The following is a 57049-nucleotide window of genomic DNA, read 5'->3' as shown; positions in this document are numbered from 1 at the left end:
TCGAGAAAGCCGGTGCATATTGCCTGGCTGCGCAGTAATGACTGCTGCGGCGAGGGGCCAAGAATTTCCAGCCCCAACTGAGTAAATTCCCGATAGCGCCCAGCCTGGGGCCGTTCATACCGGTAACAGCGCGCCACATAGAAAAACAGCGCTTCGCATCGTCCGCTCAACAGCAATTCGCTGCGCTCCTGAAACAGCGCAGTTGCCTCGGGGATCAGGCAGCAGGCGCGCCCGGCCTTGTCGTTGAAGGCCCACATCTGGCCGATAATTTCGCTGCCGCCGGCTTTTTCGATAAACGTGTCCTGACCCCATAAAGCCGGGACGATTGCTTCCTCAGCGCCCGCTGCGATGAAGATAGCTCCGGAAACGGTTTTCCGTTTCACGCAGAATTGCAGCTTCTGTTCCGGTCACGATGCGGGTTCCGCGTAGCATGGTCATAGGTGTGATCTCCACTGATTTTCGGGTAACTGATTCTTTGGTAAGTAACCGGGCAATAAAACCAGGCAATAAAAAAGGCGCCGTGGGCGCCTTGGTCTGTTTCACTGATGGTCAGAGCATGAACCTAAGCCTGACCAATCGATGAGCACAAGCAACCGCAGCACCTTGAGATGGGGCCGTGATAGTGATGTCGGTTGCTATGAGGAATTTGATTCATGGCTGATCCTTGCATGCTTTCAGCGATTGCTCAAGCGGCGATCGATCGCCCGGGCTTATCTCAGGCGCGCCATGCTCAAGGCATCGACATATGCGCCATCGCGTACCGCGTAGTTGCGCAGACGGCCTTCGACTTCAAAACCAAACTTGCGATAGAGACCTTGTGCGGCCTCATTGTCGGCATACACGGTCAGTTCTACCCGGTGCAGGTTCATCCAGTTATCTGCCACGTCCAGCGCCGCTGCCAGCAACTTCGAGCCAATGCCTTTGCCGTGCCAGGCCGAGGCGACGCCCATGCCGAACGCGCCGACATGGCTTTGCCTGCTGCGTGAGTATTGTTCCAGGCCGATGCTGCCGATCACCTCGCCGCCGTTCAGCGCGACCAGTTTTACCTGTCGTTCAGTGCTGTTGGCCAGGCGTTGGCGCCAGACCTCGATGGACTGATAAGGCATTTGCAAAACCTGACGGCAGACCGCTGGCTCGTTGTAGAGCGCGGTCACACCTTCAAGGTGAGTTTCAGCCATGCGCTGAATGACGATTTGCGGGGCAGGAGCGTGCACGTTGATTCATTCCTTGAAGTGAAACGGGTCGAGCATGTCAGATAAAGCCTCTCGACATTGACTTGTAGCCGAGACAAGCGGGTCAGACGATGTACTCAGGCTTGCCCATTGCTTGCCACTCGGCAAATCGGGCATCCATGAGCGGGGACAGTTTGTCAAAATTGGCCCATGTATCGGGAACGCTGTAAACCTCATCCTGGGTCACGCTGAATGCGAGCAGGTAGTCGTCAATGTAGCGGCTGTCATTGTTCAGGCCCTCGTAGTAGGCCAGCGCGAAAGCATTGCCGATGTCGTTGAATTCTTGATCGGTGAGCTTCTCGTCGAGCATCGATATTACGAAAGCGCTGCCGGTAAGCTCGCGTTTTGTGAGCGCGGCGACTTCACTCTCGGCGTCTTCAAGCAGTTCCTCGCTGGCAAGTTTGTTCAGCAGCATCCAGGCCAGGAACATACCGATGTGCGTCGCACCGGCTGCGCTTGGAAGATCGCTGGGGAAGTTGCCGTTGTAGTGCCATGAGGCGTCGTCGTATTTCATTGCTGCTCCGCTGGAAATGGGAATTCCTGTCGATTTTTCAGAACTACTCTGGCAGCGGATTACCATGACTGCAAGCAACGGGCCCTTGGCAGTTCGGTTCCGTGAACGTGCGCCGCTATGGTTCAAGGCCGAAGTACTGGACGTGGCGGCCCTGTTTATGGGGCATTGCTCGCGCTCTATTTACACCATCATCCGGGCGATTATCTGCAGCATCGATTGCGCGGCTCCATCATAAATAAGCAGTTGCCTCTGCCTGCTCATAAGTGTACCGTTGTGTTCACTTATGAAGAGGGTCGCATCATGTTAGCCACTTCGGTCGTCCAGCTGTCGCAGGAATCCATCAAGCCAGCTATTGGCGCGCGTATTTTCAACAGCAAGCAGGAGTTGCTGTCGGGTCAATTCGCCGGGGCAATCCGAGAACTGCTGGAGCAGCGAGGCGTGCTGGTGTTCCCGAAGATTCACTTATCCGATGCTGAACAGATCGCTTTCACTCGCACGCTCGGGACTTTTTCCCCGGAAGCCAGCGATGGCCAGAACATCACCAAAATCAGTCTCGATGTAAAAGAGAACCCGGCGGGAGCCGAGTTTCTCAAGGGTTCGCTTTACTGGCACATCGACGGTACGAGCAGTGACGCGCCGATTCTAGCCTCGCTGCTGTCTTGCAAGGTGCCCGCCAGTTGGGGAGGCAACACCGGCTTTTGTAATACCTACGCGGCTTACGAGGCGCTTGGCGATGCTGACAAACATCGTTACGAAAGCTTGCGAGTTATTCACGCGCCATGGGCATCGTTACTCTATTACAATCCGGAACCTGGTCTTGCCATGCTCAAGGCAATGCAGGCTATCGGCGAAAAGGAGCTGCCGCTGGTGTGGAAGCACCGTTCCGGCCGCAAGTCGCTGATTCTGGGGTGTACGGCGCAGCATGTCGTGGGGAACAGTCTGGCGCAGAGCGCGCAGATTCTGGTGGGTTTGCGCGAGTGGGCCACGGCAGAGGCGTTCAGTTACAGCCATACGTGGCAGGTGGGTGATCTGGTGATATGGGACAACACCGGCACCATGCACCGCGCAGAGGCGTACGACCCTGAATGCGGGCGCATGATGCACCGCACCAAGCTGCAAGGCGAGGAGCCTTTCGAGTGAGCCGAGGGTGGCAACACGCGAGCGACGGCCCGGCCTGTATAGCGGTCGCTCATCTTGAACCGAATCGTTTTACCTGAGTGGAGAAGCGATATGTGCGGACCTAAAGAGCCCATCGCGGGTGTATTTCTACTGTTGGTGCTGGCTGCCGGAGGCTGGGTGGCTCAGGAGCCGTTCCCTCATTTCGGGATTGATGTGTCTGCAGAGACGTTGCTGAACGCAGCGGGCTCGGCCAGGACTGTTTCTTCCCGTTACAGGGTGCAGTTCGACGAAAACCGATTTACCAGCGCCATGCTCGAACCCGTGCCGATGTACGCGCTGGTGGATGAACCCGCCAGGCCGTAACCTGACCTGGCCAACGCCGCAACTGCTGGCCGTTGCGGCTAGTCTGCTTCGCTCATGTTGGCGAAGAAAATACACCCGATCAGCCGCGCGAACAGGGTCAGCGTTTCTGCAAGTTCCGGATCGTCAAACAGCGTCACGCGTGAGTCCAGCGCGCACATCGCGCCATACAGCCTGCCGTCCGGAAGAAAGATCGGTACGCCAGCATAACTCTCGATAGCAAACCGCTTCACAACAGGGAAGTTCGCGTACCGGCCGCTTTTACTGATCTGCGGAATGAACAACGCCTGGGGGTTGATACAAAACTCACCGCACAGCGTTGTCTCCAGCGCGAAGACTTCACCTTCGTCTATCCCAAAGTCAGTGGGGTCATATACCGAACAGGCTATCCAGTCTTCGTCGGTAAACTTCGCAATACTCGCAAAGCGCATGCCTGTCAGACGGGTAACCAACCGCAAAACGTTGGTGGTTGCTTCGATCTCGGCAATTGCAGAACGCTCCTCGTTGGTCAAGGTGCCTTTTGAGGCTGTCAACTGCATGCCATTCTCCGGAATACTTTGTGTGTGCGGCTGCCCATGCTAACTGACCCGGATGAAAAAGCTAGATGCGTTACAAGCAGTTGCGGATTATTTGTGAGCAAGAATATTGACGCCAAGTTTAAAGTTTGAGATCGGGCTGCCGACATACGTATGTTGTATAGGCAGGGATCAGCCTCGTATATCCACTCGTTGGCCTACCAAGAGCAAATTACGTTGAAAAACACTCTGAGCAATATTTCTGTCAGGTCCAAGCTAGCGCTTGGGTTTGCTCTGGTCATCGTGCTGACGGTGCTGATTGCGCTGACCGGCTGGACCGGTATCACTTCGCTGAGCGAACGAAGCGAAAGGATTGCCGACATTGGCAAGATGAGCACCCTGACTCGCGATGTCCGCATCGCACGTCTGGCGTACTGGATTAACTACGATGCCGAACGTGCCAGCGATTGGTTGAAGGCTCTTGAACGCCTCGAAGCCCACGTCAAGTATGCGCAAGAGGTATTCGACTCTCCGCTGAACATACCGCTGGTGAACGCTGCCGCCGAAGCGCTGGTTGAATACCGGGTTCACTATGACAACCTGATGCGCGCAACAGCCGCCCGCGAAGCAACCCGTGGAACGTTTGGCCAGTACGCCGATGCCGGGGCTGAGGACTTGCAGAAGCTGAACGCCTTCGCCAGGTCGGACGAGGGCAGCGCGTCACAGCGCGACGCTATTGTTCAGGCAATGACACTGTTTCAGAAAATGCGTTTCGATCTGCGTGGTTATACCTATTCTTTGAAGGCTGAGAACAGGGCGCCCGCAGAAGCTTCAATGAGCGCAGTCATTAACTTTGTCAAAGGCCTGCAAGGCTTCGACAGTCAGTCTGCAACGATCAAGCACCTCGTGGATTCCATGGTCAGTTACCAGAACACCATGAATCAATTCACCGCCGCACAGGCATCCATCGATCAGGCTCAGGCGGGTATCACCAAAGTTATCGGGGTTCTTTTCAAATCGGCCGACCAATTGTCTGCCAACCAGGTCAGTCTGCGCATAGAAGACGTTGATCAGGCCCGGACGCTGCTCTCGGTATGGTTGGTTGCGGCGCTGATTATGAGTTTCCTGGCTGCGTGGGTGATAACCCGCCTGATCGTAGGCCCGTTGCTCGAAACACTGAAACTGGCCGAACGTGTGGCTGATGGTGATCTGACCCACAACCAGGCGGTTACCCGCAAGGATGAGCTGGGACGCTTGCAAGGCAGCATGCTGCGCATGACCACCAACCTGCGCGAGCTGATCGGTGGGCTGCGTGACGGCGTGACGCAAATTGCCAGCGCTGCCGAGCAGTTGTCGGCAGTGACCGAGCAGACCAGCGCCGGTGTCAACAGCCAGAAAAGCGAGACCGATCAGGTGGCGACCGCCATGCATGAGATGTCGGCCACCGTTCAGGAAGTCGCGAGAAACGCCGAGCAGGCATCCCATGCGGCGGTCAACGCTTCGAAAGAGGCGCGTGAAGGCGACGGCGTCGTTTCCAAGGCGGTGACGCAGATCGAGAAGCTTGCGACTGAAGTGCAGAACTCCAAATCCGCCATGGACGAGCTCAAAAGCGAAAGCAACAAGATTGGTGGTGTGCTGGACGTCATCAAGGCGGTGGCCGAGCAGACCAACCTGTTGGCGCTCAACGCTGCTATCGAAGCAGCGCGCGCCGGGGAAGCCGGGCGAGGTTTCGCGGTGGTTGCTGACGAAGTGCGAAGCCTGGCGCAGCGCACCCAGACATCGACAGAAGAAATCGCTGCGTTGATCAGCGGGCTGCACAGCCGCACCTCGCACGTGGCGACAATCCTCGACAACAGCCAGGCGCTAACCGCCAACAGCGTCGAGCTGACCCGTAACGCGGGCGTCTCTATCGGTAATATCACCCAGGCGATCTCGACCATCGAGACGATGAATCACCAGATTGCTGCGGCGGCTGAAGAGCAGAGCGCAGTTGCCGAAGAGATCAACCGCAGCGTGCTGAATGTTCGGGATATTTCCGAACAGACGGCGTCGGCCAGCGAGCAAACCGCCGCATCGAGCGTTGAGCTCGCCCGCCTGGGTGTTCATTTGCAGAGTATGGTCAGCCGCTTCAAGGTCTGAGTATTCGGCGCGAAAAATCCGGTGCAGGCGCAACGTCTCGCACCGGATGCAAGCTTACGCTGCACACTGCCAGCACCTATCGCCCCCACTGCGCCGTCGCAAACTCCACAAAACTTCTCAGCTTGGGCAGCCGGTAACGGTCTTGCACATACAGCAGGTTCATCGGCCGTCTGGGCAGGCGATAGTCCGGCAACAGCGCTACCAGTCGGCCCTCCTGCAAGTCACGCTGGACCAGCGCATCCGGCAGCATCACCACTCCCATCCCGGCGCGCGCCGCCTGATAAAGACCGGCTGATGTGTTGGCCACCATCGAGCCGTCCACGTCCACCAGAACCTCGCCTTCGGGCCCGGTCATGCGCCATTGCGTGCCGGCTGTGCGCCACTCATCGCCGGCCGGGTAGGCGAACGCCAGGCAATTGTGCGCGCGAAGGTCTTCGGGCCGGGTAGGCGCGCTGTGCCGAGCGAGATAGTCGGGCGCAGCGCAGATGGTCAGGGTGTAGTCCTGCAAGGGGCGGGCAATCAAGGGCGAGGATTGCGCAAGGTTGCCCAAGCGAATGGCGACGTCGAAACCGTTGTCGATCATGTCGAGGCGCTGGTTGGTCAGCACCAGGTCGAGTTTGACGTCGGGAAAGCGCTGCGAGAACCCGACCAGGGCAGGGGCCAGCAGCTCCGAGCCGAAGGTCAGAGGTGCGGTGATGCGCAACGTGCCGGTCGGCTCGCCCTGCGCCTGCTCGGCCAGTTGCTCGGACTGCGCCACCAGCCCCAGCACCTCAAGGCATCGCTGGTAATACGCAGTGCCGAACTCGGTCAACCGCTGGCGGCGAGTAGTGCGCTGCAACAGGCTGACGCCCAGGCGCTGTTCCAGCGCGCGCAAGTGATTGCCGACCATCGTTGTGGAAATCGAGCATGCCTGCGCCGCTGCCGTCAGGCTGCCGGTTTCGACAACCTTTACATACACGCGCATCGCCAGAAACAAATCCATTATCAATCTCAGCTTTAAAATGATTGAAGTATTTCGCCGTTTATCCAGAGCAGGTGGTTAACGATACTGCATAAACCGACACATACCCAAGGAGCTTCACGCCATGACCACCGCCTGCCTGATGAGCACTTATCAACCTCTGGCCCTGAGTTTCACCCGTGGCCTGGGCACGCGCCTGTGGGACCAGAGCGGTCGTGAATACCTGGACGCGGTGGCAGGCGTGGCGGTGACCAATGTCGGGCATTCCCACCCTATGCTGGTGGATGCCATTCGCGATCAGGCGGGTTTGCTGTTGCACACCTCCAATCTGTACAGCATTGACTGGCAACAGCGGCTGGCGCAAAAGCTCACCAGGCTGGCAGGGATGGACCGGGTGTTTTTCAACAATTCCGGTGCCGAGGCCAACGAAACCGCACTTAAACTGGCGCGCCTGCATGGCTGGCACAAGTACATCGAGCAGCCCTTGGTGGTGGTCATGGAAAACGCCTTTCACGGGCGCACGCTGGGCACGCTGGCCGCCAGCGACGGGCCGGCGGTGCGCCTGAGTTACAGCGACTTGCCGGGTGATTACATCAAGGTGCCGTTCGGTGATCTGCTCGCGTTCGACAAGGTTTGTGTAACCCACGGCCACCGGATTGCTGCCGTGCTGGTCGAACCGATTCAGGGCGAGGGCGGCGCTCAGGTCGCGCCGGCTGGTTATCTCAAGGCATTGAGAGAACGTTGCACGCGGCGTGACTGGCTGCTGATGCTCGACGAGATTCAGACCGGCATGGGCCGTACCGGCAAGTGGTTTGCCTTTCAACATGAAGGCATTGTGCCGGACGTCATGACCCTCGCCAAAGGGCTGGGCAACGGCGTACCGATCGGCGCCTGTCTGGCGCGAGGCAAAGCCGCAGAGTTGTTCACGCCCGGCAGTCATGGCAGCACGTTTGGCGGCAACCCGCTGGCGTGCCGGGTCGGTTGCACGGTCATCGACATCATCGAACAGCAGGCGCTGGTAGAAAACGCCCGGGTTCGAGGGCAGCACCTGCTCGGGCGCTTGCAGGAAGTGCTGGGCGGCCATCCGCAGGTCATGCAGGTACGTGGCAGGGGGCTGATGATCGGTATCGAATTGCGCGAGGCTATTCCCGAACTGACCCGCATCGCAGCCGAGCAACATGGCTTGTTGATCAACGTTACGCGGGGCAAGGTCATTCGTCTTCTGCCGCCCCTGGTGCTGGAGGCTGCCGAGGTGGAGCAGATTGTTCAAGGCCTGGCGGCAAGCCTCGACAGTGCGAGCTACCGTGCGCTCGAGCGCTCTGCCTGAACAAGGGATTACGGAAAAGGACTACATCGGGCTGTACCGGGATGACCCATATGCGGTAGAACAGACCAGCATCGCGTCTGTCTGCGCGCGATGGCTACCCAATGGATTTGAAAGGAGCCCACCATGTTAATCCGGTCCCTGACCCTTGCCAGCCTGCTCGTCGCTGCCGGTACAGCGTTTGCCGCTGACAGCGACAACCCTCTGGCGCAGGAGCGCGGCAAGTCGCGCCCTCTGATCATCATCGCGCCGAGCACGATTGACCCTACGCTGGTCAGCCTCAAGAAGGCGCTGGACGAGCCTGCCAACCGCGAAGCCTTTGCGCAACGCAACATGGTCTTGTTCACAGTGGTCAATACGATTGGTGAACGCAACGGCAAGACCCTCGACGCACAGTCGACCATGGCCTTGATCCGTGAGCTGAAACTGGGTGCAGGTGCGCAGACCAAGGTGATTCTGGTGGGCAAGGATGGCGAGAAAAAAATCGAGAAGTCTGGCGCGATAGACCCCAAGGAGATCTTCGCCACCATCGACCAGATGCCGATGCGCGAAAAAGAGGCCGCCGCGCCACCGCCCGAGCCGGAAGCCAAGCCTGCACCGGCTGAAAAACAGGGCAAGCCAGCGAAAGGCGGTGCGCCCGGCAAGACGCTGGACGACTGAAAGATCACGTTGCGCGCGGGTCACCGCGCGTCGCGTGCGTGTAACGTGTTCTGATTACTCGCCGCGAATGTATTGTTCAAGCTGCTGAATGAGGCTGGCCTGCTCGGCGATGGCTTCCTTCACAAGGTCGCCGATGGACAGCAGCCCCAACAACTGACCGTCTTCGACAACCGGCAAATGGCGTAAATGGCTGTCGGTCATAATGCCCATGCAGGTTTCCACGGTCTGTTGCGAGTCGACGGTAATGACTTTGCTGCTCATGATCTCACTGACCGGCGTGCCCACCGACGAACGCCCCTTGAGCACCACCTTGCGTGCATAGTCGCGCTCGCTGACTACACCAACCACCGTGCCGTTTTCCACCACTGGCAGCGCCCCGATATTTTTGTCCGCCATCAGCCTGAGTGCATCGAGCACCATATGATTCGGGCCAATGGTATGCACGTGCTGGTTGTGCAGGTCTTTCAATTTCAGCAGTTGGGCAACGGTTTTCATGGAGCTCTCCGTGATCAGGACCTGGATAACTGTAGTGCATGTGCGGGACCGCTACAGAATCATGCAGCCGGTGTAAGCGATCAAGCGTTAAATAAGGATGAAGGGCATAGACGCAATCAATGGTCAGTGCCCTGTCAATGTGCTCTCAATTCGATCGCCAGCCGCGCCTTTACGCCAATAGCCACGTAGAATCAGCGTGTCCATCTACAGTTGAGGTTGCAGCGTTGGAGTTACAGCAGGGCTTTATCCTGAGTCGGCACTGGCAAGACACGCCCGCCGGGACAGAAGTCGACTTCTGGTTGGCCACTGATCACGGTCCTCGCCACATTCGTTTGCCTTGCCAGCCCTCTGTCGCTTTTATTCCTGCTGAGCAGGGTGAGCGCGCGCAGTCGTTGTTGCGTACCGAGCGTGGAGTCGATTTGCGCCCGCTGGAGCTCTGCGATTTCCGCCATCGACCGGTGCTGGGGGTGTACTGCCAGCAGCATCGACAGCTGATGAACGTCGAAAAACTGCTGCGCAGAGGCAACGTGGACGTCTACGAAGCCGACATTCGCCCGCCTGAACGCTACCTGATGGAGCGCTTCATCACCGCGCCCGTGCAGTTCGGCGGCACGCCCAATGCCGATGGTGTGCTCTGTGACGCCCAGATAAGGCCGGCAGCGGATTACCGGCCCAGGCTGAAACTGGTGTCGCTGGACATCGAAACCACGGCGCGGGGCGAGTTGTATTCCATTGCGCTGGAGGGTTGTGACCAGCGCCAGGTGTACATGCTAGGCCCGGCCAATGGTGGCGACGAGGCGCTGGATTTTCAGCTCGACTATTGCGACACCCGCGCGCAGTTGCTCGAGCGTCTGAACGACTGGCTGGCGCTGCACGACCCCGACGCGATCATTGGCTGGAACGTGGTGCAGTTCGACCTGCGGGTCTTGCACGAACATGCTCAGCGCCTGCAGGTGCCGCTGCGGCTCGGGCGTGGCGGGGAAGCGATGGGCTGGCGTGAGCATGGCAGCCGCAACAACCACTTTTTCGCCGAAGTCAGCGGGCGGCTGATCATTGACGGTATCGAGGCGCTGCGCTCGGCGACCTGGAGCTTTCCCTCGTTCAGCCTTGAGAATGTCGCGCAAACCTTGCTGGGCGAAGGCAAGGCCATCGACACGCCGTATCAGCGCATGGACGAAATCAACCGCATGTTCGCCGAGGATAAGCCGGCACTGGCACGTTACAACATCAAGGACTGCGAGTTGGTGACGCGCATCTTCGCCAAGACCCAGTTGCTGACCTTTCTGCTTGAACGCGCCACCGTGACCGGTTTGCCTGCCGACCGCAGCGGTGGCTCGGTGGCCGCCTTCTGCCATTTGTATATTCCGCTGATGCACCGTCAGGGCTTTGTCGCGCCCAATCAGGGCGAACGCTTGCCGGAAGCCAGCCCCGGTGGCTTTGTGATGGATTCGCAGCCGGGGCTGTATGAATCGGTGCTGGTGCTGGACTACAAAAGCCTTTATCCGGCAATCATCCGCACTTTTCTCATCGATCCGGTGGGCCTGATCGAAGGCATGCGCCAGCCTGGAGACAGCGAATCGGTGCCCGGTTTTCGCGGCGCACGCTTTTCTCGCACGCGGCACAGCCTGCCGGCCATCGTCGAGCGTGTCTGGCAGGGCCGGGAGGCAGCCAAACGTGAGCACAACGCGCCGCTGTCCCAGGCCCTTAAAATCATCATGAACGCCTTTTATGGCGTGTTGGGGTCCAGCGGTTGCCGGTTTTTCGATCCACGGCTGGCTTCGTCCATCACCCTGCGCGGACATGAAATCATGCTCAAGACCCGCGACCTGATTCAGGCGCAGGGCTACACCGTGATTTACGGCGACACTGACTCGACTTTCGTCTGGCTGGGACGCCCGCACGGGCAGGAAGAAGCGGCAGGGATCGGCAAAGCGCTGGTGCAGCAGGTCAATCAGTGGTGGCGCGAGCACTTGCAGAACGAATATGGCCTGCAGAGCGCCCTTGAACTGCAGTACGAAACACATTTTCGACGTTTTCTGATGCCGACCGTGCGCGGCGCGGAAGAGGGCAGCAAGAAGCGTTACGCCGGGCTGGTCACACGCGCCGACGGTGCTGAGGAAATGATCTACAAAGGTCTGGAAACGGTGCGCACCGACTGGTCGCCACTGGCCCAGCGGTTTCAGCAGGAACTGTACCTGCGCATTTTCAAGCGCCAACCGTATCAGGATTATGTGCGTGACTACGTGCAGCGCACCCTGTCAGGCGAGCTGGATGATCTGCTGATCTACCGTAAGCGCCTGCGACGCAAGCTTGATGACTACCAGCGCAACGTGCCGCCGCATGTGCGTGCTGCGCGTCTCGCCGACGAGTACAACGACCAGCAGGGCCGACCCCGGCAGTATCAGAGCGGCGGCTGGATCAGCTACGTAATGACCACCGTGGGGCCGGAACCGCTGGAAATTCGCCATGCGCCGATTGACTACGATCACTACGTGACGCGCCAACTGCAACCGCTGGCCGATGCCATCCTGCCCTTTGTGGACGATGATTTCAGCACGTTGATCGGTGGGCAGCTCGGGCTTTTTTAGCGGGTAATCAGTTGCTCGGTCAGCCAGGGCAACACCTGTTCGCATGGCGCTTCGATCTTCATTCGCAGCAATTCATCTGCGCGGGTCTTGCCATGATTGATGGCGATGACCGGTTTACCCTGTTCGGCCATTGCCTTGCACAGCCGGAACGCTGACCAGGCCATCAGCGAAGTGCCGACGACCAGCAAGCCTTCGGCCTGCTCGACACTCAGCGTCGCCCTGGCTGCGGTGTGCGAAGCGACATTTTCGCCAAAGAACACCACGTCCGGCTTGAGCCTGTCGCCCTGGCAATGCGGGCATTCGGGCACCTTGAAACCGGCTTCGTAGGCGGGGTCCAGCAGGGTGTCACCATCGGGTGCCTGGGTCGCATGCACATCGGCCAGGTACAGATTGTGCGCCAGCATCTGCTCCTGAATGGCCTTGCGGTCGCTGCGCTGCTGACAATCCAGGCACAGCACGCGGTGCAGGCTGCCGTGCAGCTCGATAACGTCCTGGCTGCCGGCCTGGGTGTGCAGCGCATCGACATTCTGCGTGATCAACCCTTTGATGAGGTTTTCAGCCTGTAGTGCCGCCAGCGCCCGGTGTGCGGCGTTGGCCTGCGAGGCGCTGATACGCGGCCAGCCAAGCATGGCGCGTGCCCAATAACGCTGGCGGGCAGCGGGGTTGCCGACGAACTCCTGATACATCATGGGCTGTGCGCCACGTCGCACGCCGTCTTTGTCGCGATAGTCCGGGATGCCGGACGCGGTGCTGATGCCCGCGCCGGTGACCACCAGAAACGATTTTTCGGCCATTGTCCGGCGCAGGCTATCAAGCAGATCAAGGGTTGGGCTGTCGAGCATGTTGGACCTCGGGCGGCGAGCGTGGAGATTGACGTCAAGCGTCGCAGATAGCTTCTCGGCAAGTCAGAACTGTGAGCCGTCGCGGCGAAGGTTGGTTCAATATCCCGTTGTCTGGCCCGCACCCGGCGTGGCAATCTGCGTTTTTTACTTCTGGAAAGGAAGCCTTGATGCGTTCGTTTGATTTCAAGCAACTGGATGTTTTCAGCGATCAGCCGTTGCTCGGCAACCCGCTGGCCGTGGTGCTGGGTGCCGATGGCTTGACCGACGAGCAGATGGCAGCCTTCGCACGCTGGACCAATCTTAGTGAAACCACGTTTCTGCTCAAACCCACAGACCCGCGTGCCGACTATCGGGTACGTATCTTTACCACCCTTGAAGAGCTACCGTTCGCCGGTCATCCCACCTTGGGCAGCTGCCATGCGTGGCTGGAAAGCGGCGGCGTGGCGCGAGGTGAGGAAATCATTCAGGAGTGCGGGATCGGTCTGGTACGCATTCGCCGCGAGGGCAGCGGGCTGGCATTTACCGCGCCACCGTTGTTGCGTTCGGGCGCGGTAGACCCTGAGCTCATCGAGCAGATCCGCCTGGGCATGAAGCTGGGCGCGGGTGAGATTCTGGATGCGCGCTGGGTAGATAACGGCCCGGGCTGGGTCGCGCTCAGGCTGGCCGATCGCGCCAGTGTTCTGAGGTTACAGCCCGACTACGCGCAACTGAGCGGCCTGAAACTCGGCGTCGTTGCGCCATGGGACCCGGTGGTGGACGGTGACGAGGCGCAGTTTGAAGTGCGCGCTTTTGTTCCGGGTGACGGCATGGCCGAAGACCCGGTGACAGGCAGCCTAAATGCTGGCATCGCCCGCTGGTTTCTGGAAGAAGGGCTGGCGCCGGCTCGTTACGTCGTCAGCCAGGGCACCGCGCTCGGGCGCAAGGGCCGTGTGTCCATCCAGCGCTTGGGTGACGATATCTGGGTGGGCGGCTCGACCGTGACCTGTATTGAAGGGCGGGTTTCGCTCTAGACGCTGAGCGTGATGCATCAACCAAGGCATTGCCGATAATCTCGACTATCGTGCGACGCTCTGCGACGCATGCCGTTCTGGACGCTCTGCGTCCGATTCTGGATGCATTGGCCAGGGCACGAGCGTCGCAACGTCAAAGGCTCAATCCCTGAGCGCAATCTTCTTGCCGCGTCGCGCAGCGATATCGCTGGCCTGGCCGTCGCGCTGCTTGCCCGTACGCGCCTGGGTGATGAGTGCCGGGATCAGTGGGCCTTCGGGCAGGTTTTTCCAGAAGCGTGAAGGGAAATGACCTTCCATGACCTTGGGGTTGAGGCGCGCAGGGTTGAAGATGTGGCTGTAATAGGTCAACCACAATTCGCCGTGCGGGTCTTCGACCTGTCGGGCCATTGTTTGCCACGCTTCAGGGCAACGTCGTTCGTGGATCAATTGCTTGCCGTCGTAATACACGCCGTCTTGTGGTGTGGCAATCATCCAGCGGTGCTGGCCCATGCGGCCGATGAAGTGCTCGCTGGCACTGTGCAGAATATCGTGGGCCGGTTCATGCCAGGCCACGTATTGCGGGCGCATGATCGCCGCATCGTTGTCGGCTGGCGGCAATGCGACAAAACGCAAAAAAGCATGCAGGTGATGCGCCTCGCGGCGTACAGCCTTGAGCCGTCGATGCAGCTCGCTGCCCAGTTTGTCGCCGGCCATCATGGCCGTGCGGTCACCGTGAGTGACGCGCCACAGCACTTCGTACAGCAAACTCCAGCGCTGTTCGCCTCGATAGCGCGATGTGCTTTGCAGCAACTGCAGCAACTCCAGCGGCACGCGGGCCTGAAACGGGCCGGATTGTTCGGGGTATTGTTCTTCGCTGCCAAACAGGTCGGTGACGTCCGGGGATTTCCAGCTGACCTGGCTGGGGTCAATTTCATGACTTAACAACCAGCGCGCTTGCAGCCGCCAGGTGTCGAAAAGGTCGTCACAGTCCAGGCAGATCATCCCCACAGCCCCATTTGCTGAGGCTGCGGCCGGTCACGCAACTGGTGATGGAGGAACTCGCTGGTGGTTTCCGCATGCGGCGGGTGGTAGTCACTGGTGATGATGAACGGCTTGGCCTTGGCGAGTATGCAGCGCATGCGGGCCAGGTCTTCGTAGCGGATGCGCCGCTGCATGCGCAGTTCGACCAATCGCTGCGTGGTGCGGATACCAATACCCGGCACCCGTGCAATCAGTGCCGCGTCTGCCTTGTTCAGGTCCAGCGGAAACACTTGTCGGTTACCCAGCGCCCAGGCCAGTTTGGGGTCGATGTCCAGCGCCAGATCGCCGGGGCCGCTTAGCAGTTCGCCTGCGGTAAAGCCGTAGCCGCGCAGCAGAAAGTCAGCCTGATACAGCCGGTGCTCGCGCATCAAGGGCGGCGCGGCCAGCGGCACGCTGTTGGGGCTGTTGGGGATCGGGCTGAACGCCGAGTAATAGACGCGGCGCAGCTTGAAGTCGCTATACAGCGTCTGCGCACTGTGCAGGATGGTGCTGTCATCGGTGGCGTCGGCGCCAACGATCATCTGGGTACTTTGCCCGGCCGGGGCAAAACGCGGCGAGCGCGGTTCGTTGCGCACGGTCTGTTCGCCGGTGTAAATCGTCTGCATGGCCTGCTTGATGGATGCGACATCTTTTTCCGGCGCAAGGGTTTGCAGGCTGACGTCCGTTGGCAGCTCGATATTGACGCTCAGGCGGTCCGCGTAACGCCCGGCTTTTTCGATCAGCGCCGGGTCAGCGTCGGGGATGGTCTTGAGGTGGATGTAGCCGCGAAACTCGTGCACTTCGCGCAGCAACCGCGCCACTTCAACCAACTGTTCCATGGTGTAATCCGCCGAGCGGATGATCCCGGAACTCAAAAACAGCCCGCTCACGCAGTTGCGACGGTAGAAGTCCAGGGTCAGGGTGACCACTTCTTCGGGCGTGAAGCGCGCGCGGGGCACATCGCTGGAGCGGCGATTGACGCAGTATTGGCAGTCGTACAGGCAAAAGTTGGTCAGCAGGATTTTCAGCAGTGAAACGCAGCGCCCGTCAGGCGTATAGCTGTGGCAGATGCCCATGCCGTTGGTGGAGCCCAGGCCGGATTTGTTCTGCGAACTGCGCTTGGGTGCTCCACTGCTGGCGCACGACGCATCGTACTTGGCGGCGTCGGCCAGAATGCTGAGCTTGTCGATGAGCTCCATGAAGTGCCCCTTAACTGTTTGGATGTACAGTATAGGGTCGACTGGCTATTCACAAGTACCGCACGGCGGAGTTACAGGCTCTGGCTTGCGCGTATCAGCTCATAGGCCTTGCGCGCCAGCGGGTTCAAGGTATTGGGCCTGATCCACAGGTGGTAGGTGACGTCCGGCAGGCGCGGCAGGCCTTCGCTTTCCCCCAGCACGCGCATGTCCGGGCCGAGCATTTCCATGCTGCGTGGCGTCACGCCAAGCCCCGCGCGGGTGGCGGCCTTGATGCCGATCAGGTTGGAAGCCAGATAGGCCTGGCGCCATGGAATGTTGGCCGCCTCCAGCGCGTGCAGCGCATAGCGCCTATAGATGCTGGGCTCATCGACCAGAATCAGCGGCAGGGGCTCGCCCGGCACATGAATGTACTGCGCCGAGCAGATCCACCAGACCGGTGAGGTTCGCAGGGCGAAGCCCTCCAGCGTCGGGTCTTCGCGGGTAGAAATCACCATGTCGACTTTGCCGCGGTGCAGGTCGTCCATCAGGAACGGGCTGCGCCCCACATCGATCTCCAGGCGTAGCCTTGGCGCCGAACGGGCGATGTGGCTGAGCAGCGGCGGCAAAATGGTGTCGGCGATGTCATGGGGCGAGCCGATGCGCAGCACGCCGCTCAGGCTGCTGTCGCGCAATGAATTGAGCGCATCGTCATTGAGCGACAGCATCTGCCTGGCGTGCCTCAGCAGTTGCCGACCCGACTCGGTCAATTGCTTGTGCCGTCCTTTCTTCTGAAACAGGCTGACACCGGTCTGCTGCTCCAGGCGCTGCATGTGCTGCGTGACCGAAGACTGGGTTCGCGCCAGGTGAGCGCCGGCCTGAGCAAAGCTGTGCTGGTCGACCACGGCAACGAAGGTGCGCAGCAGTTCCAGATCGAGCGTCGAGGTTGTTGTGGGTGAGTCGGGCATGGTCTCGGGTCGAACTCATATCAGGATGGCTGAGGAATACATTACGAAAATTAATGTGTTTTGTGTAGGTCCTTAGATATTTACCATTTATCGCCAATATTTGCTGGGTGTCATGAGCTGAATGGGCATAAGTGAACTTAAAGTTATAACTATATTTGATATTTGAATTTCCGTTAACGGGCGGCGATCCGTAGTGTCGCTGCATCAGGTCGGGGCTCGCCGATCATCAACCGGGGTATTTCATGTCGAACAAGCGCTCATCCGTTTCAGGTTTTCTTCCAGCGATGCTGGGCGTTCTGGCCAGCATGGCTGTTAGTGGTTTTGTGCTGGCGGATGCAACGCTGGACAAGGTTCAAGAGCGTCATCGTCTGGTGGTCGGGGTGTTGCTGTCAGGTGGCCCGTTCGGCTCCATCGACCCCCAGACCCGCAAACCCCAAGGCGTCAATGTGGAGCTGGCCGAGGACATAGGCAAGCGGCTGGGTGTCGAGGTCGAACTGGTGTCGGTATTGACGGCCAACCGCGTGCAGTTTTTGCAGCAGGGCAAGGTGGACCTGTTGATCGCCAACATGGAATGGACGCCTGAGCGCGGCCAGCTTCTCGGCTCGGTGCCCACCCCGTTTTACCGCGTGGGTGGGACTGCTGCCGTGCTCAAGGACAGCACGATCACGCGCTGGGAAGACCTCAAGGGCCAGCCAGTCTGCACCTCGCAAGGCAGCAGTTACATCAAGGCACTGACTGAGTTTGGTGCCGACATCAAAGCCTTCAAAAGTTCGTCCGAATCGTTGCTTGCGTTGCGCGGCAACAATTGTGTCGCGGCCGTGCACGACGCCACGCTGATCAATCCGTTGCTGGCAGGTAATGATGAGTGGAAGGGCTATCGCGCCATCGCACCAGAGCTCAATCCTGCGCCATCGGTGATCTGGACCCGTTCCGGTGAAACCGACACGCAGAATCGCCTCGACAGCATCGTTCAGGACTGGCACCGCAGCGGCTGGCTGATCGAGCTGGAAAAACGCTACAACATCACCCCTGCATCACCCGCACTGGTTGAACTGCATGAGCAGTTCAAGGGCAAAGGCGCCTGATTCTCTTGCTTCGGCGTTCACTACCCTCCTGCGAGAGAACCTCATGAACCACTGGCTTGAATCTGCGGTGCAGTGGGCTGCCGGTATCGGTCTGAACTACGCCTTTTTGCTCGACGCCTATCAGCGCGGCACGATGCTGGAAGGTGCCGTGACCACACTGTGGCTGTGCCTGCTCACCATCATCGGTAGCCTGCTGGCCGGCGTTGCTCTGGCGGCAATGCTGACCTCGGGTAAAGCCTGGCTGGCCATGCCTGCGCGGATATTCATTGAAGTCACGCGCAACACGCCCACGTTGGTGCAGCTTTACTGCGCGTTTCTGGTATTGAACATGTTGCTGACCCAGGCGGTTGGCGCGGCGAATCCGCTGACCCCGTTTGCCTGGGTGGTGATCGTGATTTCCCTGCACAAGGGTGCATTTCATGCCGAAGCACTGCGGGCCGGTATCGAAGCGGTACCCGCCGTGACGCTTGAGGCGGCCAGTTCACTGGCGTTCAACAGCCGTCAATTGTTGTGGAATGTGCAGTTGCCGCTGGCCGTGCGTTTCGCCTTGCCGTCGCTGGTCAACAACCTGATCGATCTGGTGAAGATGACGGCGGTGGCGTCGGCGATTGCGGTAAATGACATCACCTACGCCTCGATCATGATCTGGACTCAGAGTGACAACGTGCTGGAACTGATGATTCTGTTGCTAAGTTTTTTCGCGGTGCTCAGTTTTGCAGTTAATTGCGCAGGGCGTGCCCTGGAAGCTCGCTTGAGGATGCCCGGCTATGGCGATTGACTCGTCACTCGCCACGCCGCCCGCCTGGCCGCGTCGCCGCCTGGTTACAGTGAGCCTGGCAGTGCTGTTGGTGAGCGCGCTGTTTTATTGGGCGTCTGGACGCCCGATATTCAACGCTTTGGTGCAGTGGTCGCCCGCACTGGCGGGCGGTTTTGCGCAGAACATTCTGATCAGCCTGGTCGCCATCGGCCTGGGCTCGGTGTTCGGTCTGCTGGTCGGGGCGCTGGGGCTTTCGCCGTTCCGCTTGCTGCGTTTGCCAGCGCGTCTGTGGGTGCAGGTCTTTCGTAATGCGCCGTGGCTGGTGTTGATCTACTTCACCACTTATGTGTTCCCATTCGAGATCAAGATTGCCGGAACCTACATCGCCTTTCCTGACTGGGTGAAAGTCACCCTCGGCCTGGCATTGCCTGCCAGCGCCAATGTGGCCGAGATCTTTCGCGGCGCAGTGGCCTCTATCCCCAGCACCCAGTGGGAGGCTGCACGTTCGCTGGCCTTCACGCGGGGGCAGATTTTTCGCTCGATCATCCTGCCGCAGTGCTTCAAACGCATGTTGCCGCCGTGGATGAACCTGTACGCGGTGATCACCATGGGCACGGCGCTGGCGTCGCTGGTGGGCGTGCATGATGTGATCGATACCGCGCAGATTGCCAGTAACACGGTCAACCAGACCGGTTTCACGGTGGTTATCTATTGCAGCCTGCTGGTGCTGTTCTTCGCTTATTGCTACCCCATTTCCCGTCTGACTCACTACCTGGAGCGACGCTATGCCTTCCATTGATTCTGGCGCCCAGTCACTGGTCAGTCTGCGTGATCTGCACCTGTCGTTCGGCAATAACCGTGTGCTCAAGGGGATCGATCTGGATGTCGAGCGTGGTCAGGCGGTGTCGATCATCGGCCCGTCGGGCTCGGGCAAGTCGACCATCCTGCGCTGCATTACCGGCTTGTTGCAGACGCAGCGCGGCAGCATTCGCGTCGGTCAGACCCGGGTTGATGAGTTGACGCGTGAAGCCGAGCGCATCGAGTTGCGCAAGCGGGTCGGGTTTGTGTTTCAGCAATACAACCTGTTTCCGCATTTGTCAGTGCTGGAAAACCTGGTGATAGCACCCCGCAAGGTGCTGGGCATCGAGCGCGGCGAGGCAGAAAAACAGGCGCGGGCGTTGCTGGCCAAGGTGCGCATGGAGCACAAGGCCGATGCGTATCCGGGGCAGTTGTCCGGCGGGCAGCAACAGCGGGTGGCCATCGCTCGCGCCCTGACCATGCGTCCGGAACTGATCCTGTTCGATGAAGTGACCTCGGCGCTGGACCCGGAAACGGTCGGCGAGGTGCTGACCGTCATTCGCGAGCTGACCGAGGAGGGCATGACCTGCGTGTTGGTGACTCATGAGATGCGTTTTGCCGAGGAGATCAGTGACCAGGTGTATTTCACCGAGAACGGCCTGATTGTCGAACACGGCAGCGCCGAGCAGATATTCCAGCGCCCGACCAGCGAGCGCACGGCCGCGTTTTTGCGCCATGCACTGGGGGATGCGGGACGTCGAAACCACACGGCGGGCGACCCGTTTCTGCTGAGCAATATCAGCCGCTACAGCCTGTCCGTCTAAATCAGAACCAAAAAAGGGAGCACCTGTATGAGCCTTGATGACCGAACCCACGTAATAGAAGCGTTTCTGCAGCAAGTGCGCGTCATCCACGAGCGCGGCGTGGACCGTGCGGCACTGGCTGAAATTGTCACGTTGCTGGAGACGCTGGCCGAGCGGCATGACCTGTTCAATTTCGCCGGTTTTCCCGCTCCGGTGGCGGGCGAGGGTGATACCGCGTTTCGCTACCGGCTCAACGACGATGGCGAAACCCCGACGCTGTACATGAATTCCCTGTTGCCCGGCAAAAGCACCTTGCCGCATAACCATGAAACCTGGGCGGTGATCGTCGCGGTGCAGGGTCAGGAAATCAATTACGTATGGGCTCGCACCGATGACGGCAGTGACCCGGCCTTCGCCCGGCTTGAGCTGGAGAAAGAGGTGGTGGTTCAGCCCGGCACGCCGATTTCGTTTCTAGGTGAAGACCTGCACGGCATCAAGGTCGAGGGCGATCAGCCCACCTTGCATTTCCACCTCTACGGCCGTCCGCTGGAATCACTCAACGGCCGCTATGGCGTCAATCAGGAAGGGCGCGTGCTCAATTACAACGCTTCGCAGATGGCACCTTCGATTCAGGCGTATTAAGCCGGTGCGAGGTGCGTGCGATAGCGTTTTCTTTCAACTCAAATGAGCCACCCAATGAGCCAGAACATCACCCCGGCGCACCTGCAACAATGGCTGTTCGACGGGCAGGAAATTGCCCTGTTCGATGTGCGTGAGCATGGCCAGTATGGCGAAGCGCATCTGTTTCACGGGGTGACGCTGCCCTACAGCCGTCTGGAACTGGACATCCGCCGTCTGGCACCGAACACTGCCGTGCGCCTGGTGATTTACGACCATAGCGGCAGCGATGTCGCACCGCGAGCAGCCCTGCGACTCGCTGCGTTGGGCTACGGCAACGTGCACATTCTGCAGGGCGGCGCGCATGGCTGGCGAGAATCGGGCCGACAGCTGTTTGCAGGCGTGCATGTGCCGTCCAAGGCATTTGGCGAGCTGGTCGAGCAGGTCAGCCACACGCCGCATGTCACGGCCACGCAACTGGCACAGTGGCAGGCGCGCGGCGAGCCGCTGGTGGTGCTGGACGGCAGGCCGTTCGATGAGTACCGCAAGATGACCATCCCAGGTTCCGTGTGCTGCCCCAATGGCGAGCTGGGTTATCGCATTCGGGAACTGGTTGGCGATGACAGCACGCCGATTGTCGTCAACTGCGCCGGGCGCACACGCAGCATCATCGGCGCTCAGACGCTGATCGATATGGGCCTGAAAAACCCTGTATATGCACTCGAGAACGGTACACAGGGTTGGTACCTGGCCGATCTGCAACTGGAACACGGCAGTGTCCGGCGCTACCCGGATGAGGTGTCCGCAGCGGCGCTGACCCGACAGCGCAATGCTGCCGAGGCGCTGGCCAGGCGCGCGCAGGTGCAGACCGTGACGGGCGGACAAGTGCAGCGCTGGGCTGAGGAGTCCGGTCGCAGCCTGTTTCTGTGTGATGTACGCAGCGCCGAAGAATTTGCCGCAGGCAGCCTGCCCTGCGCGCAACACACGCCTGGCGGACAGTTGATTCAGGCCACCGATCTGTACGTTGGGGTGCGCAACGCACGGCTGGTGTTGCTGGACGCCGATGGCATTCGCGCGCCCATTGTCGCCAGTTGGCTAAGGCAACTGGGGCATGATGCATATGTGCTGGCTGACGGCGTCGAGAGCGGCCTGTCGCTGCCGGTGGCTGAAGCTAACGTGGCCACGGCAGACGTGCCGGGCATCAGCATTCAGGTACTGGAAGACGCGTTGAAAGACGCGGCGGTTGCGCTGATCGATCTGCGTTCCAGCACGCGCTACCGCAAGGCACATATCGACGGCTCGCGCTGGTCGATTCGCCCGTTGCTCGCAGGTGTTCTGGCGCAGGAAATCAGGCCGGTGGTGCTGGTCGCCGACGATCCGCTGATTGCGCAACTGGCCGTGCAGGAATTGCCTTTGGCGCAGCGTCAGCAGACTCGCGTGCTTGAAGGCGGCGTTGAGGCCTGGCAGGCGGCCGGGCGGCCAGTGCGCGAAGGCAGCGCAAGTCTGGCAGACGAGCACTGTATCGATTTTCTGTTCTTCACCCATGATCGGCACTCGGGCAACAAGGACGCTGCACGTCAGTACCTGGCCTGGGAGATCGGTTTGCTGGGGCAAATGACCGCGCAGGAGATTGCCAGCTTCAAGCCGCTGCAACCCGAACCGGCGTCTGGCGGGCCGCGCAATCCGTCGCTGCGCGATCCTTTGCTACGTACAAGGCTGGTGCATGCAGCACGTACGGCCAAGGGCGATGGAATGCGTGGTGTCAATGTGCCCGTCACGCGTCTGAGTACGGTGCTGTTCGACAGTTTGAGCGAGATGCGCGATGTGCGTAAGCGTCGCGACAGCGAGCGGCTGTTGAGTTATGGCGCGCGAGGCAATCCGACGGGCTTTGCCCTTGAAGACCTGGTCACCGAGCTGGAAGGTGGTTATCGCACCCGGCTGTTCAGCAGCGGCCTGGCTGCGGTGGCGCAGACGTTTCTGGCCTACCTGCGCCCCGGCGATCATGTGTTGCTGACCGACGCCGTCTATTCACCGGTACGCCGTGTGGCGCAGGAGTTTTTGCAGCCGTTCGGGATCGAGGTCAGCTATTACGCCGCCGACGGTCGAGGGCTGGAAGCGCAGTTGCAGGACAACACACGCATGGTCTACGCCGAAGTGCCCGGCTCACTGCTGTATGAGCTGTGCGACCTGCCTGCACTTGCGGCGTTGTGTCGGCCGCGCGGAATTCTGCTGGCGGTGGACAACACCTGGGGCAGTGGCTATCTGTACCGACCGCTGGCGCTGGGTGCGGACATTTCCATCATGGCCCTGACCAAATACCTGTGTGGCCACAGTGATGTGGTGATGGGCAGCGTCTGCACCCGCGAAGACGTCTGGGCGCCAATTGGACGGATGGGCGACACTTTGGGCAACGCGACCAGCCCTGATGATGCCTGGCTGATACTGCGCGGCGCACGCACGCTGGCCTCGCGCGTGGAGGTGCATGAGCGCCAGGCGCTGGAGGTCGCGCTGTGGCTTGACGCCCACCCGCAGGTTGGCCGGGTGTTTCATCCGGGCTTGCCCACACATCCGCAGCATTGGCTGTGGAAGCGCGATTTCAGTGGCAGTAACGGTCTGCTGTCGTTCGAGTTGCGTGACGATGATCCCGCATTGGCAGAGCACTTCATCGGCGCCTTGCAGCTGTTCGGCCTCGGGGCGTCGTGGGGCGGTTATGAGAGCCTGATCACAGTGGCCGAGCTCACGGCGCGGAGCAGCGAAGAAGACAGGCAGCTCAACACCGTGCTGCGCCTGCACATCGGCCTGGAGGATGGCTCGGCGCTGATCGAAGATTTACAGCGCGGGTTTTTGGCCTGCATGGAGGCTCGAACGCGAGGATGAATGTTATTTAATAACATTTGCAAGACTGCTATGTAATACTGTAACGAATAGTTGCAGGTTACTCTCGCGTGAAAATTCCTTCTACCTCTTCAGTAGCAAGTGCCTCGATAGCAGGCTCCGTTCTGGCTCAACCAGCCTGGAAGCGGGTCCTGTTTTCTCTGGTCATATTGGCATTGCTGTGGCTGGCCATCGGCTGGTCGGTGGCCATTCCGTGAGCGCCGCCATTGGCCTGGAAAACCTGACCGTCGCCTACGAGCGTCGCCCGGCGGTGCATCACATCAGCGGGCGCTTCGAGGCGGGCAGCCTGACGGCGATTGTCGGGCCGAATGGCGCGGGCAAATCGACCCTCATCAAAGCCATCGCCGGCACCATGAAACCGGCCCAGGGGCATATCGACCGGGGCCGTCTGGCGACCCGCACGATTGGCTACCTGCCGCAGGCCGCGGAGATCGACCGCAGCTTTCCGCTGAGTGTTGCCGACACGGTTTCGATGGGTGCCTGGCACAGCATCGGGCCATTTCGCAGCCTGACGCGCAATCATGCTCGCCTGACCCAAGAGGCTTTGCACACGGTTGGGCTGGAAGGGTTTGAAGCGCGCAGCGTCGGCTCGCTGTCATCCGGGCAGTTTCAGCGCGTGCTGTTTGCGCGCCTGTTGTTGCAGGACGCCTCGGTGATCCTGCTGGACGAACCGTTTACCGCCATCGATGCACGCACCACCCGCGACCTGCTGGAGCTGGTGCGGGTCTGGCACGGGCAGGGCAGGACGGTGATCGCCGTGCTGCACGATATCGAACAGGTGCGTCAGCACTTTCCGCAAACCCTGTTGATGGCCCGCGAAGCCATTGCCTGGGGTGAGACCTCGCACGTGCTTAGCGACGCCAACCTGCGCAAGGCGCGCAACATGGCTGAATACTGGAGCCCAGACGCCTCGCTGTGTGATGCCGAGGATGAACGCTCATGATGCTGTATAGCCTGATTGTCGAGCCGTTTGTCGAGTTCGGTTTCATGCGCCGCGCGCTGGTGGCGTGCCTGGCATTGGGCATTGGCTCAGGCCCGGTGGGCGTGTTGCTGATGCTGCGGCGCATGAGTCTGGTCGGCGATGCGATGAGTCATGCGGTTCTGCCGGGGGCTGCAGTGGGTTTCATGATCGCCGGCCTGTCGCTGCCCGCGATGGGCTTTGGCGGACTGATCGCCGGGCTGGCGGTGGCGTTGCTGTCCGGGCTGGTCAGCCGGCTGACCTCGCTGCGTGAAGACGCCAGTTTTGCCAGCTTTTACCTGACTTCATTGGCTGCCGGGGTGCTGATCGTCTCGCTGCATGGCTCCAGTGTTGACCTGTTGCACGTGCTGTTCGGCACCATTCTGGCCATCGACGACACCGCCATCTACATGGTGGGCAGCATTGCGTCGTTCACGCTGGTGCTGTTGGCGGTGATCTATCGCCCGCTGGTGCTGGAGTGCTTCGATCCGGGGTTTCTACGAGCAGTCGGCGGGCGCGGCTCGCTGTACCATGTGCTGTTCCTGTTGCTGGTGGTGCTGAACCTGGTCGCAGGTTTTCAGGCGTTGGGCACCCTGATGGCGGTGGGCATGATGATGCTGCCTGCCACCGCCGCACGTTTCTGGAGCAATTCGCTCAGCGGCCTGATGGTCATCTCAACGCTGATTGCCACTCTCTCCGGGCTGATCGGCCTGATCGTTTCCTACCACCTTGGCGTCGCTTCGGGGCCGGCCATCGTCCTGACCGCCAGCGCGTTCTACGGTTTGTCCCTGTTATTCGGGCGCACGGGCATCGTGCGTCGACTGTTTCCCAAACCTCACCTGGCTCACTGAAAAGGTATGTCATGAAACGATTGATGGTGTTGAGTTCCATAGCTGCACTGGCGTTGTCGGCATTTGCCAGCCTTGCCCAGGCCAAACCGCTGGAAGCGGTGGCCTCGTTCACGGTAATCGCCGACATGGTCAGCACCGTCGGCGGCGACCGGGTCCATGTCAAATCGCTGATCGGCCCCAATGGCGACCCGCACGTCTACGAGCCGACGCCCGGCGACGCTCAGGCGCTGAAGAATGCCGACCTGGCGTTTGTCAGTGGTCTGCATCTGGAAGGCTGGATGGACCGGCTGATCAAGGCGTCGGGCTACAAGGGCCAGCCGGTGGTACTTTCCGAGGGTATCAAGACCCGCAGCATGGACGAAGACGGCAAGCGCATTGTTGACCCGCATGCGTGGAACAGTGCGGCGAACGGGGTGGTTTACGTGCGCAATATCATCGCTGCGCTGAAAAAAGCTGATCCGCAAGGGGCCAGTGAGTATCAGGCCAATGGCGAGCGCTACATTCTTGAATTGCAGCAACTGGATCTCTACGCCCGCGATCAGATCCATTCGATTCCTGCCGCCAACCGCAAGATTCTCACCTCCCATGATGCGTTCGGTTATTTCGGCGATGCCTACGGTGTGACGTTCCTGTCACCGTTGGGGCTGTCCACCGAGTCTGAAGCCTCCGCAGCCGATGTCTCGAAACTGATCCGTCAGATCAAGGCCGAGCATGTCAGCGCCTACTTCTTCGAGAACTCCAGTGACCCGCGTCTGGTCAAGCAGATTGCCCAAGCCAGCGGTGCTCAGCCGGGCGGCGAGTTGTATGTGGAGTCGTTGTCGCCAGCTGACGGCCCGGCAGCGACTTACGCGAAGATGTTTCGCTACAACGTCGATACCCTGACAGCGGCCATGAAGCGCAATCAATAAACGGACAGTCGCGCAGCTAAGGTTTCCCGGAGCTGCGCGCGTCAACGCCTCAGTTGTTCAGGAATTTGAACACAGTGGTCTGGGTGTAGGCTTTGCCTGGGTCCAGTCGCGTGCTGGGGAATTTCGGCTGGTTGGGCGCGTCAGGGTAGTGCTGGGTTTCCAGCGTGAAAGCGCCCCAGTGCGGATAGACCTTGCCGCCCTTGCCGTGAATGCTGCCATCCAGGAAGTTGCCGGTGTACAGCTGCACGCCGGGCTCGGTGGTGAACAGTTGCAGCGTGCGGCCCGATTGCGGGTCGCTGACCTCGGCGGCGAGTTTCTTCACATCGCCTTTGCTGTCCAGCACCCAGTTGAAATCAAAGCCGCCCTGTTTGGGTTCGGTATATTTCAGCTGCTGGTGGTCATCCTTGATGTGTTTGCCAAACGCGGTGGGCTTGAGGAAGTCCATCGGCGTGCCGGCGACGGCGGGCAGTTCGCCCGTCGGGATCAGCTTGTCGTTGACCGGGGTGTAGTGCGAAGCGTGAAGGGTGGCGACCTGCTTGAGCACATCGCCGCTGCCTGCGCCCGCGAGGTTGAAATAGCTGTGGTTGGTCAGGTTCAGCACCGTGGGTTTGTCGGTGGTGGCGCGGTAGTCGATTTTCAGTTCATTCTTGTCGTTCAGGCTGTAGGTGACTTCAGTCTGCAACGTGCCCGGGAAACCCATCTCGCCATCCGGCGACACGTAGGTCAGTTTCACGCCGACCGAATCACCGGTCCTGGTTTCTTCCGCCTTCCAGAGTCGCTTGTCGAAACCCTTGTCGCCGCCGTGCAGGGCATTGGTCTTGTCGTTGAGCGGAACCTGGTAGGTCTTGCCATCCAGACTGAATTTGCCGCCCGCCAGACGGTTGCCGAAACGGCCGATGGTCGCGCCGAAATAAACCGTGCCGTTGCTCTGATAGCCCTGCACATCGTCGAAGCCCAGCACGATGTCTTCCACCTTGCCAGCCTTGTCGGGCACCAGCAGTGATTGCAGGGTTGCGCCATAAGTGATGATGCTGGCCTGCACGCCATGGCTGTTGCGCAGGGTATATTTCTCGATGGCGCTGCCATCGGGCAGTTGCCCAAACGCGCTGTGTTCGCTGGAGAGTGCTGCGGCCTGTGCGGTCAAGGTACTGATCATCAAGGACAGTCCAAAGGTGCTGAGAAGAGCATGCTTTTTCATCTGATCTACCCGCTTTTATTGTTATTGGTAAGACTATTTGACCGGATTTCTTCCGATGCATGCATTTATAGTCGATAAAATGCCGCTTGAAAAATGAATTGTAATACTATTTAGTAGCGCAAGCGGCACTGAAGGCTGACGAGATCACCTTAGCCGATCTGACACTTTTTTGCCGGACAGGCCGGTTTTACAGCTGACCGGCCGACTGAAGGCTCGGGCTGGCAAGGCCTGTGTTATGAGCATTGAAGCAATACACACCTAAAAAAGTGCCTTTACAACAATAACAAAGGACATTTTTCATGAACTGGCTGCCCGTTTCCGAGCACCGTTTCAAACTGGCTGAAGGCGCCTTCTGGGATGCCGAAGCAGAGGCCCTGTACTGGGTCGACATCGCCGGATTTCTGGCCTGTCGGCTGGTCGCCGGGGAGTACCGTCAATGGCGCATGCCTGAGCCGGTGTCCGCGTTTATCCCCACTGAACAGGGCGACGCGCTGGTGACACTGGCCAGCGGCGTCTATCGCCTGGACCCGACCTCTGAAAGAACCTCATTGTCGTTGTTCTGTGTCGCAGACCCGACCCCCGGTAATCGCGCCAATGAAGCCCGTTGCGATGCGAGCGGCCGCCTCTGGCTGGGCAGCATGCAGAACAATATTGACGCCGGAGGCGGCGATGTTCCTCTGGTTCGTCGTTCGGGCGGGTTGTTCCGGGTCGATGCCGACGCGAGCGTGACGCGTTTGCTGGACGGGCAGGGCATCGTCAACACCTTGCTATGGAACACCGACGGCAGCGTGCTGTACAGCGCCGATACCCTCGACGAGGTTATCTACCAATACCCCGTGCTGGCAGATGGCACGCTGGGGCCCCGCCGGGTCTGGGCGGCCGAGCAAAGCCGTGGTTCGCCCGACGGTTCGGCGATGGATGCCCAAGGCTATGTCTGGAACGCGCGCTGGGGCGGCAGTTGCCTGATCCGCTTTGCGCCCGATGGCAGCGTCGACCGGATTGTCGATTTACCGGTCAGCCATCCCACCAGTTGCGTGTTCGCAGGTCCCGACCTGCAGACGCTGTATGTCACCAGCGCAGCGCCTGGCGATGCGCATGGGCAGTTCGACGGCGCGGTACTGACGGCGCACGTCGGTGTCAGCGGCAAAGCATGTCGGCGTTTCGCAGGTTGACGGAGCGTTCGCCGCCGACCGCATTTATAAGAGTGACATTCGGTTACATAGCAGTCATTCATTATATGGTATGACTATTTGATCGGTTCTGGGCGCATCCGCGTTCTCGACTGCCACCTCGCTGAACGTTGTAGCTATTCAATAAAAATAAGGAGTTAGCTATGTTGAGTCGTCACGGGATTCGTTCCCTGTGCTGTGCCGCCGTCACCACTGCCATTCTCGGCATGAGTGGTGTTGCCTCTGCTGCTGAAGAAGTCAAAATCGGCTTCCTGGTCAAGCAGGCTGAAGAGCCTTGGTTCCAGGCCGAGTGGGCGGGGGCCGAAAAAGCCGGCAAGGAGCATGGTTTTACTGTTATCAAGATCGCTGTACCCGATGGTGAGAAGACCCTGACCGCTATTGATAACCTCGCGGCCAACGGTGCCAAGGGGTTCGTAATCTGCCCGCCTGATGTTTCTCTCGGCCCTGCGATTGTGGCCAAGGCCAAAGCGCTGGGTCTAAAGGTCATGGCCGTGGATGATCGGTTTGTAGACGCTAAAGGCAATTTTATGGAGGACGTGCCGTACCTGGGCATGGCGGCTTTTGAGGTTGGCCAGAAGCAGGGTGTCGAGATGGCCAAGGAAGCGAAAAAACGCGAGTGGGACAAGGATGGCTGGAAAGGCACCTACGCGATCATCAACACTTATAACGAGCTGGATACCGGCAAGAAACGCACTGATGGTTCGGTGAAGTCGCTTGAAGAAGCCGGTTTGCCGAAAGATCACATTGTCTTTACCGCGCAGAAAACTCTGGATGTACCAGGGAGCATGGACGCCACCAACTCGGCGCTGCCAAAACTGCCAGGCGATGCCAAAAGGCTGATCATCGGCGGTATGAACGACAACACCGTATTGGGTGGTGTGCGTGCGACTTCTACCAATGGCTTTGGAGCCGATGACGTGATCGGGATCGGTATCAACGGCACCGATGCGATCGACGAACTGAAGAAGAAAAAAAGCGGCTTCTTTGGCTCAATGTTGCCGAACCCTGGCAAGGAGGGCGGCGACACCGCGCTTTATGTATACGAATGGGTCACAAAGGGCACCGTGCCACCCATGTACACCGCTCTGGACGACGTGATACTGATCGAACGCACCAACTTCAAGGAAATCCTGACCGATCGTGGTCTGTGGAAGTGAGCTGAACGAGGGGCCTGATTTTCAGGCCCCTCACACGTGCGAGGAGGTTGGTTTCATGCAACAGGCTATCGAGCAAACAGCCACAGGCGGCGCCTTGCGCTTCAACGGCATCGGCAAGGTATTTCCCGGCGTCAAGGCGCTTTCGGACATCAGCTTCGAAGCGCGTCCCGGCAGCGTTCACGCATTGATGGGGGAGAACGGCGCAGGCAAATCCACGCTGCTGAAGATTCTGGGCGGCTCTTATCAGCCCAACAGCGGCACCCTGCAGATCGGTGAGCACAGCTATCAATTCAAATCCACCGCCGAGAGTATCGCGGCGGGTGTGGCGGTGATTCATCAGGAGCTGCATCTGGTGCCGGAAATGACCGTCGCCGAGAACCTGCTGCTCGGGCACATGCCTAATCGTTTCGGCTTGATCAATCGTGGCGCCATGTACCGTCGAGCCGGTGAGCTGCTCAAAGGTCTGGCCGACGAGATCGACCCGCGCACGCGCTTGGGCGACCTGTCGCTGGGCCAGCGGCAACTGGTGGAAATCGCCAAGGCCATGTCGCGCAACGCTCATGTCATCGCGTTCGACGAACCCACCAGCAGCCTGTCGGCGCGCGAGATCGACCGTTTGATGGCGATCATCGTGCGGCTGCGGGATGAGGGGCGGGTGATTCTGTATGTGTCGCATCGTATGGAAGAAATCTTCCGGGTCTGCGATGCCGTGACCGTCTTCAAGGACGGGCGCTTTGTCAAAACCTTCGAGCAGATGGCTGATCTGGACCACGACCGGCTGGTGACTTGCATGGTCGGTCGCGATATTCAGGACATCTACAACTATCGTCCACGTCAGCATCAGGGGCCGAGCCTGCGGGTCACCGGTCTGTTGGGGCCGGGCTTGCAGGAGCCAGTGAGTTTCGCCGTGCAGAAAGGCGAGGTGCTGGGCTTTTTCGGTCTGGTGGGCGCAGGTCGTACCGAGCTGTTTCGCATTCTTTCCGGGCTGACGCGCAGTACCGCCGGCAGCCTGCAACTGGACGGTCAGCCGCTGACTTTGAAGTCGCCACGTGATGCCATTGCGGCCGGGGTGCTGCTCTGCCCGGAAGACCGCAAGAAAGAAGGCATCGTGCCGCTGTCCAGCGTCGCGGAGAACATCAACATCGGTGCGCGGCCCCGGCATGTGAATCTCGGCTGCCTGATCCAGGGCAGTTGGGAGCGGAACAACGCACGTACTCAGATCAAGGCGATGAACGTCAAGACGCCATCGCCTGACCAGCAAATCATGTTTCTGTCCGGCGGTAATCAGCAAAAAGCCATTCTCGGTCGCTGGCTGTCGATGCCGATGAAAGTCCTGCTGCTGGACGAGCCGACCCGCGGGATCGATGTCGGAGCCAAATCCGAGATCTACGAGATCATTCACACATTGGCCGCCGATGGCATTGCCGTGATCGTGGTGTCCAGCGACCTGATGGAAGTCATGGGCATTTCCGACCGCATTCTGGTGATGAGCGAAGGCGCGATCACCGGTGAACTCAACCGCGACGAGGCTGACGAGTCGCGACTTCTGCAATTGGCTCTGCCACGCACGCGCGGCTAAAAACGGTCCCCTGACCATGAACAATAAAAAAGAGGTGCGTATGTCTACCGAATCCAGCCTTCAGGCTCCCCGTCAGGGCATGAACCTGCGTCGTTTTGTCGATGACTGGGTGATGCTCCTGGCTGCCGTGGGAATTTTCCTGCTGTGTGCCGTGTTTATCGACAACTTCATGTCACCGCTGAACATGCGCGGTCTTGGCCTGGCGATTTCTACCGTGGGCATTGCCGCCTGCACCATGTTGTTCTGCCTGGCGTCCGGGCACTTCGACCTGTCGGTGGGCTCGGTGCTGGCCTGCTCCGGGGTCATCGCCGGTATCGTCATTCGCGACACCGACAGCGTGTTTCTCGGTGTGTCGGCAGCTCTGGCGCTGGGGCTGGTGGTTGGCCTTATCAACGGCATCGTCATCGCCAAGCTGCGCATCAATGCGCTGATTGCGACATTGGCTACCATGCAGATCGTGCGCGGGCTGGCCTATATCTTCTCCAACGGCAAGGCCGTCGGTGTTTCCAACGAAGACTTCTTCATCTTCGGCAATGGCCAGATCTACGGCGTGCCGGTGCCTATTCTGATCACCATCGCCTGCTTCATGTTCTTCGGCTGGTTGCTCAACTACACCACCTACGGGCGCAACACGATGGCCATCGGCGGTAACCAGGAAGCCGCGCTGCTGGCGGGCGTGCATGTCGATCGCACCAAGATCATCATCTTCGCAGTACACGGCCTGATCGGTGCGTTGGCGGGTGTGGTACTGGCTTCCCGCATGACCTCGGGCCAACCGATGATCGGCCAGGGCTTTGAGCTGACCATCATCTCGGCTTGTGTGCTGGGCGGGGTCTCGCTAAGTGGCGGTATCGGCATGATTCGTCATGTGATCGCTGGCGTGCTGATTCTGGCAATCATCGAGAACGCGATGAACCTGAAGAACATCGATACCTTCTACCAGTACGTGATTCGCGGCACGATTCTGCTGTTGGCGGTGATCATTGACCGGATGAAGCGTCGCTGACACCGATACCTTGGTCCGTGGGGGGATTCACGGGTTTCTCTCCTACGGCCTGTACGTGATCAGCGCCTGTGTGGCGCTGCGGATTCGACACTGGGCTCACTCGCCCATCACTGCCTGAACCCGGAAATCCAGCCCCGCTCGGGTGCCCAGTGTCGGCATTGACTCCAGCGTCAGCCTCCATTGAAAACGCTCGCAGATGCGCCGCACCAGAAACAGCCCCAGGCCCTTTCCGGTGCCTGCTCTGGTCGAGTTTCTCAACAGTGACAGGTAGTGGCGGGAGGCTTGCGCAGTGTCGAAGCCTTCGCCCGAATCGGTCACGCTCAACACGCCTTCCTTGAGGCGCACGGCAATTGTTCCGTCGTAGGTATTTTCGGCGGCATTGCGCAACAGGTTGCCGATGGCAATGCGCAACATCGCCTCCGGCACGCGCAGGCTGAGCGTCTGGTGGATGTGCACCGAAAACTGCACGGGTTTGCCGTCCAGCAAGTGCTGGTGATCCTTGATCAGGCCGGGCAACAAACGGTCCAGTTCGACAGGGTCGTCGGGGCTTGAGGCCACAGGTTCGCGCGACAGGTACAGCAGCGCGACCATGATTTCGGTCAGGTTGTCCACGGTTGCCCGCATGCGCTGGATCGGCGGCGCGGCACAGGCTGGCAGCGTTTGCCTGGCCAGCACATCCAGCGCGCCGCTGATCACCGCAATGGGCGTGCGAAACTCATGACTGGCCTGATCGAGAAGGGCGCGTTCACGAGCCATGAACTGTTCGACCCGTTCCAGGTGTGCATTGATGCCCCAGGCAATGTCCTTGAGTTCTTCCTGTTCATAGTGCATCGGCAGTCGTTGCGAGAGGCGTTCCGGGTCGAGTTGCTTCATGCCCAGCGCAAGCGCTTGAACCGGGCGGTGCAGGCGCACGTACAGCCAGGCAATCACGGCAATGATCAGCATCAGATTCATGACCAGAAAAGTCGCTCCGATGATTGCGATGAGGTTCTGCTCCCGCTCCAGATCGCTGATGTCGATGGCCGCTACCAAACGTTCCTTGCCCAGCGAGGTGACCAGCACGGCGTAGTCGGGGTCGGAAAAGCCTGAAGCTCTACGGTCCAGATCGCCCTCGCTGTAGAAACCTGGTGCAAGTGATGCGAGAAAAAGCGGCATGCCGGTCGCGGCAGTATCAGTGTGGGTGTCGTTCGACAGTTTCCATATCTGAATTCTGTCGCCTTTCTGGGGTTTGGGCTGTGGCGTGTCTGCAAGTGCATTGGCTGTCGCGGTTTCAAGCAATTCTTTCCAGATCGGGTGATCGATGAGCTCCTGGCTCATGAACCCCTGAGTCGCCAGGCCGGTGGTCATCAACAGTCCGAAACCCAGCAAAATTGCGCTGATCAGACGATGCAGGCTGCCCCGGCGGCCAGGGAGACTGATCATGCGCACATGCACAGGCGAAAGCCAATGCCCGTTACTGTATGGAGCAGCTTTTGCTCGGCGATCCGCTCGCCATCGATGGTCTTTCTGAGCAAATGCATGTGCGAGCGCAACAGGTCGCCGTCGGGCACGCTGTCGCCCCAGATGAGCAGCTCCAGTTGCGTGCGCGTAACAACGTGCGGCGAGTTGCGCATCAGCACCTCCAGCAGGGTTCGTCTGATCGGCGAAAAGGGCAGTTGGACACCGCCGCGCATGATGGTTTGTGTGCCCAGGTCGAAGCACAGATCGGCGACTTCCAGCACCTGCCGCACATCCGAGCGCTGATGATGGCGGGCAGCCAGCACCCGCAGACGAATTTCCAGCTCAGGCAGGGCCAGCGGTTTGACGATGTAATCGTCCGCACCCGACTCAAAGCCCAGCAGCTTGTCGTCCAGTTGGTCCTTGGCGGTCAGCAGCATCACCGGCACCGGATTGCGCAATTGGGTGCGCAGGTGACGCAGGAGGCTGATGCCGTCCATGCGCGGCATCATCCAGTCCAGCACGATGACGTCGTAGTGGTTTTCGCTGATCAGACGCATCGCGGATTTGCCGTCGGGCGCCGCATCCAGCGTATGTCCGCAGGCTTCCAGGTAGTCGAACATGTTGGCGGCCAGCGCCAGATTGTCTTCGACGATTAAAACACTCAGTGATCGTTCGATCATGATGGGCTCGCGGTGAGTCGACTTCAGGGCCACACAGGCGGCGCCGGGCATCAGAACTTTCTTGATATGCCGATAAACATCGACGTGGAACTGTCCGTGTCACGCTCCACCAGCGGGCTGTCGCTCAGTTCATCCGGCAGTGCGCTGTAGCGCAGGTTGCCCGAGACTTCCCACTGTTTGCCGATGGACCGGGAAAAACCGAGACCGGCATAGGACACCGTGGCGCTGCCTGGACGGTACCGGGCAATGCCGCGTTGCTCTTCTTCTTTCAGCGTACCGTAGTAGTAATTCACCAGGTTGCCAGACATATGGGTGGCACCGATGTTGGGCTTGAAGCGGGTTTTGCCCCAGGTGAAGGGGTACGCGTATTCAAGGTTCAGCGAGTAGCCATCGCTGGCACCGCTGATGTCGTTTTTGGCGACCCCTTCAAGCTGGCCGGCAGCGCCGCGCAGTTTGGCGGCCAAGCCTGCGTCGATGCCATTGTCGCGGTCTTCCAGCAGGTCGCGGTCGATGCCGTTTCTGGCCAGTTCGCGGCGACCGAAGTCGTCACGATCGATGCCGTCCATCTGCAGGGCAACAATGGCATCGAGGGAGAACGACTCGGTGTTGATCAGGTGATAACCCGCGGTTACGCCGTTCACGTAAAAACGTTCGCCTTCATATTTAATCAACGGAATCGGGTTGACCTGTGTGCCGACGCCTGCATAAGGGCTTTCGCTGATTGCCGCGCCCAGGCCCAGGCTGAAATCGCCCGGTTCAGCGTGGGCGAACGGCAACGACAGGGCAGGCAAAGCAACAACGGTCAGTGCGGGAAGGAAAAAGTGTTTCATGACGGCGGCTCTCTGAGTGATCTTTCTGGCGTGTATCAGTGTGCGATGGCGCGTGTCGTTTGCATGTCGCGGCCGGTGATCTGGCCGGGTGCGCCGGTCACCCTGGCCAGATAGCGCTTGATTGCCACCACAAAGTCGCCCACGGCCACCAGACCGACATACCCGTCGGGACGTACCAGAAAGATGACGTTTTCCTCAGCGCTCACGCCATAGGCTTCGCACGCCTGACCGGCTTCATCAACCAGACCGTCGCGGTCATCACCGATGTGCTTGGGCCGCACGGCAAAGGTCCGCAGGCAGTGCTTGTCGTGGCTGTCGAACGCTTGCGTCGCAGCGATGGCATGCGCACCAAACGCCAACAGTGTGAAGTGCCCGCCCCGGAAGACGTCGAACAGCTGTGTGCTCCCGCAGCGCTGCTGCGAGCAGGTGGCATCGGGTGCGCGGTCGCCTGCCTGGACCTTGCCGTCGACGTTGTCGGTACTGTTCAGCGAAAGCGACCTGCCGCGGTAGTTGAGCAACAATTGCCGCTCCTTGTCGCCACGCCTGAACTTGGGGATGCCTGCCCCGGTGGTGTTATTGAACAGTTCGCTGGACAACTCCAGCACTGCCGCCGCCACCGGTCTGCGTTCCTCTTCGTAGGTGTCGAGCAGTGCCTCGGGCGCGCCCCCCAGCACCGCTGCGAGTTTCCAGCCCAGGTTCCAGGCGTCCTGCACACCGGTATTGAGACCTTGCGCGCCGGCGGGGGTGTGCACATGGGCAGCGTCGCCCGCGAGAAACACCCGTTCGACCCGATAGCGCTCGGCCAGGCGCACATTGGGCCGGAACACTGAAAGCCACGTCGGGCCGTGCAGGCGAATCTTCTTCTGGCCGGTGGCTGCCAGCCAGCGGGTCTGAAGGGTGTGCTCTGACAGCTCCGGAACGGGTTCGTCGGCGTCCAGGCGCATCATCAGCTGGAACAGGTTTGAATGCGGCATTGGACACAGGCCGATCATCGCGCCTTTGCGCATTGGCCATACATGCCATGCATCCCGTGAAAGCCCGTCCACCTCCAGGTCGCCGACGATCATCCGGCCCTCCTGAGACGTCGCGCCTGCGAAGTTAACGCCCAGTTGCTTGCGCACGAAACTTTTGCCACCGTCAGCGCCGACCAGATAGCGTGCGTGCACCGTACGAGTCTGCCCTTGGCAATCGAGCTGCACAGTGACACCTTCGGCATTCTGTTTGATGTCGCAGGCTTCAGTTGCCCATTCGACCTGAATGTCCAGTTCTGCCAGTCGGTCACGCAACACCTGCTCGGTGCGCCATTGCGGCACCAGCCATGCGTTCGGGTAGGGGATATCTGCTGCCTGTTTCTGGTACTTCATCATGTTCCATTTGATGCTCAGGAACGAAACATGAAACTTCATCGGCGGATACAGCTGCCCGGCGCGCAATAGAGGCGCTGCGACGCCAAGGCTATCGAACACTTCCAGAGTGCGCGGCTGTATACCTTTGCCGCGAGAACCATTGAACGGCGCCGCCGCTTTTTCAATGATTCTGACGTTGATACCGCGCCGGGACAGGTCGCAGGCAAGGGTCAGGCCGGTGGGTCCGGAGCCGATAATCAGAACGTCGCAAATGTCCTGCTCAACAGGTGGGTATGTATGCATTTTGAAGGTGCCTGCCTGGAGAAAATATCGTCTTCTGACGCATCTGAACTCCGCATGTGTGGGAGCCACTTCCAGCGGCTGATCGTTTATTTTTTATTTCGGATACGATGTATCCATAAATTGTTTCTGTCAACGAATCAGATACCTCGCCAAGCGGGAAAACAGACGAACGGCGACAGCGTTGGCGGCAAAACGGGGCTAGCCGTAAGCGCTCATGTTGGGCTTATAATCTGCGCATGACTGAAGACCTGAAGTGCCAAGCCGTTCCCGGGAGCCCTCGCTGGTGGATGAATCGCGCACCCCGCGTGGAAAAAAGCGCAGGGCGGGGTCGTCCTTCCGTGTCAGTCGAGCGGATTGTTGCCACGGCACTTGAAGCGGTCGATGAGGTGGGTGCGCAGGCATTCAATATGCGCATGCTTGCCGAGCGCCTTGGGTCCGGGACGGCGACGCTCTATCGGCATTTCGCCAGCAAGGACGAGATACTGATTTACGTGGTCGATAGCGTGCTGGGCGAACTGCTTGCGGATCAGCCCGAGGCGGTTGAACTCGTACCGCAAGGGCAGGGCAGCGAAGGATATTCCTGGCAAAAGGCCTGCGCATCCGGGGCCGAGCGCCTTTATGGCGTGTTGCGCAGGCATCCGGGTATCTTGCCGTTGCTGGTGTCGCAGATACCCATCGGGCCTAACGGGCTCAAGCGCCGCGAGCAGGGTATTGCGCTGTTTCTGGCCAACGGCTTCCCTGCCGAACTGGCTGCCCGTGCCTACACGTCGGTCGCCCACTACGTACTGGGTTTTGCCATACAACAACACTCAAGCGCCTCAAGCGAGGCTGCGGAAGGCGAGGAACTGGTCGAGTTTTTTGCCGCACTCGATGCCAGCGAATACCCGGCGATTGCCACCGCCGGACGCCATCTGCCCGGTGTTTCGGTGGAGGAGGAGTTCAGGTTCGGCCTGAAGCTGATCATCGACGGGCTGGAACTCGCAGCGTCGGTCTGGCGAAAGGCTGACGGGTGCTGATGCCTGCCGTTGCCTGGAGGCAAGTTTTGCGAACCAAGCCGTTACTCTCACACGGGATGTGAAATGAAGCTCTACGAGAACGTCGTCATCGGGAATTTTCTCTATGGATTAGGGTTCGCCCTTGGCGCGCAGCTTAAATCGGGACAGTTGCCCAGTATGGTCAATCTGCTCCAGCAGACCCCCGATGACAAAAGGCTGGGTGATGTGCTGATGGCGTTTCCGGGAACGGTCAGGCTGATCGAGTTCAAGACCGAAGCCAACAAATCCACGAAAGAACAAAACCGCCACGCCTTCCTGCGCCAGGTTCTGTCGCAGCGACTCGAGCAATTACCCAGCCTGCCTGACGTATCACGCAGGGTGCATTGGTACATCGAAACTGCGCCTGTGCCGGAGGCTGCGCTCAAGGCCCGGATAGAACCTTATCTTGATGCCCTCGGTGAGGGTCATCGTCTGAGACCCAAGACGCCCGAGAGGTTTCAGGACTTCATACAGGAGCTGGCTAAGGGGATTTTGCAGGGCGTTACGGCCGAGGTCAGCCAGAACGAGCGAGATTATCTGGACCTTGTCAGGCTGGCTCAAGGGCCGGAAGACATCGGTACGGCCGGTCTGGTGCTCATCGCGGGCAGTGGCGGCGGGCTGCATTTCGCCGCGTTGCGCGATTTGATGGAATTGAACCTGCCGCACGGCCAGTGGATCGAACACAGCAAGAATTTTGACCGGTCCATCGAGCTGCAAAGGCAAATGCCGGAACTCGAGCGTAAAGGACCTGTACACAAGCTGAGCAAAAAGGTCATGGAGCGATGATGAACAGAGAAAACCAGACAGTGGATCACGACCGGAATTTTGAGCTGATCTTTGGCGCTGCACAGAAGATACTCGAAGCCGCCAAAGAAGATCAGGAAGCTTCCCATAAAACTGTCGAATCATTGAGAGCGCTTGAAAAGGGCTTCGAGCAAAGGCTAAGCAAGCTGGAAGGCACCGTCACAGAGAGTATCGACAGCTCAGTGGACCGCACCTCTACCAAAGCGGCCAAGCTGCTCTGCGAAAAGTTCGATGAAGCAGACGCTGCGGCGATTAGGGCTGCCAGGCTCTACAACGCTTCAGCCAAGGCGCTCGACAAACGTAGCTGGATTTACTTTCTTACCGCACAGCTTGCGCTGGTGGCCTGCGTGGCAGGGGCAGTCTATCTCTGGCTGCCTTCGTTCAACGAAGTCGCGGCGTGCCGTGCCGAGCTGGCCAAACCCGAGGCGCGGGCTGCTCGCCCCCGATAGCGAGTCGGGTGGCTCACAGCCAGAAAGAAGGCATGAACCTTGTGCGCTTTTCAGGGTCCTATTCGGGCCCTGAAAATCAAGGCGCACAGCGGTTACCATCCCTCCAGAGCCAGCCCCTAATGCCTCAATTGCGTTTTCTTTCCTGGCCTCTTGTCGCGCTGCTGGCACCGCTTGCCGGCGCCGCCAGTGCCGGTGGCGAGCGACAGCTGGTCGAGTCGATCAACGACTATCGTGCTCAGCCGCAGCGTTGTGAAGCAAACACGCCCAAGGCCTCCAGGCCGTTGGTGCTCAAGGCGAACGTGGCCTTGCCAATCGATTTTTCCGGCAGTTCTCGCGATGCGCTCAAGACCTCGGGTTACCAGGCGGTGACGGTGCGGACCCTTCGGCTGGTCGGTGCGCAGAGCGCAAGCGAAGCGTTCGGCATCCTCAAAAGCCGCTACTGCAGCGCTTTGCTCGACCCGCAATACGCTGACATCGGCATTACTCAGGAGGGAGCCGATTGGCGTGTGGTGCTGGCCAAGCCGTTGATCGACAGCAGCAAGCTGGAAGATGCGCGTTCTGCTGGCCGACTGTTGCTGGCGCAGGTCAATGCTGCGCGGGCCAAGCCGCGTATGTGTGGCAAACGACCTTTTCCGTCGGCTCGCCCGCTGACCTGGAACACCACACTGGAAATGGCCGCGCAGGGACACAGCCAGTCGATGGCCAGCGAAAACTACTTCACCCATCGTGGCTTCGATAACGATTCACCCGCCGATCGTGCACGCGCGGCGGGCTATGGCGGACGGCAGATTGGGGAAAACATCGCTGCAGGGCAGAGTTCTGCGAGCAAAGCCATGGCCAGCTGGCTGGCCAGCCCAGGACACTGCGCAAATCTGATGAACCCGATGTTCACCGAAGTGGGCGCGGCGTACGCGACGGGCAGCGACACCGAATACGGTATTTACTGGACAATGCTGTTCGGCGCGCCCTGATCAACCAGAAAGCCGCCTGCAGCGGGCGGCTTGCCTCTAGTCTGGTCTTGATCAGGTTTTTATTGTCACCCGGTGCTTTACTGGCTGGTCATTCTTTCAACCAGCACTGCTGGCACCACGATGTCGGACTTCATGGACCGCACGCTCGGGCATGGCTACGTGATGGGCTCCACGGTTCTGATCGCCATGTTGATCGACAATCGCCACCGCAAAACTGCGGTGCTCACACGTTGAGCAACTCGCTCAGTGCCTTGTCCAGTTGCTCGGCGCTGAACGGTTTGGCAACGCAGCGCTGGTCGATCCATACGTCGGGTATCCCCAGGCGCCCGTACCCCGAGCAAAACATGAAGGGGATGCCGCGATGGGCGATAGCGGCGGCGATCGGAAACGAATTACCGCCGATGATGTTGATGTCCAGTATGGCGAGGTCGTAGTCGCAATGGCGGGCGTATTCGATGCCGTCGTCCAGCGTGCTGGCGTGATAGGCCGTGGCGAAACCCAGGTCTTCGAGCATCATTTCCATCAGCATCGCGAGCATCGTCTCGTCTTCCACCAGCAACACCCGTTGGGCCGGGCGCTGGTTGTCTGCATTTGAATTCATAGACTGCTTTCCGGCTTTTCTGGCCACGGGATCAGCATTGACCAACTGACACCTGTACTGGCGAACTTGATGTCGACCTTGCCTTTGAGTTCGCGCTCGATACTGCGGCGTATCAAACGCAGGCCAAAGCCTTTTACGGTGCTCGCAACGACCGGCGGGCCTTCTGTTTCCAGCCAGTCGATACTCAACGTGGGCGGGTTGTGATGACTGTTCAAGGTGGACGCCACCGTCACCTGACCTGCAGGCGAGGAAAGCGCGCCATGTTGCAATGCATTGGCCATCAGTTCGTGAAGCACCATTGAAAGCGTCAGGGAAATCCGCGGTTCGAGTCTGACCGGGTCTCCTGTGAAGGTAATCCGGTGCTGCCCGCCGTTCACGTCTTGCAGCTGTGCCAGCAGATCGGCCAGCTCGGTGGACATCCACTCTGCGCGCGCCAGCGCATCGTGCGCCTGACTCAGTGCAAACAGGCGTGCATCGAAGCTTTTGCGAAAGGAATCGAGTGAGGTCGAGCTGTTTACCGTAAGAGAAGCGATAGCCTGAACGGTTGCCAGCGTATTTTTGACCCGGTGATTCAACTCGTTCAACAACCCCGCGCGGGTCAGGCGATCTTCCAGTTGCTGACGCTCCAGCTTGCTGGAAATCGATTGCGCCAGGCGGTGTGTGGTGCCGCTCTGTTTCAGGAAGGTCGACTCGCCAATCGTGTCCTGCCCTTGGTGCATGGGCAGCGTGAAGGAAAACACACTGCCTGAATCAAGCGAGCTATCGGCCCATAAACGCCCGCCGTGAGCGGTGATAATGCCCTGGCAGATGTACAGCCCCAGGCCGTTGCCACGCGGGTTGCCTTCTTTCACTGACCAATACCGCTGAAAAATATAGGGCAGGTGTTGCGCCGGAATGCCGATCCCGTCATCACTGACCCTGAACAGCACGTCGTCACCATCGGCCACTGCGTCGATATTGATTCGACCGCCTTTGGGGGTGAACTTGATGGCATTGCCAACCAGATTGGACAGCACCTGAAAGATCCGTTCCGGGTCCGCGTCGATCACCAGGCCCTGCGCAGAGGTGCAATTGAGCTCGATATTCTTCTCGGTCGTCAGCATGACCAGCAGGCTGCAGGCTTCTTCAAGCAGGCTGGTGACACTCAATGCAAGGCGCGACAACTGATAACGGCCAGCCTCGATCTGCGCGGTGTCGAGCAGATCCTCCAGCAGGCTGTTCATGCGCGTTGTGGCTTTCTCGATGGTGCCCAGGGCGCGACGGATGTTGCGGTTTTCAAAGTTCGTGTCGTCGACCGCCCAGCGTTGCATCATGCCGCATTGCATGATGATGATAGACATCGGGTTGCGCAGGTCGTGGGAAACCACCGCAACCAGTTCGTCACGCAAGCGAACCGCTTCCTGCTCGCGCTGCACCTGGCGTTCCAGGTCACTTTCCAGGGCTGAACGGCGAATATCTTCGGCGCCATAAAGATCTGCCCGCGACCAGGGGCGGGCGATGCCGGTGACTTCCTGCTTCCAGACATCGAACGATTGCCGTGGACGCAGGCGATGGCTTGCCGAGCCTGCCGCGCGGGTGCTGACATGATGCGCCGGATTGCCGCTCCAGTTCATGGTGGAGGCAAGCTGGGAGCGAAACCACATGATGGCATTGTCGACCTGCTTGGGCAGCGTGAAGGCAATGACCCCGCTGGCAGTCTCGCGGTAGGCGGCGCTCTCGGGGCGTTCTCTTTGCATCGAGTCAGTGTGAAACACGCCCAGCCCTTGCAGGCCCGTGGCACGCTCTTTGGACCGTTGGCGGGTGAGGCCGGTGTCACGAATCCACTGGTAAAGGGCTCGAACCTCCTCGGAGGTGGGGCATTGACCGAACAGATGAACCTGGTCGTCAATCAGCACGGCGGCACCATCGGCCTGCGTCAGGGCCTGAAGCAGCTGTGGACGGCTTACCAGACCGTGGAGAATTTCATGGTCGGCGCGGTTCATGGCATCCGCCAGTTGCCCGAGCAGGACGACTTTTTCTTCGCGCTCGCGCTGAATATGAGTGGCGACGATTGCGGAAATCTTTACTGACAACAGTTGGCCGATCATAGCGCAGGCATCGCGCAGTTCTCTGGACACCAGCAGCGGCTCGGGATGGCTGCAGGTAATCAGCCCCCACAGCTCGCCGCCGTCCAGTAGCGAGATACTCATGGATGAGCGCACGCCCATGTTTTTCAGGTACTCGCAGTGAACAGGAGACACGCTGCGCAGTGTCGAGAGGCTCAAGTCCAGCGGTTGCCCGGTCGCGGGTCGCAACGTCGGTATCAAGGCCACAGGAACGTAGGTGGCATCGGGAATGAGCCGAATCCAGTTCAGGCGATACAGTTCTCGCGCCTGGGCGGGAATGTCGGAGCCCGGGAAGTTCAGGCCGCTGTAGCTGGGCAGGGGGCCGGTAAGTGCCTGGGCAACGACCTTGCCATGACCCTCGGGCTCGAACCGGTAAATCATGACCCGGTCGTAACCGGTGAGCGCCTGAATCTCGTGCACGCCGATATCGAACAGCGTCTCCAGGGTTGTGGCGGCCTGCAGGTTGCGCAATACACGAGTGATGATTCTGGACTGGTCCTGAGCGGCTTCGACAAAGGCCTCCAGCTCGATAATCAGTACATCCCCGGCACGGCTCAGCGACGCATTGTAATCCACGGCCCTCACCGTCAGTCGTATCGGATCGCTGTTGGGCATCGCAGGCTGGCTGTACGCCTGATTGATGAGCATTGAATGTGCCGCTGACAGCAGGATCGACAGGGGTTGGCCCAGCAACTCGGCGCTTTCCAGGCCAAGACTCTTCGCGCAATTGGCGCTGACCTGTTCAATGCAAAGCGGATCACCTGCGACGCTGAGCAAGACGCCATGAGGCTGAATCGCGCCAGGGATCCGGATCGGCTCACGTGCACATTCAGCAAGCGCTGCTTCAAGCGCTGCATCGGGATTCGCGTCCAGTGTGTGCTCGATCATATGCATCAACTCCATCTGATATTTCACCCGGAAACAGCCAGCCGCTGCAGTTGCCACACAATGCATTTGTCATGCAGTACGAGGAATTTGGAGAGGTTTTCGTCAGCCACAGCGAAGCTTCGGGCAGCTAGCGGCCCAGATTGACAGCGCAAGAAAATGCGAGGTTGCCGCGAAGGTGCGGCGTGGAGACCTGGATAATGCGCTCTGCTGATGCAAGCCAGAGATCGAAGGAAGCTGGCCACCATAACAGGTGCCGGGGAGATGCGTGGTTTTAACTGACTTTTGCGGATGGTATACCGCAGATACAAAAAAGCCCCGCCAGACAAGGTCTGGCGGGGCTCTGCTTCAAGCGTTGAAAGCCTTAAAGCGCCATGTCACTGGCTGGATTGCTTTTCGCTGGCTGGGCAGCAGGCGTTGGAGCCGTGCCTGTCTTGTTTACCGGCGGTGGTGGAGTCAGTTGCAGGACTTCGGCGGTGTAGGCCCATTCCTCGGCAACGCGATCCGGGTTGTTGTTCAGCTTGGTGCCGTAGCTAGGCACGATTTGACGCAGTTTTTCCTGCCAGGCCGGGGTCGCTACCTTGTCCTTGAAGACCTTCTCAAGCACGCCGAGCATGATCGGCGCGGCAGTCGAAGCACCTGGCGATGCGCCCAGCAGACCGGCAATGGAGCCGTCCTTGGAAGCAACGATTTCGGTACCCAGCTTCAGAACGCCGCCTTTTTCTTCGTCACGCTTGATGATCTGCACGCGCTGACCAGCCTGCATCAGACGCCAGTCTTCTTTCTTGGCGTTCGGGAAGTACTGTTGCAGAGCAGCGAAGCGATCGTCGTCAGACATCATCACCTGACCGGCCAGGTATTCGATCAGCGGGTACTGTTCGATACCGACGCGGGTCATCGGCCACACGTTGTGCGTGGTGGTGCTGGTCAGCAGATCGAAGTACGAACCGTTTTTCAGGAACTTCGTCGAGAAGGTCGCGAACGGGCCAAACAGGATCACGCGCTTGCCATCCAGAACACGGGTATCCAGGTGGGGAACCGACATGGGCGGGGCACCGGTCGACGCGATGCCGTAGGCCTTGCCCATGTGTTGCATGGCGAGGTCCTGGTTCTCGGTGACGAGCCACGAACCGCCAACCGGGAAGCCGCCGTATTCCTTGGCTTCCGGGATGCCCGACTCTTGCAACAGATGCAGAGCAGCACCGCCGGCGCCGATGAACAGGAACTTGGTGTCGGTTTCGGTGGTGGTGCCGTCTTTCAGGTTTTTGTACTTGACGCGCCAGGTGCCGTCGTCGTTATGAGTGATGTCTTCGACTTCGCTCGACAACTGCAGGTTGAAGTTGGACTTGGTTTTGAGGTTGCCGACGAACTGACGGGTGATCTCGCCGAAGTTGACGTCGGTGCCGATCGGGCTCCAGGTCACGGCCAGCTTCTGCGCCGGGTCACGACCTTCCATCATCAACGGGACCCACTTCTTTATCTGCTCGTGGTCTTCGGAGTACTGCATGCCGCTGAACAGCGGGCTGGCTTGCAGGGCTGCGTAGCGCTTGCGCAGGAACTGGATGTTGTTGTCACCCCACACGAAACTCATGTGCGGTGTGGAGTTGATGAACGAACGCGGGTTCTTCAGAACGCCGGTCTTGACCTGCCAGGACCAGAACTGACGGGAAATCTGGAACGCTTCGTTAATCTCGATAGCCTTGGAGATATCAACGTTGCCGTTCTTGTCTTCCGGGGTGTAGTTCAGTTCGGCCAGTGCCGAGTGACCGGTACCGGCGTTGTTCCAGCCGTTGGAGCTTTCTTCGGCGACGCCATCGAGGCGCTCGACCATTTCCATCGACCAGCTTGGCTCCAGCTCGTTGAGCCAGACCGCCAGGGTTGCACTCATGATGCCGCCGCCGACGAGCAGTACGTCGACTTTCTTGGTTTCAGCCGCCTGCACAGGCATCAAGCCCATGGAAATGGCCATACCCAAAAGGGCCGTATTCACTTTTTTAAACATTCTGCCATCCATTTGATAAACGCCATCCGCCGACTGTTCCTCAGGATCAGGTCTTTCACACGCATCGAAGCATGCGACAAACGCTCGCACCCAAAGGGACTAGAGGTGGACATACAAGGCCAATATAATACCGCTCGAGACCTCAATTTATGTCCTGCTGCGCTGACTTCTTATCATCATTGGATTCAGCGTCATGAGTGACATTTGCTCTATTGGCATACTGCGCTGCACCGGGAATCGTTACCCTTGGAGCTGCTGCAGACACGCCTTGTCAGCCTGTTCACGGAGTCTGAGACGCCGCATTGGGGCGTGGAGGCACGTTTGACGCGTCATTTATGCACGCATGCTGCGCCACACCCACGGTGCCGTATCGGCAAAGACGCGGCATTTTCGCATAATGTGCACCCCCGTTGCGAGATGCCATCATCAAATCAGGCTTGAATGCCCTGATTTAGACGCTTCAAGGTTGATCTAGCCGCTGTCTGTATCGTCATTTCGCCCCCAGTCTTTAGCCCGTCTGACGGAATCACCCATGAAATCTTCCCGAACTTGATCCCAATCAATGGCATTCATGAGCCTGGTTCACAAGGGCTTGTGGGTGCGCGCGGCTAATCAAGGCTCCTGCCGGCTGTTAGGGTCAACAGTCGGCTGTCGTGTACAGAGGATGCAATCTCTGGACACAGGTACCCCGTCAATGAGTTGGAACTTTAGCCGCGCTCGCCAGTTAAACAGTTACCGGTGATAGCGTTTTGGTTCTTATTGCCGACGACAGCAACGTGTCAGCGAGCGGCTTGTAAGCATACGGTTCAGGTCCGGGCCGCTGACCACACCATAACGTCCGTCGCTTTATAGCAGCGTCGGCTAATACCGAGTGACCCTGATGAGTGAACCCAAGAAGCACAAGGATGCTGCTGTGGACGACCGTGCCGTGCAGCCATCGCGCCGAAATTTTCTCAAGTTTGGCGCTTCAGGCATTGCTGCAGCCACGCTTTCCACCTGGATACCTTCCGACGGCATGCTTCAGGCAGCGCCCGTTGCACCGGTGCTGCCGGTTGTGGAAGACCGCGACGCACCCGCCGCCGGAGAGCACCGTATTCAGCTGAAGGTCAACGGCCAGGTGCATACCCTGAACGTTCCGGCCAATGCAGTACTGCTCGATGTACTGCGTGACCGCCTGCAACTGACCGGCACCAAGAAAGGCTGCGATCACGGCCAGTGCGGTGCCTGCACGTTGCTGGTCAACGGCGTGGCGATCAACTCGTGCCTGTCCATCGCGGTGCAGCATCAGGGCGACAGCATTACTACCATCGAAGGTCTGGCCGAGAACGGCAAGCTGCATCCGGTTCAGGAAGCCTTCTGGGAACACGATGCTTACCAGTGCGGCTACTGCACTTCGGGGCAGATCATGAGCGCAGTCGCGATTCTCAAGGATCCCAATCTTGGGTCCGATGATGCCAGCGTGAGGGAGGCCATGAGCGGCAACATCTGCCGCTGCGGTGCCTACAAGAATATTCTGTCGGCCGTGCAGTCGGCGCGCTCGAAGATGGGAGCAGTCTGATGCGCACGTTCGATTATTCACGGGCCGCGTCGCCCGCACAGGCTTTCAGCACGGCGTCGGGTCAGGGTCAGCGTTTCTATCTGGCAGGCGGCACCACGCTGCTGGACCTGTTCAAGCTGGACGTCATGCAGCCCGAGCAACTGGTGGACATCAACCACCTGGCGCTGAAACAGGTCGAATCGCTGCCTGATGGGCGTCTGCGTATCGGTGCGCTGGTCAGCAACACTGACCTGGCCAGCCACCCGCTGGTACAGCAGCGTTACCCGGTATTGTCCGAAGCGATTCTGGCGGGCGCCTCGACCCAGTTACGCAATAAGGCCACCACCGCGGGTAACCTCCTGCAGCGCGTGCGTTGCCCGTATTTTCGCGACAATGTCTCGGCCTGCAACAAGCGCCAGCCCGGTTCAGGCTGCGCAGCCATCGGCGGCCTGAACCGCAGCGTGCATGCGGTGCTGGGCACCAGTGATCACTGCATTGCGACGCACCCCTCGGACATGTGTGTGGGCATGGCGGCCATCGGTGCGCAGGTTACCGTTCAGGGCGTCAACGGCTCGCGGGATATCCCGTTTGCCGACTTTCACCTGTTGCCGGGTGATTCCCCGCAACGCGAACACGCACTGGCGGCCCACGAACTGGTCACTCATGTGACCCTGGATGCACCGCTGGCAGGCAGTCGCTCTTCCTATCTGAAACTGCGCGACCGCACGTCTTACCAGTTCGCGCTGGCGTCGAGTGCAGTGATTGTGGTGATGGACGGCAAGCGCATTACCGATGCGCGTATCGCGCTGGGTGGCGTGGGCACCAAGCCGTGGCGGGCCGTTGAGGCCGAGCGCGCCTTGATCGGCCAGCGCGCCGACATGGGCACCTTCGCTCAGGTCGCAGCGCAAGCGATGAAGGGCTCCCGTGCCTACGAACACAACGCCTTCAAGATCCCGCTGGGTCAGCAGGTCATCGTCCGCAATCTTCGTGACCTCACGGCCTAGGAATTTCTCATGAGCGACAACATCATCGGCAAACCGCAGCGTCGCATCGACGGCGGCCAGAAAGTCAGTGGTCAGGCGCGCTACGCGGCTGATCACGCCATGGACAAGATGCTCTATGCCTATGGCGTCTACAGCACGATTGCCAATGGCCGCGTGGTTGCCATCAACGATCAGCAGGCGAAGGCGATGCCCGGCGTGGTGGACATCTTTCACCACGGCAACTTTCCCACCCTGCACCGCACCCCGAACACCAAGCTGAGCTTTGCCAAAATGCTCTCGGCCAGCAAGGCTGACGAGCACAGGCTGCCGTTCGAGGACGACAAGGTGTACTACCCCGGCCAGTTTGTGGCACTGGTGGTGGCTGAAAGTTTCGAGCAGGCGAGGGCGGCTGCCCATCGCGTGACGGTCGATTACGACCAGCGTCCGGCCGTCAAGGACCTGCAGGAAGGCCTGCGCGTGAACGGCACCCGTGATGGCGGCGCCGGCCACAACCGTGGCAACCCGGACGGCGCGTTCCAGAGCGCAAAAGTGAAAGTCGATCAGACCTATACCACGCCGGTTGAAGTGCATAACCCGATGGAAATGCACGCCAGCACCGCATGGTGGCAGGACGGCAAACTTTTCGTCTACGAAAGCACCCAAGGGGTGGTCAACCACCGCAACCTGCTGGCCAACGTGTTTGACCTGTCGCCCGATCGGGTGGAAGTGCGGGCACCGTTCATCGGCTCAGGCTTCGGCGGCAAGCTGTGGCCGTGGCCGCACTCGGTGGCCGCCTGTGCGGCTGCCCAGGTCACTGGTCGCCCGGTGCAATTGGTGCTGCCGCGTGCGCAGATGTTCACCACGGTGGGCCATCGCCCCGAAACCCGTCAGCGCCTGCGCCTGGCTACCGATGCCAGCGGCAAGCTGACGTCGATTCGTCATGAGTCGCTGAACAACACCTCGATGCTCGATGATTACACCGAAAACTGCGGTGGCGTGACCAAAAGCCTGTATTCGTGCGAAAACGTAATGGTCAGCCACAAGATCAGCCCGATCAACCGTGGCACACCCACGTCGATGCGTGCGCCGGGCGCGGCACCTGGCTTGTTTGCGCTGGAGTCGGCCATTGACGAAATGGCCCTGGCCAGCGGCATGGACCCGCTGGCGTTTCGTAAGCTTAATCTGTCCGACAAGGATCAGAGCGTCGGCTTGCCGTGGTCCAGCAACCACTTGCCGGAGGCCATCGACAAGGCTGCCGAGCGTTTCGGCTGGCAGGCGCGCAAGGCCGCTGTGGGCTCTATGCGCGAAGGCGATGAAATCATCGGTTACGGCATGGGCGCGTGTAGCTGGGAAGCCCATCAAGTGCCGACCGATGCGCGGGTGGTCCTGCGTTCCGACGGCACGGCGCTGGCGCAATGTGGCTTGCAGGACATTGGCACCGGAACCTACACCATCGTCGCCCAGGCCGTCAGCGAATTGACCGGCATCCCGATTGAGCGTGTCGAAGTGGAATTGGGCAGCTCATCCTTTCCGCCAGGCCCTGTTTCGGGTGGTTCGTGGGTGACCGCCAGCGTGATGCCGGCCATTGCCGGGGCCACGCGTGAAGCGTTGCAGAAGCTGCGTCAGTACGCCATCAGCAAGGATGCCGTGTTTGCCGGGCAGGACCCCGAGTCAATCAAGGTCGAGAACGGGCAACTGGTGATGGGTGAACAGCGCGCCAGCTTCGTCGATGTTCTGAAGGGGCAGCGCCTGTCCCGCGCCGAGGGCAACTTCCAGAGCGGTATGCCTGAAGCGGGCAAGTATTCTTTCCGTTCGTTTGGCGTGCATTTTGTGGAGGTGCGCTGGGATCCGGGTATTTCCAGCCTGCGCGTGTCGCGGGTGGTCAGCGCCATTGATGTGGGCAAGGTGATCAACCCGCTGGCGGCGCGCAATCAGGTCGAGGGCGCGATTGTCATGGGCATTGGCATGGCACTGTTCGAAGCCGGTGAATACGACCCGCGCAGCGGCATGCCGATCAATAACAACTACGCCGAGTACGTGGTGCCGGTGCATGCGGATCAGCCGGACATCGACGTCATGCTGCTCGATTACCCCGACTACAACCTGGGCGAGTTCGGCGCGCGGGGCATTGGAGAAATCGGTGTGACCGGGCTGGCCGCTGCGGTGGCCAACGCTGTCTATCACGCAACTGGCAAACGGGTGCGCAGTCTTCCCATCACCAAGGAAAAACTGATGGCAGGGTTGTAACGATGAAACAGCTCGACTTGCAGGTTGTACAACAGGCACGGGACTGGCTGGCCGGTGGCAAACCGGTCTGGCTGTGCACGGTGCTCTCCACGTTCGGCTCGGCCCCGCGTGGACCGGGGGCCATGCTGGTGGCGCTCGGCAGCGGCGAGCATCGTGGTTCGCTGTCTGGCGGCTGTGTAGAGGAAGATTTTCTCGAGCGTGTGGCTGCCGGGCAGTTTCAGCCGCTCAATCAGGTGGTTCGCTACGGCGATGGCGGGTTTGCACCCACGCGCGACTTGCCTTGCGGTGGGGTACTGGATGTCCTGATCGAGTTCATCGCGCCGAGCCTGGACGCCGACGCGCATCTGGCGGCTATCGAACAGGCGCTTGCCGGGCGTGAGCTGGTAAGCCGGGAAGTGCAGTTGGGCGGTGGGCTGAGAGACATCGGGCCTGCCACGCTGGGCGAGGCGCGGGTGCAGGTAGACGGCGAGCGCATCAGCATTCGCATGGGGGCGGTGTATCGCGTGCTGCTGGCCGGGTTGTCGCCGGTCGCCGAGTTCTGCGCCAGCTTTGCCGTCGCGATGGGCTATGAGGTGATCGTCTGTGACCCGCGTGTCGAGGTTACGGCAGGATTTTCGATGCCGGGCGTTGAAGTGCGCGGGGTATTGCCTGCGGTATTCATCGCCGAGGGCGGCTGTCACAGTTCGACGGCGGTACTGGCCTTGACTCATGACCCGAAACTGGATGACTTGAGCATGCTTGAGGCTGTACGCACCGAGGCGTTTTACATCGGCGCGATGGGTTCGATGCGCACCAGTAGCAAGCGTATCGAGCGCCTGGCCAGAATCGGCGGGCTAGACAGCGAGGTGCTGGAGCGAATTCATGCACCCATCGGCCTGAACCTGGGCAGCAAGACACCTGCGGAGATCGCCATCGCGGTGATGGCCGATATCCTGCGGGTCGCCAACGGCGTCAGTCGCGCCCGGCTGTAAGGTGTTGCCGGCAAGCGATTGCCAACGCTGACCGGGTGTCTGCATCGCGCAGCACGCCGGGGTCGTCGCAGTTCATGACGTCGCAAAATGCGGGGTTTTTCGTGATCAGGGCCTTCGCGCCCTGGTCGCCCTCAAGTGCCAGCAATCGGGGCCAGAACCGTCGTCCGATGATCACCGGATGACCGCGCTGCCCTTCATGCATCGGCAGGGCGATGCGCTGTGGGTCAGCCAGTCTGGCCAGATCGCGCAGGGTCTGCGGCTCAATCCACGGCATGTCCGCGAGCAGAATGGCCACTGCGTCGGCGGATGAATTCAGCGCTGCGGCAATGCCGGCTGCAAGGCTATGGCCCATGCCCAGATCTGCGTGTTTGCAGCGAATAATCGTCACTTTCGACGGAATGCCCAGTGTCTGAACCTCATCGTCCTCGCGCAGGACGACGCCTGTTTCGGTAAATACCTTGCCGGCCGTTTCCAGGCTGGCCGTCAGCAAGGTGCGCCCGCAGGGCAGCAGCGCCTTTCGTTTATCACCGTCAAAACGCCTGCTGCGGCCTGCGGCGAGGACCAGGGCGAACACTTTGGGTATCTGGCTGTCTATGCTGCTCAATCCGAAACCTTATGCGTGGGTGGGGGCAGGGTTGTGCAGTCTGCCTGCCGCTGCACAATGCAGTATGGCGTGGCGCACGCACAATGCCTTATTTCGCTGCCTTGCCGGTAGCGGCACGAACCATGTTTTCCGAGGGTAACAAGTGGACAATCACATTCGTCCGGTCGAGCTGGAAAAGGCCTACCGATTGCTCAACCATGGCCCGACCGTGCTGGTGTCCTCCAGTCATGAAGGCACCCATAACGTCATGGCTGCGGCCTGGGCTTGCGCGCTGGACTTCTCGCCGCCCAAAGTGACGCTGGTGATCGACAAGATCACCAAGACCCGTGGGCTGGTGGAAAAAAGCGGTTACTTTGCGCTGCAGGTGCCCAATCTGGATCAATTGCAGATGACCTTCGACGTCGGCACCCAAAGCAAGGTGTTTACCCCCGACAAGCTGGACAAGGCCAATGTGGATCTGTTTCGCATTGAGGATCACCACACCCCGCTGGTGGCCGGATGCTCCGCCTGGCTGATCTGCAAAGTCATCCCCGAGCCGCACAATGAACAGACCTACGACCTGTTCATTGGCGAAGTGGTCGGTGCTTGGGCGGATAACCGCGTGTTCAACGACGGGCATTGGCAATTCGAAAAAGCCGATCCGAAATGGCGTAGCCTGCACTACATCGCAGGCGGGCATTTCTACACGATTGGCGAGCCTGCGATAGTGGAAACGGGCGAGGAGTAATCAGCGACGCGCCGGGTACTGCGTGGTAGCGGATCGGGCGACGCTTCGCTTGCCCACGATCTCTCGGTTTTCGTGGGAGCGGACTTGTCCGCGAACTGCCGGGAACCGGCAGTAAAATCGGCCGCCTCGGTGTGCCAGACACAGCCAATGTGACCGGTTTCAGGGCCGCTTCGCAACCCTTCGTGGACAAGTCCACTCCTACGCCCTCCGGGCAGAAGCCCATTCTCTGCACTCGTCAAGATATGCGCCGAGCCGCATGGGCATGAGATGTTCTCCCGACCCTCAATGACGATCGCGCCATACGGTTTGTGCATTACAGAACTCGCGTACACCAAAGTGCGAGAGCTCGCGACCAAAGCCGCTTTTTTTCACACCGCCAAAGGTCACCCGTGGATCTGAGGCGCTGTAGCCGTTGATAAACACACCACCGGTTTCCAGTTCTTCGGTCATGCGTTGCGCAAGCTCCAGATCACGGGTGTACACCGTCGCGGTCAGGCCGAATTCGCTGTCGTTGGCCAGTTCCAGGGCGTGCTGCGCGTCGCGTGCGGTGATGATCGAAGCCACCGGGCCGAACAGTTCCTGCCTGAACGAGGTCATCTGGTCGGTAACATCGCCCAGCACCGTCGGCTCGTAGTAATTGCCCTGGCCATCCGCCTTCCTGCCGCCCAGCAACAGCGTCGCGCCTTCGGCCAGGGTGTCCTGAACCTGGGCATCCAGTTCGTCACGCAGATCAACGCGTGCCATCGGGCCGATATACGTCTCGCCGCACAGCGGATCGCCGATCACCAACTGGCGAGTCTGCTCAACGAACCTGCGGGTAAATTCCTCGACCACGCCTTGCTCGATGATCAAACGCTTGGCCGCCGCACAGACCTGCCCGGTGTTCTGGAAGCGACCGATCACCGCTGCTTTCACGGCTTGATCCAGATCCGCATCATTGAGCACTATAAACGGGTCGGAACCGCCCAGCTCCAGCACACACTTCTTCAGCGCAGCACCGGCCTGTGCACCAATCGCCTGCCCGGCACGCACGCTGCCGGTCAGCGTGACAGCGGCAATGCGTGGGTCGGCAATAGCTTTTGAAACACCTTCCGGGGTCACGTTGATGACTTCAAACACACCTTCTGGAAAACCTGCACGCTTGAACGCACCCAGCATCAAGTAGGCACAGCCCATCACGTTGGGCGCATGCTTGAGCACGTAGGTATTACCCGCCAGCAGCGTCGGGATCGCACCGCGCAGCACCTGCCAGATCGGGAAATTCCACGGCATCACCGCCAGAATCGGCCCCAGCGGGCGGTATTCAATGCGTGCCTTGTCATGCTCGACCTGGGTGGGTTCGGCAATCAGCATCGCCGGCCCGTGCGCCGCATACCAGTCGCACAACTGCGCGCATTTCTCGACTTCGCCTCTGGCCTGCGCCACGGGCTTGCCCATTTCCCGGCTGATCATCCGGGCGATGTTTTCAGCGTCGTCGCGCAACACCTGGCCCATGGCGATGATCAACTGCGCGCGTTGCTGGACAGGTGTACGCTTCCAGCCTGCAAAGCCTGCCGCCGCGCGGGAAAGTGTGCGGTTCAGTACAGCATCGGATTCAAAGGCATAGCTACCGATCTGTTCGCCCGAAACCGGGTTGATCGAGATCGCGTGGGTGGTGCTGGAAACAGTGATCATTGCGCCATCCTGTTGAGGTGGGGAGTGAAGCCAGAATATAGGCGTGCAATGTTTTCTAAAACTGAATAATAATGATCGAATCGTTCACGTTTGGAGAGTACTGTGGATCTGGTTCAGCTCGAAATATTCAAGGCTGTCGCTGAACACGGCAGCATCAGCGCAGCCGCGCAGCAGATTCATCGAGTGCCGTCGAACCTGACCACGCGCATCAAGCAGTTGGAACAGGACCTGGGCGTGGATCTGTTCATCCGCGAAAAGCACCGCTTGCGCCTGTCGCCCGCCGGCTGGAATTTCCTCGATTACACGCGGCGTATTCTGGACCTGGTGCAGGAGGCGCGGCTGGCGGTGTCGGGAGAAGAGCCGCAAGGGCCTTTTTCATTGGGCTCGCTGGAAAGCACTGCGGCTGTACGGATCCCCGCGCTGCTGGCGGCCTACAACCAGCAAAATGCAAAAGTCGAACTGGACCTCTCCACCGGACCGTCCGGAACCATGATCGACGGCGTTCTTGCCGGGCGACTGGTCGCCGCGTTTGTCGATGGGCCGGTGCTGCACCCGGCCCTTGAGGGCGTGCCGGTGTTCGAGGAGGAAATGGTCATCATTGCGCCGTTCAATCATGCGCCGGTCAAACGCGGGCGTGATGTCAACGGTGAGAGCATCTATGCGTTTCGCGCCAATTGCTCGTACCGCCACCACTTCGAGCGCTGGTTCACCGACGACGCCGCCGTGCCGGGCAAGATCCACGAAATGGAGTCCTACCACGGCATGCTCGCCTGCGTCAGCGCCGGTGCCGGCCTGGCGCTGATGCCGCGCAGCATGCTGGAAAGCATGCCCGGTTGCGCCACGGTCAGCATCTGGCCGTTGTCCGAGAAGTTTCGCTACCTGCACACCTGGCTGATCTGGCGGCGCGGCACGGTTTCACGCAGCCTGACCCGCTTTGTGGCGTTGCTGGAAGAGCGGGCAACGCCAGCAAGCCTCGAGTAACGCTGTTAACGCGCCGCGCCAACCCGCCCTGCAATCGCCGCACCCACTTCCTGCGTCGAGCGCTGGCCGCCCAGGTCAGGGGTTACCTCGCCGCTGGCGATGGCCTGTTCAATGGCCATGATGATTTCGTCATGCGCCGCCGTGAAGCGCTTGTCGCCTTGGCCGAGGAATTCCAGCATCAGGGCGCCGGACCAGATCATGGCGATCGGGTTGGCGATATTCTTGCCGAAGATGTCGGGCGCCGAGCCGTGAACCGGTTCGAACAGCGACGGGAAGCGGCGCTCCGGGTTGAGGTTGGCCGACGGCGCAATGCCGATGGTGCCTGCGCAGGCCGGGCCGAGGTCGCTGAGGATGTCGCCGAACAGGTTGGAGGCCACCACCACGTCGAAGCGCTCCGGTTGCAGCACGAAACGCGCGCACAGGATGTCGATGTGTTGCTTGTCCCAACTGATCTCCGGGTAGTGGCTGGCCATCGCCTCGGTGCGTTTGTCCCAGTAGGGCATGCTGATGGCCATGCCGTTGGATTTGGTCGCGGAGGTGACGTGCTTGCGTTCGCGCTTTCTGGCCATCTCGAAAGCGAACTTGAGAATTCGGTCGACACCGCGACGGGTGAACACCGATTCCTGCAGCACGAATTCGTTGTCGGTGTTCTCGAACATGATCCCGCCCAGCGACGAGTATTCACCTTCGGTGTTTTCCCGGACCACGACAAAATCGATGTCGCCCGGTTTACGATTGGCTAGCGGGCAGGGCACGCCGGGAAACAGCCGCACCGGACGGATATTCGCGTACTGGTCGAATTCGCGGCGGAACTTGAGCAGCGAGCCCCACAGGGAAATGTGATCGGGCACTTTGTCGGGCCAGCCCACAGCACCGAAGAAAATCGCATCAAAGCTTTTCAACTGATCAAACCAGTCGTCCGGCATCATCTTGCCGTGTTCCTGGTAGTAATCGCAGCTGGCCCATTCAAAATATTCGAACTGCAGCTCCAGCCCGTGTCTGGCGGCGGCAGCCTGCACCACGCGCACGCCTTCGGGCAGCACCTCCAGGCCGATTCCGTCTCCGGCGATGGCAGCAATGCGCAATTTCTTGTTGTTCATATCGGGCACTCTCGTTGGGCGGCTTGTAGGGGTGGGTAGTACAGGCTGCCCATGCTATAAGCACACGATGC

The 57049-nt window shown here is 59.9% G+C and carries 52 protein-coding genes and 2 pseudogenes (1 of these 54 cut by a window edge); 33 read left to right on the top strand and 21 right to left on the bottom strand.

The genetic code is table 11. From position 1 onward, the window contains the following. The 3 genes from QRN38_RS13240 to QRN38_RS13230 form a co-directional block, all read right to left on the bottom strand. On the bottom strand, nucleotides 1-383 hold the 5' portion of the coding sequence (locus tag QRN38_RS13240; RefSeq protein WP_057418109.1) for an ATP phosphoribosyltransferase regulatory subunit. It extends 202 nt beyond the left edge of the window; 383 of the gene's 585 nt are visible here — the first part of the coding sequence; its start codon is at nucleotides 381-383; its stop codon lies beyond the left edge, outside the window. A gap of 327 nt (nucleotides 384-710) precedes the next feature. Next, a complete protein-coding gene (locus QRN38_RS13235) occupies nucleotides 711-1214 on the bottom strand; it encodes a GNAT family N-acetyltransferase (protein ID WP_005762801.1) in 504 nt (167 codons plus the stop codon). Between the two features lie 82 nt (nucleotides 1215-1296). Next, entirely contained in the window at nucleotides 1297-1746 is a 450-nt protein-coding gene (locus QRN38_RS13230; protein WP_005762799.1) for a DUF7832 domain-containing protein, read from the bottom strand. Between the two features lie 300 nt (nucleotides 1747-2046). Between QRN38_RS13230 and QRN38_RS13225 the strand changes: the two genes are divergently transcribed. Together QRN38_RS13225 and QRN38_RS13220 are read left to right on the top strand one after the other, a co-directional pair. Continuing rightward, a complete protein-coding gene (locus QRN38_RS13225; protein WP_054069024.1) occupies nucleotides 2047-2886 on the top strand; it encodes a TauD/TfdA dioxygenase family protein in 840 nt (279 codons plus the stop codon). Nucleotides 2887-2976: 90 nt separating this feature from the next. Continuing rightward, nucleotides 2977-3228, top strand: coding sequence for a hypothetical protein (locus QRN38_RS13220; protein WP_007245964.1), 252 nt, complete (start codon nucleotides 2977-2979; stop codon nucleotides 3226-3228). 38 nt (nucleotides 3229-3266) lie between these two features. Here QRN38_RS13220 and QRN38_RS13215 read toward each other — a convergent pair whose 3' ends face one another. Next, nucleotides 3267-3764, bottom strand: a complete 498-nt coding sequence (locus tag QRN38_RS13215) for a GAF domain-containing protein (protein WP_005762795.1) — start codon at nucleotides 3762-3764, stop codon at nucleotides 3267-3269. 150 nt (nucleotides 3765-3914) lie between these two features. Here QRN38_RS13215 and QRN38_RS28280 point away from each other — a divergent pair. Together QRN38_RS28280 and QRN38_RS28275 are read left to right on the top strand one after the other, a co-directional pair. After that, a pseudogene (locus tag QRN38_RS28280) lies at nucleotides 3915-5024 on the top strand (methyl-accepting chemotaxis protein); the annotation flags it as partial. Beyond that, nucleotides 5007-5879: a methyl-accepting chemotaxis protein gene (locus QRN38_RS28275; RefSeq protein ID WP_371245715.1), complete on the top strand. Its 873-nt coding sequence runs from the start codon at nucleotides 5007-5009 to the stop codon at nucleotides 5877-5879. The pseudogene QRN38_RS28280 and the gene QRN38_RS28275, both read left to right, overlap by 18 nt. Nucleotides 5880-5955: 76 nt before the next feature. Here QRN38_RS28275 and QRN38_RS13205 read toward each other — a convergent pair whose 3' ends face one another. Beyond that, on the bottom strand, nucleotides 5956-6861 hold the full coding sequence (locus tag QRN38_RS13205) for a LysR family transcriptional regulator (protein WP_005762789.1): 906 nt from the start codon (nucleotides 6859-6861) through the stop codon (nucleotides 5956-5958). Nucleotides 6862-6964: 103 nt separating this feature from the next. Here QRN38_RS13205 and QRN38_RS13200 point away from each other — a divergent pair, with 103 nt between their 5' ends. Together QRN38_RS13200 and QRN38_RS13195 are read left to right on the top strand one after the other, a co-directional pair. Beyond that, a complete protein-coding gene (locus QRN38_RS13200; protein WP_007245967.1) occupies nucleotides 6965-8167 on the top strand; it encodes an aspartate aminotransferase family protein in 1203 nt (400 codons plus the stop codon). A gap of 123 nt (nucleotides 8168-8290) precedes the next feature. Next, complete coding sequence (locus QRN38_RS13195) at nucleotides 8291-8824, top strand: DUF4174 domain-containing protein (RefSeq protein WP_005762784.1); 534 nt, start codon at nucleotides 8291-8293, stop codon at nucleotides 8822-8824. A 54-nt stretch (nucleotides 8825-8878) separates the two neighbouring features. On the opposite strand, the gene QRN38_RS13190 is transcribed toward QRN38_RS13195, so the two are convergent. After that, entirely contained in the window at nucleotides 8879-9319 is a 441-nt protein-coding gene (locus tag QRN38_RS13190) for a CBS domain-containing protein (RefSeq protein ID WP_057418110.1), read from the bottom strand. 224 nt (nucleotides 9320-9543) lie between these two features. Between QRN38_RS13190 and QRN38_RS13185 the strand changes: the two genes are divergently transcribed. Beyond that, a complete protein-coding gene (locus tag QRN38_RS13185; protein ID WP_057418111.1) occupies nucleotides 9544-11907 on the top strand; it encodes a DNA polymerase II in 2364 nt (787 codons plus the stop codon). On the opposite strand, the gene QRN38_RS13180 is transcribed toward QRN38_RS13185, so the two are convergent. Then, nucleotides 11904-12749: an NAD-dependent protein deacetylase gene (locus QRN38_RS13180; protein WP_057418112.1), complete on the bottom strand. Its 846-nt coding sequence runs from the start codon at nucleotides 12747-12749 to the stop codon at nucleotides 11904-11906. The genes QRN38_RS13185 and QRN38_RS13180 overlap by 4 nt on opposite strands. Before the next feature lie 167 nt (nucleotides 12750-12916). Between QRN38_RS13180 and QRN38_RS13175 the strand changes: the two genes are divergently transcribed. Beyond that, nucleotides 12917-13759, top strand: a complete 843-nt coding sequence (locus tag QRN38_RS13175) for a PhzF family phenazine biosynthesis protein (RefSeq protein WP_054091070.1) — start codon at nucleotides 12917-12919, stop codon at nucleotides 13757-13759. 141 nt (nucleotides 13760-13900) lie between these two features. Here the strand turns inward: QRN38_RS13175 and QRN38_RS13170 are convergent, their stop codons facing one another. The 3 genes from QRN38_RS13170 to QRN38_RS13160 form a co-directional block, all read right to left on the bottom strand. Further along, entirely contained in the window at nucleotides 13901-14740 is an 840-nt protein-coding gene (locus tag QRN38_RS13170) for a TIGR03915 family putative DNA repair protein (protein WP_057418113.1), read from the bottom strand. Further along, complete coding sequence (locus tag QRN38_RS13165; protein ID WP_024668515.1) at nucleotides 14737-15957, bottom strand: putative DNA modification/repair radical SAM protein; 1221 nt, start codon at nucleotides 15955-15957, stop codon at nucleotides 14737-14739. Before QRN38_RS13165 ends, QRN38_RS13170 begins: the two co-directional genes overlap by 4 nt. A gap of 71 nt (nucleotides 15958-16028) precedes the next feature. Further along, nucleotides 16029-16901: a LysR substrate-binding domain-containing protein gene (locus tag QRN38_RS13160; RefSeq protein WP_005762770.1), complete on the bottom strand. Its 873-nt coding sequence runs from the start codon at nucleotides 16899-16901 to the stop codon at nucleotides 16029-16031. Nucleotides 16902-17143: 242 nt separating this feature from the next. On the opposite strand from QRN38_RS13160, the gene QRN38_RS13155 reads away from it, so the two are divergent. The 10 genes from QRN38_RS13155 (at nucleotide 17144) to QRN38_RS13110 (ending at nucleotide 26574) form a co-directional block, all read left to right on the top strand. Next, a complete protein-coding gene (locus tag QRN38_RS13155; RefSeq protein WP_057418114.1) occupies nucleotides 17144-17986 on the top strand; it encodes a transporter substrate-binding domain-containing protein in 843 nt (280 codons plus the stop codon). Nucleotides 17987-18029: 43 nt separating this feature from the next. Continuing rightward, the gene (locus QRN38_RS13150) at nucleotides 18030-18764 is read left to right on the top strand and encodes an amino acid ABC transporter permease (RefSeq protein WP_044389865.1); all 735 of its coding nucleotides are present in this window, start codon (nucleotides 18030-18032) and stop codon (nucleotides 18762-18764) included. Further along, a complete protein-coding gene (locus QRN38_RS13145; RefSeq protein WP_005762766.1) occupies nucleotides 18754-19542 on the top strand; it encodes an amino acid ABC transporter permease in 789 nt (262 codons plus the stop codon). The genes QRN38_RS13150 and QRN38_RS13145 overlap by 11 nt, the downstream gene beginning before the upstream one ends. Next, nucleotides 19529-20365 carry an amino acid ABC transporter ATP-binding protein gene (locus QRN38_RS13140; protein WP_011104117.1) on the top strand — a complete coding sequence of 279 codons (837 nt, stop codon included), beginning with the start codon at nucleotides 19529-19531 and terminating at the stop codon, nucleotides 20363-20365. The genes QRN38_RS13145 and QRN38_RS13140 overlap by 14 nt, the downstream gene beginning before the upstream one ends. 27 nt (nucleotides 20366-20392) lie before the next feature. Beyond that, on the top strand, nucleotides 20393-20986 hold the full coding sequence (locus tag QRN38_RS13135; RefSeq protein ID WP_005762760.1) for a cysteine dioxygenase family protein: 594 nt from the start codon (nucleotides 20393-20395) through the stop codon (nucleotides 20984-20986). Between the two features lie 54 nt (nucleotides 20987-21040). Beyond that, nucleotides 21041-23839, top strand: coding sequence for a cystathionine beta-lyase (gene metC / locus QRN38_RS13130; protein ID WP_057418115.1), 2799 nt, complete (start codon nucleotides 21041-21043; stop codon nucleotides 23837-23839). A 68-nt stretch (nucleotides 23840-23907) separates the two neighbouring features. After that, the gene (locus tag QRN38_RS13125) at nucleotides 23908-24054 is read left to right on the top strand and encodes a hypothetical protein (RefSeq protein WP_158607430.1); all 147 of its coding nucleotides are present in this window, start codon (nucleotides 23908-23910) and stop codon (nucleotides 24052-24054) included. Continuing rightward, nucleotides 24051-24800, top strand: coding sequence for a zinc ABC transporter ATP-binding protein AztA (aztA, locus tag QRN38_RS13120; protein ID WP_011104120.1), 750 nt, complete (start codon nucleotides 24051-24053; stop codon nucleotides 24798-24800). Before QRN38_RS13125 ends, aztA begins: the two co-directional genes overlap by 4 nt. Further along, the gene (locus tag QRN38_RS13115; RefSeq protein ID WP_003376994.1) at nucleotides 24797-25666 is read left to right on the top strand and encodes a metal ABC transporter permease; all 870 of its coding nucleotides are present in this window, start codon (nucleotides 24797-24799) and stop codon (nucleotides 25664-25666) included. The genes aztA and QRN38_RS13115 overlap by 4 nt, the downstream gene beginning before the upstream one ends. Nucleotides 25667-25677: 11 nt before the next feature. Next, the gene (locus tag QRN38_RS13110; RefSeq protein WP_007245975.1) at nucleotides 25678-26574 is read left to right on the top strand and encodes a metal ABC transporter substrate-binding protein; all 897 of its coding nucleotides are present in this window, start codon (nucleotides 25678-25680) and stop codon (nucleotides 26572-26574) included. Nucleotides 26575-26623: 49 nt separating this feature from the next. On the opposite strand, the gene QRN38_RS13105 is transcribed toward QRN38_RS13110, so the two are convergent. Beyond that, the gene (locus QRN38_RS13105) at nucleotides 26624-27772 is read right to left on the bottom strand and encodes an aldose epimerase family protein (protein ID WP_057418116.1); all 1149 of its coding nucleotides are present in this window, start codon (nucleotides 27770-27772) and stop codon (nucleotides 26624-26626) included. Between the two features lie 299 nt (nucleotides 27773-28071). Between QRN38_RS13105 and QRN38_RS13100 the strand changes: the two genes are divergently transcribed. The 4 genes from QRN38_RS13100 to araH all read left to right on the top strand — a co-directional run bounded on the left by QRN38_RS13100 (nucleotide 28072) and on the right by araH (nucleotide 32704). Beyond that, complete coding sequence (locus QRN38_RS13100) at nucleotides 28072-28944, top strand: SMP-30/gluconolactonase/LRE family protein (RefSeq protein ID WP_057418117.1); 873 nt, start codon at nucleotides 28072-28074, stop codon at nucleotides 28942-28944. 161 nt (nucleotides 28945-29105) lie between these two features. Continuing rightward, entirely contained in the window at nucleotides 29106-30119 is a 1014-nt protein-coding gene (locus QRN38_RS13095; protein ID WP_057415244.1) for a substrate-binding domain-containing protein, read from the top strand. A gap of 55 nt (nucleotides 30120-30174) precedes the next feature. Beyond that, nucleotides 30175-31698 carry an L-arabinose ABC transporter ATP-binding protein AraG gene (gene araG / locus QRN38_RS13090; RefSeq protein ID WP_024668508.1) on the top strand — a complete coding sequence of 508 codons (1524 nt, stop codon included), beginning with the start codon at nucleotides 30175-30177 and terminating at the stop codon, nucleotides 31696-31698. Nucleotides 31699-31738: 40 nt separating this feature from the next. Continuing rightward, nucleotides 31739-32704, top strand: coding sequence for an L-arabinose ABC transporter permease AraH (gene araH, locus QRN38_RS13085; protein WP_003377005.1), 966 nt, complete (start codon nucleotides 31739-31741; stop codon nucleotides 32702-32704). A gap of 96 nt (nucleotides 32705-32800) precedes the next feature. Here araH and QRN38_RS13080 read toward each other — a convergent pair whose 3' ends face one another. From QRN38_RS13080 to QRN38_RS13065, 4 genes are read right to left on the bottom strand one after another with little or no spacing between them, the layout of a single operon-like run. Beyond that, nucleotides 32801-34126, bottom strand: a complete 1326-nt coding sequence (locus QRN38_RS13080) for a sensor histidine kinase (RefSeq protein WP_057418118.1) — start codon at nucleotides 34124-34126, stop codon at nucleotides 32801-32803. Continuing rightward, a complete protein-coding gene (locus QRN38_RS13075) occupies nucleotides 34123-34824 on the bottom strand; it encodes a response regulator transcription factor (protein WP_057415294.1) in 702 nt (233 codons plus the stop codon). The genes QRN38_RS13080 and QRN38_RS13075 overlap by 4 nt, the downstream gene beginning before the upstream one ends. Nucleotides 34825-34874: 50 nt before the next feature. Continuing rightward, nucleotides 34875-35654 (bottom strand): MipA/OmpV family protein, encoded by a 780-nt coding sequence (locus tag QRN38_RS13070; RefSeq protein WP_057418119.1) that lies wholly within the window; start codon nucleotides 35652-35654, stop codon nucleotides 34875-34877. A 35-nt stretch (nucleotides 35655-35689) separates the two neighbouring features. After that, on the bottom strand, nucleotides 35690-37303 hold the full coding sequence (locus QRN38_RS13065) for an FAD-dependent oxidoreductase (protein ID WP_057418120.1): 1614 nt from the start codon (nucleotides 37301-37303) through the stop codon (nucleotides 35690-35692). A 287-nt stretch (nucleotides 37304-37590) separates the two neighbouring features. Here QRN38_RS13065 and QRN38_RS13060 point away from each other — a divergent pair, with 287 nt between their 5' ends. The 5 genes and pseudogenes from QRN38_RS13060 to QRN38_RS13040 all read left to right on the top strand — a co-directional run. Beyond that, complete coding sequence (locus QRN38_RS13060; protein WP_057418121.1) at nucleotides 37591-38319, top strand: TetR/AcrR family transcriptional regulator; 729 nt, start codon at nucleotides 37591-37593, stop codon at nucleotides 38317-38319. 63 nt (nucleotides 38320-38382) lie between these two features. After that, nucleotides 38383-39123, top strand: a complete 741-nt coding sequence (locus QRN38_RS13055; protein ID WP_057418122.1) for a hypothetical protein — start codon at nucleotides 38383-38385, stop codon at nucleotides 39121-39123. After that, nucleotides 39123-39590 (top strand): hypothetical protein, encoded by a 468-nt coding sequence (locus QRN38_RS13050; protein ID WP_057418123.1) that lies wholly within the window; start codon nucleotides 39123-39125, stop codon nucleotides 39588-39590. Before QRN38_RS13055 ends, QRN38_RS13050 begins: the two co-directional genes overlap by 1 nt. A gap of 119 nt (nucleotides 39591-39709) precedes the next feature. Next, entirely contained in the window at nucleotides 39710-40561 is an 852-nt protein-coding gene (locus tag QRN38_RS13045) for a CAP domain-containing protein (protein WP_057418124.1), read from the top strand. A gap of 66 nt (nucleotides 40562-40627) precedes the next feature. Next, nucleotides 40628-40756: pseudogene (locus tag QRN38_RS13040) on the top strand (hypothetical protein); the annotation flags it as partial. A gap of 28 nt (nucleotides 40757-40784) precedes the next feature. Here QRN38_RS13040 and QRN38_RS13035 read toward each other — a convergent pair. The 3 genes from QRN38_RS13035 to mqo all read right to left on the bottom strand — a co-directional run bounded on the left by QRN38_RS13035 (nucleotide 40785) and on the right by mqo (nucleotide 46154). Continuing rightward, on the bottom strand, nucleotides 40785-41162 hold the full coding sequence (locus QRN38_RS13035; protein WP_057418125.1) for a response regulator: 378 nt from the start codon (nucleotides 41160-41162) through the stop codon (nucleotides 40785-40787). Further along, on the bottom strand, nucleotides 41159-44155 hold the full coding sequence (locus tag QRN38_RS13030) for an ATP-binding protein (protein WP_057418126.1): 2997 nt from the start codon (nucleotides 44153-44155) through the stop codon (nucleotides 41159-41161). Before QRN38_RS13030 ends, QRN38_RS13035 begins: the two co-directional genes overlap by 4 nt. Nucleotides 44156-44516: 361 nt before the next feature. Beyond that, nucleotides 44517-46154 carry a malate dehydrogenase (quinone) gene (gene mqo / locus QRN38_RS13025; protein ID WP_007245991.1) on the bottom strand — a complete coding sequence of 546 codons (1638 nt, stop codon included), beginning with the start codon at nucleotides 46152-46154 and terminating at the stop codon, nucleotides 44517-44519. Nucleotides 46155-47034: 880 nt separating this feature from the next. On the opposite strand from mqo, the gene QRN38_RS13020 reads away from it, so the two are divergent. Genes QRN38_RS13020 through QRN38_RS13005 form a run of 4 tightly spaced genes read left to right on the top strand, consistent with a single transcriptional unit; the run spans nucleotide 47035 to nucleotide 51892 of the window. Beyond that, nucleotides 47035-47712, top strand: a complete 678-nt coding sequence (locus tag QRN38_RS13020) for a (2Fe-2S)-binding protein (RefSeq protein ID WP_005762712.1) — start codon at nucleotides 47035-47037, stop codon at nucleotides 47710-47712. Further along, on the top strand, nucleotides 47712-48695 hold the full coding sequence (locus QRN38_RS13015; RefSeq protein ID WP_057418127.1) for an FAD binding domain-containing protein: 984 nt from the start codon (nucleotides 47712-47714) through the stop codon (nucleotides 48693-48695). The genes QRN38_RS13020 and QRN38_RS13015 overlap by 1 nt, the downstream gene beginning before the upstream one ends. 9 nt (nucleotides 48696-48704) lie before the next feature. Further along, entirely contained in the window at nucleotides 48705-50921 is a 2217-nt protein-coding gene (locus tag QRN38_RS13010; RefSeq protein ID WP_057418128.1) for a xanthine dehydrogenase family protein molybdopterin-binding subunit, read from the top strand. 2 nt (nucleotides 50922-50923) lie between these two features. Then, complete coding sequence (locus QRN38_RS13005; RefSeq protein WP_044389842.1) at nucleotides 50924-51892, top strand: XdhC family protein; 969 nt, start codon at nucleotides 50924-50926, stop codon at nucleotides 51890-51892. Here the strand turns inward: QRN38_RS13005 and QRN38_RS13000 are convergent. After that, on the bottom strand, nucleotides 51873-52496 hold the full coding sequence (locus QRN38_RS13000) for a nucleotidyltransferase family protein (RefSeq protein ID WP_044389840.1): 624 nt from the start codon (nucleotides 52494-52496) through the stop codon (nucleotides 51873-51875). The genes QRN38_RS13005 and QRN38_RS13000 overlap by 20 nt on opposite strands. 142 nt (nucleotides 52497-52638) lie before the next feature. On the opposite strand from QRN38_RS13000, the gene QRN38_RS12995 reads away from it, so the two are divergent. After that, nucleotides 52639-53223: a flavin reductase family protein gene (locus QRN38_RS12995; RefSeq protein ID WP_057418129.1), complete on the top strand. Its 585-nt coding sequence runs from the start codon at nucleotides 52639-52641 to the stop codon at nucleotides 53221-53223. Nucleotides 53224-53505: 282 nt separating this feature from the next. Here QRN38_RS12995 and QRN38_RS12990 read toward each other — a convergent pair whose 3' ends face one another. Continuing rightward, the gene (locus QRN38_RS12990) at nucleotides 53506-54897 is read right to left on the bottom strand and encodes an aldehyde dehydrogenase family protein (RefSeq protein WP_057418130.1); all 1392 of its coding nucleotides are present in this window, start codon (nucleotides 54895-54897) and stop codon (nucleotides 53506-53508) included. Between the two features lie 102 nt (nucleotides 54898-54999). On the opposite strand from QRN38_RS12990, the gene ptrR reads away from it, so the two are divergent. Further along, a complete protein-coding gene (ptrR, locus tag QRN38_RS12985; protein ID WP_057418131.1) occupies nucleotides 55000-55878 on the top strand; it encodes a putrescine utilization regulator PtrR in 879 nt (292 codons plus the stop codon). Nucleotides 55879-55883: 5 nt separating this feature from the next. Here ptrR and QRN38_RS12980 read toward each other — a convergent pair whose 3' ends face one another. Then, a complete protein-coding gene (locus QRN38_RS12980) occupies nucleotides 55884-56978 on the bottom strand; it encodes a tartrate dehydrogenase (RefSeq protein WP_057418132.1) in 1095 nt (364 codons plus the stop codon). Nucleotides 56979-57049 lie beyond the last annotated feature (71 nt).

The organism is Pseudomonas sp. CFBP2511 (assembly GCF_030209255.1).
Classification (GTDB): Bacteria; Pseudomonadota; Gammaproteobacteria; order Pseudomonadales; family Pseudomonadaceae; genus Aquipseudomonas; species Aquipseudomonas avellanae.
Note: the sequence above shows the minus strand (reverse complement) of the source record. Positions and strands in the feature narration are given on the sequence as shown.

Coding starts and splice junctions, on each gene's coding strand:
- QRN38_RS13230 (WP_005762799.1), bottom strand. CDS start 1,746: ATGAAATACGACGACGCCTCATGGCACTACAACGGCAACTTCCCCAGC.
- QRN38_RS13225 (WP_054069024.1), top strand. CDS start 2,047: ATGTTAGCCACTTCGGTCGTCCAGCTGTCGCAGGAATCCATCAAGCCA.
- QRN38_RS13220 (WP_007245964.1), top strand. CDS start 2,977: ATGTGCGGACCTAAAGAGCCCATCGCGGGTGTATTTCTACTGTTGGTG.
- QRN38_RS13215 (WP_005762795.1), bottom strand. CDS start 3,764: ATGCAGTTGACAGCCTCAAAAGGCACCTTGACCAACGAGGAGCGTTCT.
- QRN38_RS28275 (WP_371245715.1), top strand. CDS start 5,007: ATGCTGCGCATGACCACCAACCTGCGCGAGCTGATCGGTGGGCTGCGT.
- QRN38_RS13205 (WP_005762789.1), bottom strand. CDS start 6,861: ATGGATTTGTTTCTGGCGATGCGCGTGTATGTAAAGGTTGTCGAAACC.
- QRN38_RS13200 (WP_007245967.1), top strand. CDS start 6,965: ATGACCACCGCCTGCCTGATGAGCACTTATCAACCTCTGGCCCTGAGT.
- QRN38_RS13195 (WP_005762784.1), top strand. CDS start 8,291: ATGTTAATCCGGTCCCTGACCCTTGCCAGCCTGCTCGTCGCTGCCGGT.
- QRN38_RS13190 (WP_057418110.1), bottom strand. CDS start 9,319: ATGAAAACCGTTGCCCAACTGCTGAAATTGAAAGACCTGCACAACCAG.
- QRN38_RS13180 (WP_057418112.1), bottom strand. CDS start 12,749: ATGCTCGACAGCCCAACCCTTGATCTGCTTGATAGCCTGCGCCGGACA.
- QRN38_RS13175 (WP_054091070.1), top strand. CDS start 12,917: ATGCGTTCGTTTGATTTCAAGCAACTGGATGTTTTCAGCGATCAGCCG.
- QRN38_RS13170 (WP_057418113.1), bottom strand. CDS start 14,740: ATGATCTGCCTGGACTGTGACGACCTTTTCGACACCTGGCGGCTGCAA.
- QRN38_RS13165 (WP_024668515.1), bottom strand. CDS start 15,957: ATGGAGCTCATCGACAAGCTCAGCATTCTGGCCGACGCCGCCAAGTAC.
- QRN38_RS13160 (WP_005762770.1), bottom strand. CDS start 16,901: ATGCCCGACTCACCCACAACAACCTCGACGCTCGATCTGGAACTGCTG.
- QRN38_RS13155 (WP_057418114.1), top strand. CDS start 17,144: ATGTCGAACAAGCGCTCATCCGTTTCAGGTTTTCTTCCAGCGATGCTG.
- QRN38_RS13150 (WP_044389865.1), top strand. CDS start 18,030: ATGAACCACTGGCTTGAATCTGCGGTGCAGTGGGCTGCCGGTATCGGT.
- QRN38_RS13145 (WP_005762766.1), top strand. CDS start 18,754: ATGGCGATTGACTCGTCACTCGCCACGCCGCCCGCCTGGCCGCGTCGC.
- QRN38_RS13140 (WP_011104117.1), top strand. CDS start 19,529: ATGCCTTCCATTGATTCTGGCGCCCAGTCACTGGTCAGTCTGCGTGAT.
- QRN38_RS13135 (WP_005762760.1), top strand. CDS start 20,393: ATGAGCCTTGATGACCGAACCCACGTAATAGAAGCGTTTCTGCAGCAA.
- metC (WP_057418115.1), top strand. CDS start 21,041: ATGAGCCAGAACATCACCCCGGCGCACCTGCAACAATGGCTGTTCGAC.
- QRN38_RS13115 (WP_003376994.1), top strand. CDS start 24,797: ATGATGCTGTATAGCCTGATTGTCGAGCCGTTTGTCGAGTTCGGTTTC.
- QRN38_RS13110 (WP_007245975.1), top strand. CDS start 25,678: ATGAAACGATTGATGGTGTTGAGTTCCATAGCTGCACTGGCGTTGTCG.
- QRN38_RS13105 (WP_057418116.1), bottom strand. CDS start 27,772: ATGAAAAAGCATGCTCTTCTCAGCACCTTTGGACTGTCCTTGATGATC.
- QRN38_RS13100 (WP_057418117.1), top strand. CDS start 28,072: ATGAACTGGCTGCCCGTTTCCGAGCACCGTTTCAAACTGGCTGAAGGC.
- QRN38_RS13095 (WP_057415244.1), top strand. CDS start 29,106: ATGTTGAGTCGTCACGGGATTCGTTCCCTGTGCTGTGCCGCCGTCACC.
- araG (WP_024668508.1), top strand. CDS start 30,175: ATGCAACAGGCTATCGAGCAAACAGCCACAGGCGGCGCCTTGCGCTTC.
- araH (WP_003377005.1), top strand. CDS start 31,739: ATGTCTACCGAATCCAGCCTTCAGGCTCCCCGTCAGGGCATGAACCTG.
- QRN38_RS13080 (WP_057418118.1), bottom strand. CDS start 34,126: ATGATCAGTCTCCCTGGCCGCCGGGGCAGCCTGCATCGTCTGATCAGC.
- QRN38_RS13075 (WP_057415294.1), bottom strand. CDS start 34,824: ATGATCGAACGATCACTGAGTGTTTTAATCGTCGAAGACAATCTGGCG.
- QRN38_RS13070 (WP_057418119.1), bottom strand. CDS start 35,654: ATGAAACACTTTTTCCTTCCCGCACTGACCGTTGTTGCTTTGCCTGCC.
- QRN38_RS13065 (WP_057418120.1), bottom strand. CDS start 37,303: ATGCATACATACCCACCTGTTGAGCAGGACATTTGCGACGTTCTGATT.
- QRN38_RS13060 (WP_057418121.1), top strand. CDS start 37,591: ATGAATCGCGCACCCCGCGTGGAAAAAAGCGCAGGGCGGGGTCGTCCT.
- QRN38_RS13055 (WP_057418122.1), top strand. CDS start 38,383: ATGAAGCTCTACGAGAACGTCGTCATCGGGAATTTTCTCTATGGATTA.
- QRN38_RS13050 (WP_057418123.1), top strand. CDS start 39,123: ATGAACAGAGAAAACCAGACAGTGGATCACGACCGGAATTTTGAGCTG.
- QRN38_RS13045 (WP_057418124.1), top strand. CDS start 39,710: ATGCCTCAATTGCGTTTTCTTTCCTGGCCTCTTGTCGCGCTGCTGGCA.
- QRN38_RS13035 (WP_057418125.1), bottom strand. CDS start 41,162: ATGAATTCAAATGCAGACAACCAGCGCCCGGCCCAACGGGTGTTGCTG.
- QRN38_RS13030 (WP_057418126.1), bottom strand. CDS start 44,155: ATGATCGAGCACACACTGGACGCGAATCCCGATGCAGCGCTTGAAGCA.
- mqo (WP_007245991.1), bottom strand. CDS start 46,154: ATGTTTAAAAAAGTGAATACGGCCCTTTTGGGTATGGCCATTTCCATG.
- QRN38_RS13020 (WP_005762712.1), top strand. CDS start 47,035: ATGAGTGAACCCAAGAAGCACAAGGATGCTGCTGTGGACGACCGTGCC.
- QRN38_RS13015 (WP_057418127.1), top strand. CDS start 47,712: ATGCGCACGTTCGATTATTCACGGGCCGCGTCGCCCGCACAGGCTTTC.
- QRN38_RS13010 (WP_057418128.1), top strand. CDS start 48,705: ATGAGCGACAACATCATCGGCAAACCGCAGCGTCGCATCGACGGCGGC.
- QRN38_RS13005 (WP_044389842.1), top strand. CDS start 50,924: ATGAAACAGCTCGACTTGCAGGTTGTACAACAGGCACGGGACTGGCTG.
- QRN38_RS12990 (WP_057418130.1), bottom strand. CDS start 54,897: ATGATCACTGTTTCCAGCACCACCCACGCGATCTCGATCAACCCGGTT.
- QRN38_RS12980 (WP_057418132.1), bottom strand. CDS start 56,978: ATGAACAACAAGAAATTGCGCATTGCTGCCATCGCCGGAGACGGAATC.